The sequence below is a fragment of the Streptococcus sp. TATVAM-FAB8 genome (genome assembly GCF_046592795.1).
GTDB lineage: Bacteria > Bacillota > Bacilli > Lactobacillales > Streptococcaceae > Streptococcus > Streptococcus ruminicola.
This window is the reverse complement of record NZ_JAWVPQ010000006.1, coordinates 57,672-105,998: the sequence shown is the minus strand read 5'-3', so window position 1 is coordinate 105,998 and position 48,327 is coordinate 57,672. Positions and strand designations below refer to the sequence as shown.

General features: G+C 38.9%; 52 protein-coding genes and 1 tRNA gene. 43 read left to right on the top strand and 10 right to left on the bottom strand.

Annotated features, from left to right (window positions below; translation table 11 throughout):
• On the bottom strand, window positions 1-1,347 hold a 1,347-nt coding region (locus SFC32_RS05255; protein ID WP_411049342.1), incomplete at its 3' end, for an aspartate kinase.
• Window positions 1,348-1,443: 96 nt separating this feature from the next.
• Here SFC32_RS05255 and SFC32_RS05250 point away from each other — a divergent pair.
• The 14 genes from SFC32_RS05250 to SFC32_RS05185 all read left to right on the top strand — a co-directional run bounded on the left by SFC32_RS05250 (window position 1,444) and on the right by SFC32_RS05185 (window position 13,023).
• On the top strand, window positions 1,444-2,091 hold the full coding sequence (locus SFC32_RS05250) for an HAD family hydrolase (protein WP_133017812.1): 648 nt from the start codon (window positions 1,444-1,446) through the stop codon (window positions 2,089-2,091).
• 190 nt (window positions 2,092-2,281) lie between these two features.
• On the top strand, window positions 2,282-3,070 hold the full coding sequence (locus tag SFC32_RS05245) for an enoyl-CoA hydratase (protein ID WP_039695989.1): 789 nt from the start codon (window positions 2,282-2,284) through the stop codon (window positions 3,068-3,070).
• Between the two features lie 115 nt (window positions 3,071-3,185).
• Window positions 3,186-3,620 carry a MarR family winged helix-turn-helix transcriptional regulator gene (locus SFC32_RS05240; RefSeq protein WP_039695988.1) on the top strand — a complete coding sequence of 145 codons (435 nt, stop codon included), beginning with the start codon at window positions 3,186-3,188 and terminating at the stop codon, window positions 3,618-3,620.
• Window positions 3,621-3,622: 2 nt separating this feature from the next.
• Window positions 3,623-4,597, top strand: a complete 975-nt coding sequence (locus tag SFC32_RS05235; RefSeq protein WP_411049343.1) for a beta-ketoacyl-ACP synthase III — start codon at window positions 3,623-3,625, stop codon at window positions 4,595-4,597.
• A 61-nt stretch (window positions 4,598-4,658) separates the two neighbouring features.
• On the top strand, window positions 4,659-4,883 hold the full coding sequence (locus SFC32_RS05230) for an acyl carrier protein (RefSeq protein WP_006531079.1): 225 nt from the start codon (window positions 4,659-4,661) through the stop codon (window positions 4,881-4,883).
• 164 nt (window positions 4,884-5,047) lie between these two features.
• Window positions 5,048-6,016: an enoyl-[acyl-carrier-protein] reductase FabK gene (gene fabK / locus SFC32_RS05225; RefSeq protein WP_074603751.1), complete on the top strand. Its 969-nt coding sequence runs from the start codon at window positions 5,048-5,050 to the stop codon at window positions 6,014-6,016.
• Between the two features lie 45 nt (window positions 6,017-6,061).
• Window positions 6,062-6,982, top strand: coding sequence for an ACP S-malonyltransferase (gene fabD / locus SFC32_RS05220; protein ID WP_039695984.1), 921 nt, complete (start codon window positions 6,062-6,064; stop codon window positions 6,980-6,982).
• Between the two features lie 9 nt (window positions 6,983-6,991).
• Window positions 6,992-7,723: a 3-oxoacyl-[acyl-carrier-protein] reductase gene (gene fabG, locus SFC32_RS05215; RefSeq protein WP_411049344.1), complete on the top strand. Its 732-nt coding sequence runs from the start codon at window positions 6,992-6,994 to the stop codon at window positions 7,721-7,723.
• 66 nt (window positions 7,724-7,789) lie between these two features.
• Window positions 7,790-9,022 (top strand): beta-ketoacyl-ACP synthase II, encoded by a 1,233-nt coding sequence (gene fabF / locus SFC32_RS05210; protein WP_006531083.1) that lies wholly within the window; start codon window positions 7,790-7,792, stop codon window positions 9,020-9,022.
• 2 nt (window positions 9,023-9,024) lie between these two features.
• Window positions 9,025-9,501, top strand: a complete 477-nt coding sequence (gene accB / locus SFC32_RS05205) for an acetyl-CoA carboxylase biotin carboxyl carrier protein (protein WP_074561347.1) — start codon at window positions 9,025-9,027, stop codon at window positions 9,499-9,501.
• On the top strand, window positions 9,498-9,920 hold the full coding sequence (gene fabZ / locus SFC32_RS05200; RefSeq protein WP_003067515.1) for a 3-hydroxyacyl-ACP dehydratase FabZ: 423 nt from the start codon (window positions 9,498-9,500) through the stop codon (window positions 9,918-9,920). Before accB ends, fabZ begins: the two co-directional genes overlap by 4 nt.
• Window positions 9,921-10,007: 87 nt before the next feature.
• Window positions 10,008-11,378, top strand: coding sequence for an acetyl-CoA carboxylase biotin carboxylase subunit (locus SFC32_RS05195; protein WP_093815963.1), 1,371 nt, complete (start codon window positions 10,008-10,010; stop codon window positions 11,376-11,378).
• A gap of 8 nt (window positions 11,379-11,386) precedes the next feature.
• Window positions 11,387-12,253: an acetyl-CoA carboxylase, carboxyltransferase subunit beta gene (gene accD, locus SFC32_RS05190; RefSeq protein WP_074603747.1), complete on the top strand. Its 867-nt coding sequence runs from the start codon at window positions 11,387-11,389 to the stop codon at window positions 12,251-12,253.
• The gene (locus SFC32_RS05185; protein ID WP_074603744.1) at window positions 12,250-13,023 is read left to right on the top strand and encodes an acetyl-CoA carboxylase carboxyl transferase subunit alpha; all 774 of its coding nucleotides are present in this window, start codon (window positions 12,250-12,252) and stop codon (window positions 13,021-13,023) included. The genes accD and SFC32_RS05185 overlap by 4 nt, the downstream gene beginning before the upstream one ends.
• A 127-nt stretch (window positions 13,024-13,150) precedes the next feature.
• Here the strand turns inward: SFC32_RS05185 and serS are convergent, their stop codons facing one another.
• The 6 genes from serS to SFC32_RS05155 all read right to left on the bottom strand — a co-directional run bounded on the left by serS (window position 13,151) and on the right by SFC32_RS05155 (window position 19,157).
• Entirely contained in the window at window positions 13,151-14,428 is a 1,278-nt protein-coding gene (gene serS / locus SFC32_RS05180) for a serine--tRNA ligase (protein ID WP_411049345.1), read from the bottom strand.
• 247 nt (window positions 14,429-14,675) lie between these two features.
• Window positions 14,676-15,047, bottom strand: a complete 372-nt coding sequence (locus SFC32_RS05175) for a DUF956 family protein (protein WP_411049346.1) — start codon at window positions 15,045-15,047, stop codon at window positions 14,676-14,678.
• 77 nt (window positions 15,048-15,124) lie between these two features.
• On the bottom strand, window positions 15,125-16,036 hold the full coding sequence (locus tag SFC32_RS05170) for a PTS system mannose/fructose/sorbose family transporter subunit IID (RefSeq protein ID WP_411049347.1): 912 nt from the start codon (window positions 16,034-16,036) through the stop codon (window positions 15,125-15,127).
• Between the two features lie 14 nt (window positions 16,037-16,050).
• The gene (locus tag SFC32_RS05165; protein WP_411049348.1) at window positions 16,051-16,854 is read right to left on the bottom strand and encodes a PTS mannose/fructose/sorbose transporter subunit IIC; all 804 of its coding nucleotides are present in this window, start codon (window positions 16,852-16,854) and stop codon (window positions 16,051-16,053) included.
• A gap of 166 nt (window positions 16,855-17,020) precedes the next feature.
• The gene (locus SFC32_RS05160; protein WP_074561342.1) at window positions 17,021-18,013 is read right to left on the bottom strand and encodes a PTS sugar transporter subunit IIB; all 993 of its coding nucleotides are present in this window, start codon (window positions 18,011-18,013) and stop codon (window positions 17,021-17,023) included.
• A 328-nt stretch (window positions 18,014-18,341) separates the two neighbouring features.
• On the bottom strand, window positions 18,342-19,157 hold the full coding sequence (locus SFC32_RS05155; protein WP_411049349.1) for an HAD family hydrolase: 816 nt from the start codon (window positions 19,155-19,157) through the stop codon (window positions 18,342-18,344).
• An 86-nt stretch (window positions 19,158-19,243) separates the two neighbouring features.
• On the opposite strand from SFC32_RS05155, the gene SFC32_RS05150 reads away from it, so the two are divergent.
• The 6 genes from SFC32_RS05150 to brpA all read left to right on the top strand — a co-directional run bounded on the left by SFC32_RS05150 (window position 19,244) and on the right by brpA (window position 24,363).
• The gene (locus SFC32_RS05150; RefSeq protein ID WP_411049350.1) at window positions 19,244-19,828 is read left to right on the top strand and encodes a hypothetical protein; all 585 of its coding nucleotides are present in this window, start codon (window positions 19,244-19,246) and stop codon (window positions 19,826-19,828) included.
• Between the two features lie 101 nt (window positions 19,829-19,929).
• Window positions 19,930-20,529 carry a DUF1361 domain-containing protein gene (locus SFC32_RS05145; RefSeq protein WP_074626755.1) on the top strand — a complete coding sequence of 200 codons (600 nt, stop codon included), beginning with the start codon at window positions 19,930-19,932 and terminating at the stop codon, window positions 20,527-20,529.
• Between the two features lie 105 nt (window positions 20,530-20,634).
• On the top strand, window positions 20,635-22,056 hold the full coding sequence (locus SFC32_RS05140; protein ID WP_074603728.1) for an NCS2 family permease: 1,422 nt from the start codon (window positions 20,635-20,637) through the stop codon (window positions 22,054-22,056).
• A gap of 175 nt (window positions 22,057-22,231) precedes the next feature.
• Window positions 22,232-22,675 (top strand): tRNA (adenosine(37)-N6)-threonylcarbamoyltransferase complex ATPase subunit type 1 TsaE, encoded by a 444-nt coding sequence (tsaE, locus tag SFC32_RS05135; protein WP_074561333.1) that lies wholly within the window; start codon window positions 22,232-22,234, stop codon window positions 22,673-22,675.
• Window positions 22,668-23,180 carry a GNAT family N-acetyltransferase gene (locus SFC32_RS05130; protein ID WP_074561332.1) on the top strand — a complete coding sequence of 171 codons (513 nt, stop codon included), beginning with the start codon at window positions 22,668-22,670 and terminating at the stop codon, window positions 23,178-23,180. The genes tsaE and SFC32_RS05130 overlap by 8 nt, the downstream gene beginning before the upstream one ends.
• Before the next feature lie 10 nt (window positions 23,181-23,190).
• The gene (brpA, locus tag SFC32_RS05125) at window positions 23,191-24,363 is read left to right on the top strand and encodes a biofilm formation/cell division transcriptional regulator BrpA (protein ID WP_074870026.1); all 1,173 of its coding nucleotides are present in this window, start codon (window positions 23,191-23,193) and stop codon (window positions 24,361-24,363) included.
• A gap of 85 nt (window positions 24,364-24,448) precedes the next feature.
• Here brpA and SFC32_RS05120 read toward each other — a convergent pair whose 3' ends face one another.
• Both SFC32_RS05120 and SFC32_RS05115 read right to left on the bottom strand, forming a co-directional pair.
• The gene (locus SFC32_RS05120; protein WP_074603720.1) at window positions 24,449-24,754 is read right to left on the bottom strand and encodes a hypothetical protein; all 306 of its coding nucleotides are present in this window, start codon (window positions 24,752-24,754) and stop codon (window positions 24,449-24,451) included.
• Window positions 24,751-25,167, bottom strand: a complete 417-nt coding sequence (locus SFC32_RS05115) for an HIT family protein (RefSeq protein ID WP_411049351.1) — start codon at window positions 25,165-25,167, stop codon at window positions 24,751-24,753. Before SFC32_RS05115 ends, SFC32_RS05120 begins: the two co-directional genes overlap by 4 nt.
• Window positions 25,168-25,230: 63 nt before the next feature.
• Between SFC32_RS05115 and SFC32_RS05110 the strand changes: the two genes are divergently transcribed.
• The 22 genes from SFC32_RS05110 to SFC32_RS05005 all read left to right on the top strand — a co-directional run bounded on the left by SFC32_RS05110 (window position 25,231) and on the right by SFC32_RS05005 (window position 46,752).
• Window positions 25,231-25,956, top strand: coding sequence for an ABC transporter ATP-binding protein (locus SFC32_RS05110; protein ID WP_411049352.1), 726 nt, complete (start codon window positions 25,231-25,233; stop codon window positions 25,954-25,956).
• Window positions 25,957-25,958: 2 nt separating this feature from the next.
• Window positions 25,959-26,993, top strand: a complete 1,035-nt coding sequence (locus tag SFC32_RS05105; RefSeq protein WP_411049353.1) for an ABC transporter permease — start codon at window positions 25,959-25,961, stop codon at window positions 26,991-26,993.
• A gap of 76 nt (window positions 26,994-27,069) precedes the next feature.
• Window positions 27,070-27,867, top strand: a complete 798-nt coding sequence (gene ccrZ, locus SFC32_RS05100) for a cell cycle regulator CcrZ (protein ID WP_374220336.1) — start codon at window positions 27,070-27,072, stop codon at window positions 27,865-27,867.
• Window positions 27,867-28,505 (top strand): tRNA (guanosine(46)-N7)-methyltransferase TrmB, encoded by a 639-nt coding sequence (trmB, locus tag SFC32_RS05095; protein WP_039695961.1) that lies wholly within the window; start codon window positions 27,867-27,869, stop codon window positions 28,503-28,505. Before ccrZ ends, trmB begins: the two co-directional genes overlap by 1 nt.
• A 44-nt stretch (window positions 28,506-28,549) precedes the next feature.
• A tRNA-OTHER gene (locus SFC32_RS05090) sits at window positions 28,550-28,617 on the top strand.
• A 231-nt stretch (window positions 28,618-28,848) separates the two neighbouring features.
• Window positions 28,849-29,874, top strand: a complete 1,026-nt coding sequence (locus tag SFC32_RS05085; protein ID WP_411049354.1) for a diguanylate cyclase domain-containing protein — start codon at window positions 28,849-28,851, stop codon at window positions 29,872-29,874.
• 5 nt (window positions 29,875-29,879) lie between these two features.
• Window positions 29,880-30,947: a bifunctional glycosyltransferase family 2/GtrA family protein gene (locus tag SFC32_RS05080; protein ID WP_074965440.1), complete on the top strand. Its 1,068-nt coding sequence runs from the start codon at window positions 29,880-29,882 to the stop codon at window positions 30,945-30,947.
• On the top strand, window positions 30,934-33,159 hold the full coding sequence (locus tag SFC32_RS05075) for a glycosyltransferase family 2 protein (RefSeq protein WP_411049355.1): 2,226 nt from the start codon (window positions 30,934-30,936) through the stop codon (window positions 33,157-33,159). The genes SFC32_RS05080 and SFC32_RS05075 overlap by 14 nt, the downstream gene beginning before the upstream one ends.
• Window positions 33,156-35,099 carry a hypothetical protein gene (locus tag SFC32_RS05070; RefSeq protein WP_411049356.1) on the top strand — a complete coding sequence of 648 codons (1,944 nt, stop codon included), beginning with the start codon at window positions 33,156-33,158 and terminating at the stop codon, window positions 35,097-35,099. The genes SFC32_RS05075 and SFC32_RS05070 overlap by 4 nt, the downstream gene beginning before the upstream one ends.
• Window positions 35,100-35,351: 252 nt before the next feature.
• The gene (rimP, locus tag SFC32_RS05065; protein WP_039695938.1) at window positions 35,352-35,813 is read left to right on the top strand and encodes a ribosome maturation factor RimP; all 462 of its coding nucleotides are present in this window, start codon (window positions 35,352-35,354) and stop codon (window positions 35,811-35,813) included.
• Between the two features lie 90 nt (window positions 35,814-35,903).
• Window positions 35,904-37,088 carry a transcription termination factor NusA gene (nusA, locus tag SFC32_RS05060; protein ID WP_039695996.1) on the top strand — a complete coding sequence of 395 codons (1,185 nt, stop codon included), beginning with the start codon at window positions 35,904-35,906 and terminating at the stop codon, window positions 37,086-37,088.
• 18 nt (window positions 37,089-37,106) lie between these two features.
• On the top strand, window positions 37,107-37,403 hold the full coding sequence (gene rnpM / locus SFC32_RS05055; RefSeq protein WP_006531117.1) for an RNase P modulator RnpM: 297 nt from the start codon (window positions 37,107-37,109) through the stop codon (window positions 37,401-37,403).
• Window positions 37,396-37,698 (top strand): YlxQ-related RNA-binding protein, encoded by a 303-nt coding sequence (locus tag SFC32_RS05050; RefSeq protein ID WP_006531118.1) that lies wholly within the window; start codon window positions 37,396-37,398, stop codon window positions 37,696-37,698. Before rnpM ends, SFC32_RS05050 begins: the two co-directional genes overlap by 8 nt.
• A 19-nt stretch (window positions 37,699-37,717) precedes the next feature.
• A complete protein-coding gene (gene infB, locus SFC32_RS05045; RefSeq protein WP_411049357.1) occupies window positions 37,718-40,441 on the top strand; it encodes a translation initiation factor IF-2 in 2,724 nt (907 codons plus the stop codon).
• 136 nt (window positions 40,442-40,577) lie between these two features.
• Window positions 40,578-40,928 carry a 30S ribosome-binding factor RbfA gene (gene rbfA, locus SFC32_RS05040; RefSeq protein WP_003067449.1) on the top strand — a complete coding sequence of 117 codons (351 nt, stop codon included), beginning with the start codon at window positions 40,578-40,580 and terminating at the stop codon, window positions 40,926-40,928.
• A gap of 101 nt (window positions 40,929-41,029) precedes the next feature.
• Complete coding sequence (locus SFC32_RS05035) at window positions 41,030-41,608, top strand: TIGR00730 family Rossman fold protein (RefSeq protein WP_411049358.1); 579 nt, start codon at window positions 41,030-41,032, stop codon at window positions 41,606-41,608.
• A complete protein-coding gene (locus SFC32_RS05030) occupies window positions 41,580-42,125 on the top strand; it encodes a nucleotidyltransferase family protein (protein WP_411049359.1) in 546 nt (181 codons plus the stop codon). Before SFC32_RS05035 ends, SFC32_RS05030 begins: the two co-directional genes overlap by 29 nt.
• Window positions 42,126-42,306: 181 nt before the next feature.
• Entirely contained in the window at window positions 42,307-42,738 is a 432-nt protein-coding gene (locus tag SFC32_RS05025; protein WP_074603695.1) for a CopY/TcrY family copper transport repressor, read from the top strand.
• Window positions 42,739-42,775: 37 nt separating this feature from the next.
• Window positions 42,776-45,013, top strand: a complete 2,238-nt coding sequence (locus SFC32_RS05020) for a heavy metal translocating P-type ATPase (protein ID WP_411049360.1) — start codon at window positions 42,776-42,778, stop codon at window positions 45,011-45,013.
• A gap of 11 nt (window positions 45,014-45,024) precedes the next feature.
• Window positions 45,025-45,231, top strand: a complete 207-nt coding sequence (locus SFC32_RS05015) for a heavy-metal-associated domain-containing protein (RefSeq protein WP_133017836.1) — start codon at window positions 45,025-45,027, stop codon at window positions 45,229-45,231.
• A gap of 89 nt (window positions 45,232-45,320) precedes the next feature.
• Window positions 45,321-45,947 (top strand): trimeric intracellular cation channel family protein, encoded by a 627-nt coding sequence (locus tag SFC32_RS05010; RefSeq protein ID WP_039695927.1) that lies wholly within the window; start codon window positions 45,321-45,323, stop codon window positions 45,945-45,947.
• Entirely contained in the window at window positions 45,940-46,752 is an 813-nt protein-coding gene (locus tag SFC32_RS05005; protein ID WP_039695926.1) for a Cof-type HAD-IIB family hydrolase, read from the top strand. The genes SFC32_RS05010 and SFC32_RS05005 overlap by 8 nt, the downstream gene beginning before the upstream one ends.
• 37 nt (window positions 46,753-46,789) lie before the next feature.
• On the opposite strand, the gene SFC32_RS05000 is transcribed toward SFC32_RS05005, so the two are convergent.
• Window positions 46,790-47,347 (bottom strand): TetR/AcrR family transcriptional regulator, encoded by a 558-nt coding sequence (locus SFC32_RS05000; protein WP_039695925.1) that lies wholly within the window; start codon window positions 47,345-47,347, stop codon window positions 46,790-46,792.
• A 132-nt stretch (window positions 47,348-47,479) separates the two neighbouring features.
• On the opposite strand from SFC32_RS05000, the gene SFC32_RS04995 reads away from it, so the two are divergent.
• A complete protein-coding gene (locus tag SFC32_RS04995) occupies window positions 47,480-48,325 on the top strand; it encodes a DegV family protein (RefSeq protein WP_157628751.1) in 846 nt (281 codons plus the stop codon).
• Window positions 48,326-48,327 lie beyond the last annotated feature (2 nt).

Below are 48,327 nucleotides of genomic sequence, written 5' to 3'. Positions count from 1 at the left end.
GCGGAAGAAGGCTTTGTAAAGTGCTCGAACGGCTTGTTTTTCGTGTTCTGTTTGTGTAACGAACATGACAGATACTTCGCTTGATCCTTGAGAAATCATTTCCAAGTTAATGTGCTTATCTGAGAGAGCTTTGGTTGCTGTTGCTGTGACACCAATATGATTTTTCATATCTTCACCTACAATCATGATGATTGAAAGATTGTGTTCGATATCGACTTCATCTACGCCAAGTTCACGAGTTAAGTATGAAGTGATTTCTTGTTCTTTGATTGGTGTAAGTTCACGTTCGCGAACGATGACTGACATGTCATCGATACCTGTTGGGATGTGTTCCCAACGGATATTTAGGTCTTCAAGAATTTGAAGGACTTTGCGACCAAATCCGACTTCGCGGTTCATGAGGTATTTAGACAAGTTGATACTTGCAAATTCGTCATCAGCTGCGATACCAATAACAGGTACAGTTGGTCCACTGTGTTTTAGTGTGATTCGAGTTCCTGGGTGTTCAGGGTTGTTGGTGTTTTTGATAACGAGAGGAATTTTACCGCGGTAAGCAGGAATAAGTGCTTCGTCGTGGAGCACTGAAAATCCAGCATAAGCAAGTTCACGCATTTCACGGTATGTTAATTCTTGGATTGTGTGAGGTTTGTGAACCACTCCTGGGTGAGCTGCAAAGATACCATCGACATCAGTAAAGTTTTCGTACAAGTCTGCTTTAACACCTGCTGCAACGATAGAACCTGAAATATCTGACCCCCCACGTGAGAATGTACAGATTTGACCATCAACTGTTACCCCAAAGAAACCTGGGATAACAAGGATTTCCTCTGAATCACGTAATTCTTCGAGTTTATCGTAGCTTGATGGAAGAATACGAGCATTTCCTGGTTCACTTGAAACAATGATACCTGCTTCTTTAGGGTGAACATAGCGTGCATTGAGGCCGTTTTTACGGAAAAATTCTGCTACAAGTTTTGCGTTGTTATCTTCACCAGCTGCAAGAAATGTGTCATATAGGAATTCGTTACATTCAATAGGAAGTGTCGCAAGATTTGTAATCGCACCTGCAATTTTGCTCATAATTGATGAACTGAGTCCAAGCTCATCTGCAATGGCTTGGTAACGGTTAATAATCCATTCTTGTGCAGCAGTGACATCATCACCTGAGGTGTAGTTCTTGTAATACTTAATAAGAGCATCGGTTACCTTAGTATCTTCTGAGTTACGTTTTCCGGGTGCTGATACAACAACAAAACGTCGTTCGTTATCAGATTTCACAATATTCAAAACTTTTTTTAGTTGTTCAGCCGAAGCCAGTGAACTACCACCAAATTTGATTACTTTCATGACCTTCTCCACTTTTCTAAAATTTGTATACAATTATAGCAAAATTCTGAAAACTTGTCAGTAGTTTTTCAAATAAAAAGATAGTATAATAGAGGAATGGAAAAATTTAAAGCAATTATTTTTGATATGGATGGTGTTTTATTCGATACTGAGACGTTTTATTATCGCCGTCGCGAGAAGTTTTTGGCTGACAAAGGGATCAGTATAAAGCACTTACCACCTAGTTTCTTTATCGGCGGTAATATGAAACAAATCTGGCCAGACATTTTGCGTGATGATTTGGACAAATGGGATACTGATCAGCTGCAAAAAGAGTATTCTATTTACAAAAAAACGCATCCGCTTCCTTACAAAGACTTGATTTTTGAAGATACTTTTAAAGTGGTCAAAGGACTTTTTGAAAAGGGGTACCGTTTAGGGCTAGCTTCTAGCTCAACTAAACATGATATTTTGAAAGCTCTTGAGGAAACTCAGTTGTTAGCATATTTTTCAGTGATTTTATCAGGTGAGGAATTTGAAAAGGGAAAACCACATCCTGCGATTTATCAAGAAGCACGAAAACAACTTGGCTTTAACAATGACGAAACGCTAGTTATTGAAGATAGTGAAAAAGGTATTCAGGCTGGTGTTTCTGCCGATTTAGAGGTTTGGGCGATTGAAGATCAGTTATTTGATATGAACCAAAGTAAGGCAAGTCGTCTGGTGAACAATCTAACACAAGTTATTGAAGAATTAAGCAAATAATGATGTCAAAGTAGGATTACTCCTACTTTTTTTATATAATAGTTTGATAATTTAAATATTAAAAAGTCAAACTAAATTACTTAAAATGCCATTTTTCTCTTGATTTATCAATGAATAATGTGCTAAAATAGCTGGTGCTAAATAGTTAAATTATCAAACTATTTTTATCACATCTGATGGAGGTAGGTAGATGTCTTTCGATAATGTGATTTATGAAAAGGGAGAAGTCGCAACTTTGACCTTGAATCGCCCAGATATTTCGAATGGTTTTAATATTCCAACTTGTCAAGAAATTCTTGAGGTTTTAGACTTAGTGAAAACAGATGATTCTGTGAAAATTTTGGTCATTCAAGCAGTTGGTAAAGTCTTTTCAATTGGTGGGGACTTGGCTGAGATGCAACGTGCGGTTGAATCTGATAACGTCGAATCGCTAGTTGAAATTGCAAGTTTAGTTAATAAAATTTCCTTTGCCATGAAAAAATTACCAAAACCAGTGATTATGAGCGTAGATGGTGCGGTTGCTGGTGCAGCAGCAAATATGGCTGTTGCGGCGGATTTTGTGGTCGCAAGTGAAAAAGCCAAGTTTATTCAAGCCTTTGTTGGTGTTGGTCTTGCTCCAGATGCTGGAGGACTTTTCTTGATGAGTCGCGCTATCGGAACAACACGTGCGGTTCAGTTAGCTATGACTGGTGAAGGGGTAAATGCAGAAAAAGCCTTTGAATATGGCATTGTTTATCGTCTTTGTGAATCTGAAAAACTAGAAAGAACGACAAATCAGTTAACGAAACGTCTGCTTCGCGGTTCAATTAATTCATACCGTGCCATCAAGGAAATGTCTTGGAAAGCCCAATATGAAGGCTGGGAAGACTATACAAAACTTGAATTGCAACTTCAAGAAGAATTAGCTTTTAAGGAAGATTTCAAAGAAGGTGTTCGTGCTTTTGCTGAAAAACGTCGTCCGAAATTTTCAGGAAAGTAATGTAAATAATAGTTTGATTTTCAAATTATTTTTCCAGTTTGACCCGAAATACCTTGCAAAATATTTTGATGTTTGATATACTTTGATTGTCAAAGTTTATTTAGGAGGTGAAATCTTGGATTATAATAGAATTAATGAATATTTGGTTGATATTTTTAATCGTGTTCAGGTTATCGAAGAGACTAGTTTGCGAACAAGTCAATTCAACGATGTTTCATTAAAGGAAATGCATACCATTGAAATTATTGGTAAGAATTCTAATGTGACTCCAAGTGATATTGCACGTGAGTTGATGTTGACCCTCGGTACAATAACCACTAGTTTAAATAAGCTTGAGGCAAAAGGTTATATTGAAAGACGACGTTCGAAATTGGACCGTCGTGTGGTTCATTTAACTTTGACAAAAAAAGGAAGATTATTAGATAGGCTTCATCATAAATTCCACAAAAATATGGTTTCTCATATTGCGGAAGACATGAATGAAGAAGAACTAGAAGCTCTTTTGAGAGGGCTTAAAAATCTTCACAAGTTTCTTGAGGAGTTAATGTAATAATGGTATTTGCAAGAATTGCTCAGGCAGCAGCCTATGCCCCTGAACAAGTGATTACAAACGATGATTTGTCTGAAATCATGGACACCAGCGATGAATGGATTTCATCACGTACGGGAATTAGAAGACGACATATCACTCGAGATGAAATAACTAGTGATTTAGGGACGCAAGTTGCCAAGCAACTACTTTCAAAAGCTGGTTTATCAGCTGTGGATATTGATTTCATCATTGTTGCAACAATTACCCCTGATAGTCTGATGCCGTCAACAGCAGCTCGTATTCAAGGAAATATCGGTGCTGTAAATGCTTTTGCCATGGATGTGACAGCAGCATGTAGTGGCTTTGTGTTTGCTCTTTCGACTGCGGATAAATTTATTCAATCGGGTATCTATAAGCGCGGTATCGTCATTGGTGCTGAAACATTGTCAAAAACACTGGACTGGTCTGACCGAAGCACTTCAGTTTTATTTGGTGATGGTGCTGGTGGTGTTTTGCTTGAAGCAACAGAAACTAAACATTTCCTAGCAGAATCATTAAATACTGATGGAAGTCGTGGTCTTAGCTTGACATCAGCCAAAGTTGGCTTGTCTTCACCATTTTCTGAAAAAGAAGAGGATGATAAGTTCTTGAAAATGGATGGTAGGGCTATCTTTGATTTTGCAATCAGAGATGTGGCTAAGAGTATCAAGACTCTTATTGATGCTTCTGAAGTTTCAGCTGAAGATCTTGACTATTTGCTTTTGCATCAGGCTAATATTCGCATCTTGGATAAAATGGCACGAAAAATGTCTATTGACCGAGATAAGTTTTTGGCAAATATGATGGAATATGGTAATACCAGTGCGGCGAGTATTCCAATTCTCTTATCAGAATCAGTGGATAAGGGACTTATCAAATTAGATGGTTCTCAGACAATTCTTCTATCAGGATTTGGTGGAGGTTTGACATGGGGAAGCCTAATTGTTAAAATCTAGTTACAAACTTGTGCATTAGCATGAGATAAATTTATATATATTTATTAAGGAGAAATTAATCATGGCAGTATTTGAAAAAGTACAAGAAATTATCGTTGAAGAACTTGGTAAAGAAGCAGAAGAAGTTAAATTGGAAACTACTTTCGATGAACTTGATGCTGACTCACTTGATGTTTTCCAAGTAATCTCAGAAATCGAAGATGCATTTGATATCCAAATCGAAACTGAAGAAGGTCTTAACACTGTAGGTGACTTGGTTGCTTACGTTGAAGAAAAAACAAAATAATGACATGGCTGGAGTTGGGATTAAAAACTAACTCCACTATATATTTAGTAGAAAGGGCTGTGGGATAGGTTGCTAGTAAGCGAAAACTTATCTTACTCCCTCTCTTCTTATTATGATAGTTTGACTATCAAATTATTGTTTGGTAAAGACTAAGAAGGTTTAACATGAAAACACGTATTACAGAATTATTAAATATCAAATATCCAATTTTTCAAGGAGGTATGGCTTGGGTTGCTGATGGTGACTTGGCTGGTGCCGTTTCAAACGCTGGTGGTTTAGGTATTATCGGTGGCGGTAATGCCCCTAAAGAAGTTGTTAAAGCAAATATTGATAAGGTTAAACAAATTACTGATAAACCTTTTGGTGTTAATATTATGCTTTTGTCACCATTTGTTGATGACATTGTTGATCTTGTGATTGAAGAAGGGGTCAAAGTTGTCACAACTGGTGCTGGTAATCCAGGTAAATACATGGAACGTTTTCACGAAGCAGGTATCACTGTCATTCCAGTTGTTCCTAGTGTTGCGCTTGCAAAACGTATGGAAAAACTTGGTGCAGATGCGGTTATCGCTGAAGGTATGGAAGCTGGTGGTCATATTGGTAAATTGACAACAATGACTCTTGTGCGTCAAGTTGTTGATGCGGTTAGTATTCCAGTTATTGGTGCTGGTGGTGTCGGTGATGGACGTGGTGCAGCAGCTGTCTTTATGCTTGGTGCTGAAGCCGTTCAAGTGGGAACTCGCTTTGCTGTTGCCAAAGAATCTAATGCTCACCAAAACTTCAAAGACAAAATTTTAAAAGCAAAAGATATTGATACGGTTATTTCTGCGTCTGTCGTTGGACATCCAGTACGTGCCGTTAAAAATAAATTGACAACATCATATGCTCACGCAGAGAAAGACTTCTTGGCAGGTCGTAAGACAAAAGAAGACATAGAAGTATTGGGAGCAGGTGCTTTGCGTAATGCTGTTGTCGATGGTGATGTTGTGACTGGTTCAGTCATGGCAGGTCAAATCGCAGGTTTGATTCGTAAAGAAGAAACATGTGAAGAAATCTTAAAAGATCTCTACTATGGAGCTCAAGAAGTTATCTTAGAAGAAGCTAAACGTTGGGCTGATATTGAGAAAGATTAAAATTTCTATTTAAATAAAAAATCAAATTCCGTTTGGGAGGATTTAATGACGAAAACTGCCTTTTTATTTGCTGGTCAAGGGGCTCAAAAACTTGGAATGGCAAGTGATTTATACGAAAAATATCCTATTGTAAGAGAGACTTTTGATCAAGCTAGTTCTATTCTTGGCTATAATCTTCGTGATTTAATTGATAAGGAAGAGGATAAATTAAATCAAACACGCTACACACAGCCAGCTATTTTGACAACTTCTGTTGCGATTTATCGTTTATTGCAAGAGAAGGGCTTTAAAGCAGATATGGTTGCAGGGCTTTCACTTGGTGAGTATTCAGCCTTGGTAGCTTCAGGAGCTTTAAACTTTGAAGATGCTGTTGCTTTGGTGGCAAAACGTGGAGAATTTATGGAAACTGCAGCTCCAGCTGGAACTGGGAAAATGGTTGCTGTCATGAATACAGAAGCGTCTCTTATTGAAGAGATTTGTCAAAAAGCTTCTATTAAAGGTGTAGTGACACCAGCTAACTATAACACACCAGCACAGATTGTGATTGGTGGTGAGACTGAAGCTGTGAATTATGCTGTGGAATTGCTTAAGCAAGCCGGTGTGAAACGCCTGATTCCTTTGAAAGTTTCAGGACCTTTCCACACTGCTTTGTTGGCACCTGCTAGCAAACGTTTATCAGAAGTACTTGATAAAGTGACTTTTTCTGATTTTGAAATTCCTTTGATCGGAAATACAGAAGCTAAAGTCATGCAGTACGGCGATATCAAAGCTTTACTTGCTAGACAAGTGAAAGAACCAGTTCGTTTTTATGATTCTATCGAGACCATGCGTAAGCTTGGCATGACAGAAGTTATTGAAATTGGTCCAGGTAAAGTTTTGAGTGGCTTCCTTCGTAAAATTGACAGAAGTATTCCAACAGCAAGTGTTGAAGATGAAGCAAGCTTAAGTGTTTTGCTAGAAAAATAGGAGATAGTCATGGATATCAAAAATAAGAATGTTTTTGTAACTGGGTCAACCCGCGGAATTGGTTTAGCTATTGCCCACCGTTTTGCAAGCCTTGGGGCTAATGTAGTGCTTAACGGTCGTTCAGAAATTTCAGCAGAATTGATTGATAGTTTTAAAGATTATCAAGTGAAAGTTGCTGCCATTTCTGGTGATGTGTCACAATTTGATGATGCTAAACGCATGGTTGATGAAGCAATCGCGAAACTTGGTTCTGTTGATATTTTGGTTAACAATGCTGGTATCACAAATGATAAATTGATGTTGAAAATGACTGAAGCTGACTTTGAATCAGTGCTTAAAGTGAATTTGACAGGTGCTTTCAACATGACACAATCAGTCTTGAAACCGATGACGAGAGCGCGTCAGGGTGCTATTATTAATTTATCTAGCGTTGTTGGTTTGACAGGAAATGTAGGTCAAGCAAACTATGCAGCTTCAAAAGCTGGTTTGATTGGTTTTACAAAATCAGTTGCGCGTGAAGTTGCTGCGCGTGGCGTTCGCGTGAATGCTATTGCACCAGGATTTATTGAATCAGATATGACTGATGCGATTCCTGAAAAAATGCAAGAAGCTATTTTGGCAGGTATTCCGATGAAACGTATCGGTAAAGCTGAAGAAGTGGCAACAGTAGCAAGCTTCTTAGCTGAGCAAGAATACTTGACTGGACAAGTCATTGCAATTGATGGTGGTATGGCAATGTAAACTATTGTTTGCTTTGCTGTAATAGTTTAAAATTAGAAGTATAATTTCTCTTAAAAGGAGACAAAAATGACATTAAATAGAGTTGTAGTAACAGGTTACGGTTTAACATCCCCTATCGGAAATACACCAGAAGAATTCTGGAACAATCTTCATGACGGTAAAATTGGTATCGGACCAATTACTAAATTTGATAATTCTGAAATCCCAGTTCATAATGCTGGGGAAATCCATGATTTTCCTTTTGATAAATATTTTGTTCGTAAAGATAAAAACCGCATGGATCAATATTCACTTTATGCGATTTATGCGACTTTAGAAGCTCTTGAAAATGCAAAACTTGATATGGATACAGTTGATCGTGACCGTACTGGTGTCATCGTATCATCTGGTATCGGTGGTTTGCAAGAAATGCAAGAACAAATCATTCGTATGCACGAAAAAGGTATCAAACGTATTCAACCAATGTTCATCCCTAAAGCTTTGTCAAATATGGCTGCTGGTAACATTGCTCTTCGTATTGGTGCGCGTGGTGTATGTAAATCAATCACAACTGCTTGTGCCTCATCTAACGATGCTATCGGTGAAGCATTCCGTGAAATTAAATTCGGTTACCATGATGTGATTCTTGCTGGTGGTGCTGAATCTACAATTAATGAAATTGGTATTGGTGGTTTCAATGCTTTGACTGCCCTTTCTACAACAGAAGACCCAGCTCGCTCTGCTATTCCATTTGATAAAGATCGCAATGGTTTTGTTATGGGTGAAGGTGCTGGTGTGCTTGTTCTTGAAAGTCTTGAACACGCTCAAAAACGTGGTGCAACAATTCTTGCTGAAGTTGTTGGTTATGGTAGCAACTGTGATGCTTACCACCAAACAACACCAACTCCTGATGGTTCAGGTGCTGCAAAAGCTATTGAATTGGCTATCAAAGAAGCTGGTATTTCACCAGAAGATGTTGACTATGTTAACGCACATGGTACATCAACTCAAGCTAATGAAAAAGGTGAAAGCAAAGCTATCGTCACTGTCCTTGGTAAAGATGTTCCAGTATCTTCAACAAAATCATTCACAGGACACCTTCTTGGTGCTGCTGGTGCTGTTGAAGCTGTCGCAACTATCGAAGCTATTCGCCACAACTACATTCCAATGACTGCTGGTACTCGTGAATTGTCAGAAGATATCGAAGCAAATGTAGTTTACGGACAAGGTCAAGAAGCAGAATTAGAATATGCCATTTCAAATACATTCGGATTTGGCGGACACAATGCTGTTCTAGCATTTAAACGTTGGGAGGCTTAAGCGTGAATATTTCTGAAGTGAAGGACTTGATGGCTCAATTTGACCAGTCAAGTCTACGTGAATTCTCATTTAAAACAGGTGAGTCTGAATTAACATTTAGTAAAAATGAATACACTGCGCCTGTAGCACCAGTTGCTGCAGCAGCACCTGTTTCAGCTCCTGTTGAAGTGGCTGCGGCACAAGCACCACAAGCAGCAGCACCTGCTGAGGCTGAAGTAGCAGCTGATACTGATATTTTTGCTGAAGGTGAAGAAGTACCAAGTCCACTTGTTGGGGTAGCTTACCTTGCACCAGCTCCAGATAAACCAGCCTTTGTATCAGTTGGTGATGCTGTTAAAAAAGGTCAAACTTTGTTAATCATTGAAGCTATGAAGGTCATGAATGAAATTCCAGCTCCAAAAGATGGTATTGTGACAGAAGTGATGGTAAATAACGAAGACGTTGTTGAATTTGGACAAGGATTGGTACGTATTAAATGATTGATATTAAACAAATTCGTGAAGCTCTACCACACCGTTACCCAATGCTTTTGGTTGACCGTGTGCTTGAAGTGAGTGATGATGAAATTGTTGCTGTTAAAAATGTGACAATCAATGAACCATTTTTTAACGGTCACTTTCCAGAATACCCTGTTATGCCAGGGGTTCTCATCATGGAAGCTCTTGCTCAAACAGCAGGTGTTCTAGAACTTTCAAAAGAAGAAAATAAAGGGAAATTGGTCTTTTATGCCGGAATGGATAAAGTACGTTTCAAAAAACAAGTTGTTCCAGGTGACCAATTGATTATGACAGCGAAATTTGTCAAACGCCGTGGTACGATTGCTGTGGTTGAGGCAAAAGCAGAAGTTGATGGGAAATTAGCAGCTTCTGGCACATTGACGTTTGCTATTGGTAGTTAAGAAATAGTAGTTTAACGTAAACTGTGACAAAAAAAGAATTTTGACTGGAATGCTAATACATTCCAAATAGGAGGAAAAAGCAGACGTATGTTTAAAAAGATATTAATTGCCAATCGTGGAGAAATTGCGGTACGTATTATTCGTGCGGCACGTGAATTGGGAATCAATACGGTAGCTGTCTATTCTGAAGCTGATAAAAATTCTTTGCATACGATTTTGGCTGATGAAGCAATTTGTATCGGTCCAGCTCGTTCGACAGACTCTTATCTTAATATGAATGCCGTCTTGTCAGCTGCTATTGTAACAGGTGCTGAAGCCATTCACCCTGGATTTGGTTTTTTGAGTGAAAACTCAAAATTTGCAACCATGTGTGAAGAAATGCACATCAAATTTATCGGACCAAGTGCTGAAATCATGGATAAGATGGGGGATAAAATCAATGCCCGTGCTGAAATGATTGCAGCTAATGTTCCGGTTATTCCTGGATCAGATGGTGAAGTCTTTACGGCTGATCAAGCTCTTGAAGTTGCTGAAAAACTCGGCTATCCAGTGATGCTAAAAGCCTCAGCTGGTGGTGGCGGTAAAGGAATCCGTAAAGTTGAATCAGCCCAAGACCTTGTACCAGCTTTTGAATCAGCTTCTCAAGAAGCTTTGGCAGCTTTTGGTAATGGTGCTATGTACATTGAAAAAGTGGTTTACCCGGCTCGTCATATCGAAGTTCAAATCTTAGGGGATTCTTACGGTAATGTGGTTCACCTTGGTGAACGTGATTGTTCGCTTCAACGTAATAACCAAAAAGTGCTTGAAGAAAGTCCATCAATTGCTATCGGTAAAACCCTTCGTGGTAAGATTGGTGAGGCAGCTGTACGCGCAGCCAAAGCCGTTGGTTATGAAAATGCAGGTACGATTGAATTCTTGCTTGATGAAAAGACATCACAATTCTATTTCATGGAAATGAATACGCGTGTTCAAGTTGAGCACCCTGTAACAGAATTCGTCACTGGTGTTGATATTGTTAAAGAACAAATTCGTATTGCAGCAGGGCAAGAATTGTCTGTGACACAAGACGACATTAAAATCACAGGTCATGCTATCGAATGTCGTATCAATGCTGAAAATCCGAAATTTAACTTTGCGCCAAGTCCTGGTAAAATCACTGACTTGTATTTGCCAAGTGGTGGTGTGGGCTTACGTGTGGATTCTGCTGTTTATCATGGCTACACCATTCCACCATATTACGACAGTATGATTGCTAAAATCATCGTTCATGGTGAAAATCGTTTTGATGCTTTGATGAAAATGCAACGTGCCCTTTATGAATTGGAAATTGAAGGTGTGACAACAAACGTTGAATTCCAAATGGATTTGATTTGTGATGAGCATGTGATTGCAGGGGATTATGATACTTCATTCTTGATGGAGACATTTTTACCAAACTACAATAAGGAAAATGATTAGGAGATTTCATGGCTTTATTTAGTAAAAAAGATAAGTACATCCGAATTACTCCCAATAACTCTATTAAACAATCGGAACCTCGCGAAGTTCCTGAGGTTCCTGATGAATTGTTTGCCAAGTGTCCAGCTTGTAAGCACATGATTTATCAAAAAGACTTAGGGGTTGCAAAGATTTGTCCAGCTTGTTCTTATAACTTCCGTATTTCTGCTAAAGAACGTTTGGCGATTACAGTAGATGAAGGAAGCTTTGAAGAACTCTTTACTGGGCTTGAAACAAGTGACCCACTTAAGTTTCCTGGTTATCAGGAAAAATTAGCTAAAATGCGTGAAAAGACTGGCCTTGAAGAGGCTGTCGTGACTGGTAAAGCTTTGATTAAGGGAGAAAAAGTAGCACTTGCTATCATGGACTCTAACTTTATCATGGCTTCAATGGGAACAGTTGTCGGCGAAAAAATCACGCGTTTATTTGAAATGGCGACTGCTGAAAAACTACCTGTTGTTATTTTTACAGCATCAGGTGGTGCTCGTATGCAAGAAGGTATTATGAGTTTGATGCAAATGGCGAAAATTTCAGCTGCTGTTAAACGTCACTCTGAAGCTGGTTTATTCTATTTGACAATCTTGACTGACCCTACAACAGGAGGGGTGACAGCAAGCTTTGCCATGGAAGGTGACATTATCCTAGCAGAACCGCAAGCTTTGGTTGGTTTTGCCGGTCGTCGTGTTATTGAGACAACGGTGCGCGAAAACTTACCTGAAGATTTCCAAAGAGCAGAGTTTCTTTTGGAACACGGTTTTGTGGATGCCATTGTTAAACGTACAGAAATGCCAGACACAATTGCTAAATTAGTTGCGTTTCATGGAGGTGCCAAATGAGTAGCGACGTATCAAGAATTTTGAAAGAAGCGCGTGATCAAGGGCGTTTGACAACCTTGGAATATGCTAATTTGATTTTTGATGACTTTATGGAACTTCATGGAGATCGTCATTTTGCTGATGATGGAGCAATCGTTGGGGGAATTGCTCGACTTGCCGGTCGTCCTGTGACAGTTATTGGTATTCAAAAAGGGAAAAATTTACAGGAGAATCTAAAACGCAATTTCGGTCAACCGAATCCAGAAGGTTACCGCAAGGCGCTTCGCTTGATGAAACAAGCCGAGAAATTTGGTCGTCCTGTCGTTACTTTTATCAATACTGCTGGAGCTTATCCAGGTGTTGGTGCTGAAGAACGCGGGCAAGGTGAAGCAATCGCGCGTAACCTGCTTGAAATGAGCAATCTTAAGGTGCCGATTATTGCTATTATCATTGGAGAAGGTGGCTCTGGTGGTGCTTTAGCGCTCGCTGTAGCTGATAAGGTTTGGATGCTTGAACACAGCATGTATGCGATTTTGAGCCCAGAAGGCTTTGCTTCAATCCTTTGGAAAGATGGTTCACGTGCAACCGAAGCAGCAGAACTGATGAAAATAACAGCTGGAGAACTTTATAATATGGGAGTTATAGATAAAGTGATTCCAGAACATGGTTATTTCTCAAGCGAAATCGTTGAGATGATTAAGACAAATCTTATTTCTGAACTAGAGGAGCTTAGCCAACTTCCTTTGGAACAATTACTTGAAAATCGTTATCAACGCTTTAGAAAATTTTAAAAATCCCGCATTGTACTAGCCTCAAGTCATAGAAATCATTTTCTTGATTTTGAGGATGGTTCAAAGGGGATTTTTTCTTATACAAAAACACCTGCTAATCAAGTGATTAGTAGGTGTTTTAGATTTATTATTTAGGTGAGATAACTTCAGCTCCACCCATGTATGGACGAAGTACTTCTGGAATTGTTACAGAACCATCTTCGTTTTGGTAGTTTTCAAGGATAGCAGCAACTGTACGTCCAACTGCAAGACCTGAACCGTTAAGTGTGTGAAGAAGTTTAACTTTACCATCAGCTTCGTCACGGTAACGGATTTGTGCACGACGTGCTTGGAAGTCTTCAGTATTTGAACAGCTTGAGATTTCACGGTAAGTGTTTTGAGCTGGAATCCAAACTTCTAGGTCGTAAGTTTTAGCAGCTGAGAATCCCATATCTCCAGTACATAGTGTGATAACGCGGTATGGCAAACCAAGTTTTTGAAGAATATTTTCAGCGTTAGCAACCATTTTTTCCAATTCATCATATGAAGTTTCTGGTTTAGAGAATTTAACCATTTCAACTTTGTGGAATTGGTGAAGACGAATCAAACCACGTGTGTCACGACCAGCTGAACCAGCTTCTGAACGGAATGATGGGCTCATCGCTGTGAAGTAAACTGGAAGTTCTTTACCGTCAAGGATTTCACCACGGTAGTAGTTTGTAAGTGGGACCTCAGCAGTTGGGATAAGAACGTAGTCAGAATCTGCCAATTCAAATGTATCTTCTTTGAATTTTGGATATTGACCAGTACCAAACATAGAGTCGTGGTTTACCATGTATGGAGGAATAACTTCTGTGTAGCCTTCTTTAGCGTGTTCATCCAACATGAAGTTGTAGATAGCGCGTTCTAGGCGAGCTCCAAGACCTTTATAGAATAGGAAACGAGAACCAGTAACTTTTGCACCACGTTCCCAGTCAAGGATGTCAAGATCTTCACCAAGATCCCAGTGAGCTTTGATATCAAAGTCAAATTCACGAGGTGTTCCCCAACGACGAACTTCAACGTTTTCGTCTTCGTCAGCACCGACAGGAACATCAGCAGCTGGGATGTTTGGAAGTGTTGCTGTGAATTCAGATAATTTTTCATCGATTTCAGCTAGTTCAGCGTCAGTAGCTTTGATGTCTGCTGACAATTTTTGCATTGCAGCGATTTGTTCAGAAGCATCTTCTTTGTTGCGTTTTGCTTGAGCGATAGCTGCAGAAGCAGTGTTACGTTCAGCTTTAGCTGATTCAGATTTAACAAGCAATTCACGACGTTTGTCGTCAAGTTCTTTAAGTTCAGAAAGTTTTTCAGCAGCAACGCCACGTGTAGCCAATTTTTTAGCGACTTCGTCGAAATCGTTACGAATACGTTTGATGTCTAACATAAGTTTCCTCCAGTTTTTTTAGCGCTCATAGGGTTAGCTGTGCCCAGATGAACAAAAAGCACAGCATGTTAACTGCTGGAGCGCAATCGCGCGGTTCCATCCAGCTTCACATCCTGTGCACTTAATTTCTATTTTTAATTGATATAACGGTAGAATTTCAGACCTGTCGCTCTATCTGCTCACAGCAACCGCAGACTTTCTGAAAGAGCTCCACCCTTACTTATCCGTACTATTTATTATACTAGATTTATTTCTTTTTGACAAATCCTGTTAGTTTTTTCGTAAGGACTTGAACAAGTGTAAGCATACGAACAACTTTATCATTTCCGATATGTTGGCGAGCCACTTTTAAGATTTTTCCTGAGTCTTTTGAGGCAAAAAGAAATTTCCCTTTGTCTGTAAAGACTTCAAAGTGACGGCTGACTTTGTTACGAGAAACGTTAGCGCCGATTTTTTCGATGTTTTCCCAAGGAATTTGAATATAATCTTCAACGTTAGCATCGCTATAGAATTCAAGTCCTTTATTACCGAGAAGGAATTTACCAACTTTCCCCCCCATACCAAGGTAAGAAACACCAGTAGTCGTTAATTCCACGGTAGAATTAATTGATTGTGCCATGTTATCTCCTCTGCTTAAGCTTTTAGTCTATTATAACATAATAAAAAAAGAAGGACCGAAATCCTTCCTTTCTTTTATTACATCCAACCGATAACGTGAAGAACGATACCGACGATGAACAATCCGATAATGATTGTAATTGGTGAAACTTTTTTCTTAAGCAACCACATACAGAAGAATGTGAGAAGTAATCCAGCAAGTCCTGGGATCAATGCGTTCAATTGACCTTGAAGAGTGTTAGCTTGTTGTTGAGTCAAGCTAAGACCTTGTGCAACTTGACCAAGGATTTCTTGAAGTTTTTCACCTGTAACAGTTCCGTTAGGGAATTCGATGTAAGCTCCTTTAGACAATTGAGTTGAAGGAAGATCAACAGTGAAGTTTACGTTTACCCAACGTTCAACCAAGGCTGCCAAGATGAACATACCAAGGATTGAAGCACCTTTAGTGATTTTTTGGATGATACCACCTGAAAGGTCTTTAGTGATTTCAGAACCAGCTTTGTAACCAAGTTCTTGAGTGTACCACAAGAATGCCATACGGATGATGTTCCATCCAAAGAAGAATAGAAGTGGACCAACGATGTTACCTGATGCAGCAAGAGAAGCACCAAGTGCACCGAGAATAGGACGAACTGTAAACCAGAAGACTGGGTCACCAACACCAGCAAGAGGTCCCATCATACCGATTTTAACCCCTTGGATAGCTGTATCATCAATATCAGCACCATTTGCGCGTTCTTCTTCAAGGGCAAGAGTTACACCGATGATTGGAGCAGCAACGTATGGGTGAGTATTGAAGAATTCCAAGTGACGTTCAAGAGCAGCAGAACGGTCTTCTTTAGATGTATAAAGTTTTTTGATAGCAGGGATCAAAGCGTATGCCCAACCTAAGTTTTGCATACGTTCGTAGTTCCAAGATCCTTGAAGGAAAGTAGAACGCCACCAAACTTTTTGACGATCAGATTTTGATAATTGAAGTTTTTCAGCCATGTTTGTACCCCTTTCTAGTAGTCTTCCAAGATGTCGCCGATTGGGTCACCAGAACCTGAAACAGTTCCACCACCGTTTCCACCTTTTTCTGAAAGGTTAAGGTAGATAAGAGCCATAGCAACACCGATAGCACCTAGGGCGATAAGTGTGAAGTCAGAAACAGCTGCAAATACGAAACCTAGTACGAAGAAAGGCCATACTTCGCTTGTAGCCATCATGTTGATAACCATAGCATAACCTACGGCAACAACCATACCACCACCAAGAGTCATACCATCTGCTAACCAGTCAGGAATAGCGTTCAACATACCTTGTACTGTTGAAGTTGGAAGAGCAAGAAGAAGTGCGATAGGAAGGGCAATACGGATACCTTGAAGAAGAAGTGCAAACATGTGAGCACGTTCAACAGCAGCAATATTACCTTTTGCAGCAGCAGCGTCAGCAGTGTGAACAACCGCAACTGAGATTGTACGAACAACCATAGTAAGAGCAAGACCTGCAACGGCAAGTGGGATAGCAACGGCAGTTGCAACACCAATACCTTTAGAAGTGAAGTCTCCACCTTTAACCATGATTACTGAAGCGGCAGTCGCTGCAAGAGCGATATCTGGTGCAACAGCGGCACCAATGTTAGCCCAACCAAGAGCGATCATTTGTAGAGAACCGCCAAGGATAATACCTGCAGTCAAGTGACCAGTTACAAGCCCAATCATTGTACAAGAAACAAGTGGTTGGTGCAATTGGAATTGGTCAAGGATACCATCGAGACCTGCAAAGAAGGCAACAACGATGACTAAGATAATAGAAATAACTGACATTATTCTAGTTCCTTTCGTTTATAAAAGTTTTCAATGTGCAATTGTAAGCCAGAAACCAAGGCTTACATGTTTTGGATAAAAACAGGAAAGTTTGATTCTCACGACAGGTGAAAGCCCTTTATAGAAACGCTTTCTTTTTTGCCCTGCCGAAAGCTCGATTCAAAAATTATTGAACGTTTGCTTTTTTGATTAGATCAAACAAGTCTTTTTTAGAATCATTAGGGACTTTACGAACATCGAATGTTACGCCAAGGTCACGTAATTTTTCAAATGTAGCAACGTCATCTTTGTCCATAGACAATACGTTGTTAACCATTGTTTTACCTGTTGAGTGAGCCATTGAACCAACGTTAAGTTCTTTAATTGGCACACCGCCTTCGATAGCTTCAAGAGCTTCTTGAGGTGTTTCAAACAAGATAAGTGCGTGTGTGTTACCAAAACGAGGGTCTTTAGAAGCTTCAATCAATTTCTTGATTGGAACTACGTTTGCTTTAACACCGTTTGGTGCTGCTTGTTTGATCAAGCCTTTACGCAATTCATCTTTAGATACAGTGTCAGATGCAACGATGATACGGTCAGCTTTAGAAGCTGGTGTCCAGTTTGTTGCAACTTGTCCGTGAAGAAGACGTGTGTCAATACGAGCGAGGTTGATTTTAAGTTTACCATCACCGATGACAGTTCCTTCAGGGATAGCACCTTGAGGAGCAGCTTGTGCGGCAGGCGCTGCAGCAGCTGTTTCAGCTGGGTTGAGTTCTTCAGGAAGTGCTTTAACACCGTCTTTAGACTCTTTAATGATATTTGCGGCAACTTGTTCAACACCTGCATTTGCGTCCATCATACGCTCAGTGTAGGCTTGGATAAGCATTGGCAAATTAAGACCTGTAATGATAGCCATCTTGCGGTCTGGATTTTCACCCATTACGCGACTAGCTTGGTTAAATGGAGAACCACTCCAAAGGTCAGCTAGTACGAGGATTTCATCATCAGCATCAAATTGTGCGATAGCATCGTTGAAGTGTGCATATAAATCATCAGGTCCTTCGCTTGGCATGAAAGTTACAACTTGAACTTTCTCTTGGTCACCAAAGATCATAGAACCTGATTGATGAATACCTTCAGCAAATTTACCATGGCTGGCAATAATAATACCGATACCCATTCTTGTTCTTCCTCCTTATGATTATTTTTCGTTGAAACAAAAAAGAATAATCTCCTTCCGGACAAGTCCGGCAATTCTTTTCCGTTCCAAGGAAATTTTAAGAACGATATTATTGTAAAACGTTTTCACAAAAAATGCAATAGCTTTTTGAGAAAAAATAACAGAAATCATGAAAAATTTTCAGAAACTCGCAAAATAAAGCGATTAAATTGTATAAAACACAAAATAATGTTCGGATAATACGCTATGATTGTTGTAAAATCTATGAAAATGTTTTGAAAACGATGAAAAAAAGAAAAAACTTCCTAAAAAGAAGTTTTTCAGAAATTTATAGAAAAATTTTCGCCAATTCTTTCGCAACACCGTCTTCTTCGTTGGTGAAGTCTGTTTGTTTGTCAGCAAATGGTAGGAGTACGTTGCTAGCATTTTTCATGGCGTAGCCTGTACCGGCGAAGGTCAACATTTCGGTATCGTTGTGTTCATCACCAAAGGCAATCAAGTCTTCTCGGCCCATATTTAGAGTTTTTAGTAAGTAATTGAGAGCATAAGCTTTGTTGATGCCCTTAGGTGAGAATTCTAAGATATTAAGCGGTCCTCCCCATGAATCAATTTCGATTTCGTGGTTGAAGTATTTGCGCATTTCATCGGCAAGAGCGTATTTATCTTCGTGATGAGTTTGCATCAAAAGACCATTTGGATTTTCGGTAATTTTTGTTACATCAAGTGTCATTTTATCGGTGATTTTATCGACACCAAAAAGTTGTGGATTGATGATGTCGTGATTATCGGCACTGATGAAGAATTTTTTACGGTATTCACTAGCGATAAAGTCTGCTTGGATACTTTTTTGGATGTCTAGGACATCAAGCAGGTATTGTTTATCGATAGTGACGCTGTGTTCAAAGTCCCATTGTTTTTCGGGAAGGTGTGTCAAGGAACCGTTAAAGGTAATCATAGGTGTCTCAAGTTGTAAGCGACGGTAGTGCTCAAGAGCCATACGGTATGGGCGACCTGTCGCAATAACGACCTTGTGACCTTTTTCTTGTATTTTTTTAATCGTATCAACAGTATAATCTGAGATGGTATTGTCACTGCGCAGCAGTGTACCATCCAAATCAAGAGCAATCATTTTTTTCTTTGTCATAGGTGTTATTATAACAAAAAAGAGTGGCAAAGAAAAAGAAAAGTAGGTATGATATAATGGTTTTAATAAAAAATGAGGTTACGCTAATGTATAAAATTTTTTGGAGTCATGTGTTTGCTTTAGGGATTATTTTAAGCATTACTTTCTTTCATGCAGACAGTAATGGGCTGATGAATGATGTGCTATTTTCATTGTTAACAGTGGAAATGGGATTTTTCTTTTTTTATTTTAAACACATTGTTCTACGAGTGGCAGCATTTGTCTTATGGTGTTTTTTCTACCCGAATAATTTAAATGTCTTGTTCAGTGTGGCAGATAGGTCATGGGCAACATCTGTTTTATGGTCAGCTGACGGGATGACATCATTTATGATTTATTTGGCAGTGCTAGTATTTTCATTGGTTGCAGGGACACTAAGTTTGCGAATGATTTTAAAACCTTTGAAGTTAAATCAGTATATTCAAGTATTCTTTGTGATGGGAGTAGCATTCTTTGCTAGCTTGCTTTTTCAGGTACTCCGAACATTAGGCATTACATGGAAAGTGATTATTAACCAACACTTAAATATCTTTAAAGAAGCGGCGAAAGCTTTATCGACGATTAACATGCCTTTTATTCTTGGGTTGATGGTCGTTCAAGTCATGATGTTTGTTGTTCTTGATAATGATTAGTAGAAAAATGGAGGCGAGTTATTCTCGTCTCCATTACTTGTTTTAAGGGGTAATTTTAGGGCTTTTTTGCTATAATAAGTCTTAAGAAAGGGGGAGAAAATATGGTTAAAAAGAATGTTTTGATTCACATCTTTTTTGGAATCATTTCGTTTGGCATTTATTACTACCATTTGCAAGGTCCAGATCTGGTATGGAACATGTTTCTGGCGCTGCTAGCTCTTGATTTTTCACTTCTTTCCTATTATACAAAACACAAAGTGATGAGATGGGTAAGTGGTCTCTTATGGTTGTTTTTCTATCCGAACACCTTTTATATGCTAACCGATATTGTTCATATGAATTTTACTAATTCGGTTTTATGGAATAAAACTAGCTTGATTCTGTACATGTTGTATGTGTCTAGTATTTTATTTGGGGTTCTATGTGGCATTGAAAGTGTGAAGAACATTGTGGTGACTTTTAAGTTGAAAAATTATTATATCCGAATGTTTTTTATCCTAATTCTATCTTTTGTTTCGAGTTTTGCGATTCATATTGGACGTTATGCAAGGCTAAATTCTTGGGATATTTTCACTAGACCCGGTCTAGTGATTGATGAAATCTTGAACGTGGTTAGCTGGAATGCTATTCATTTCGTGCTTGGTTTCACTTTTTTGCAGGTTTTATGTCTTATTTTTTTAGATCGTGAAAATTTTAAATAAAGTTATTGAAAACTGAACAATCTTTTGGTAAAATATATAAGTCGTTCGGAAATAGAAGAAAAAAGCGACTATTATTAACCTTATTAAAGGAGAAACCATTTAAAAATGGAAAAGTTTTTTAAACTTAAAGAACATGGTACAGATGTTCGTACAGAAGTAACTGCTGGTTTAACAACATTCTTTGCAATGTCATATGTATTGTTCGTTAACCCATCAATCCTTTCACAAGCTGGAATGCCTACACAAGGTGTGTTCCTTGCTACAATTATCGGTGCTGTTGTAGGTACATTGATGATGGCCTTCTACGCTAATCTTCCATATGCACAAGCACCAGGTATGGGACTTAACGCCTTTTTCACATATACAGTTGTCTTTTCATTGGGTTACTCTTGGCAAGAAGCTCTTGCGATGGTATTCATCTGCGGACTTATCTCACTTGTTATTACAGTAACTAAAGTTCGTAAATTGATTATTGAATCAATTCCAGCAGCATTGAAATCAGCTATTTCAGCTGGTATCGGTATTTTCCTTGCTTATGTTGGTATTAAAAATGCCGGCTTCTTGAAATTCTCTATCGATGCTGGTACTTATACGGTAGCTGGTACTGGAGCTGATAAAGGTCTTGCTTCAATTACAGCTAACGCATCAGCTACACCAGGATTGGTCGCTTTTAACAACCCAGGTGTTATTCTTGCATTGATTGGTCTTGCTATCTCAATCTTCTTTATCGTTAAAGGTATTCGTGGTGGTGTTATCCTTTCAATTGCTGCAACAACAGTTGTTGGTATTTTGATTGGTGTTGTTGATCTTGGTTCAGTTAACTGGGCTGCAACTAACTTGTCTGCTTCAATCAATGATTTGAAAGAAATCTTTGGTGTAGCTCTCGGTAGTCAAGGTCTTGGTTCATTGTTCTCAGATGCTTCACGTATTCCAGGTGTCTTGATGGCAATCCTTGCTTTCTCATTGACAGATATCTTTGATACAATCGGTACACTTGTTGGTACTGGTGAAAAAGTTGGTATCATTGCTTCAACTGGTGAAAACAAAGAGTCTAAAGCACTTGATCGTGCCCTTTATTCTGACTTAGTTGGTACTACACTAGGTGCCATCGCAGGTACTTCAAACGTTACAACTTACGTTGAATCTGCTGCAGGTATTGGTGCTGGTGGTCGTACTGGTTTGACTGCTCTTACAGTTGCCGTACTATTTGCTATCTCAAGCTTCTTTAGCCCACTTGTTTCAATCGTTCCTACTCAAGCAACAGCTCCAATTCTTATTATCGTTGGTGTTATGATGCTTTCAAATCTTAAAAACGTTAAATGGGACGATCTTGGCGAAGCAGTTCCAGCATTCTTCACATCAATCTTTATGGGATTCAGCTACAGCATTACTTACGGTATCGCTGCTGGATTCATCACTTACACATTAGTTAAAATTGTAAAAGGTCAAGCAAAAGAAGTTCACGCTGTTATGTGGGTTCTTGACTTCTTATTCATTCTTAATTTCGTTAGCTTGGCTATTTTATAAAAATATAGTTTTTGACAAAAAGCTGAAGGTATGTTCTCTCACCTTCGGCTTTTTTGTATGGTGAAAGTGGTAGAAAGCTTGTCATTAGTGAATTTAATAGCCTATTGGATAAAATCTACCGATGAAAAAACTGGCGAGACTTGGAAGGTAAGCAGAATTTTGATATAATGGACTCATGTTTTATAGTCATAATGAAGATGAGTTGATGGCTTATGGTTATCGACTCGGTCGAAAATTACAAGCAGGAGATGTTCTGGTCTTGACTGGAAATCTTGGTGCCGGTAAAACGACATTAACCAAAGGAATCGCAAAGGGCCTTGATATCGATCAGATGATTAAGAGCCCAACCTATACGATTGTTCGGGAATACGAGGGGCGTTTACCGCTCTATCATTTAGATGTTTACCGTATTGGAAATGACCCAGATTCTATTGATTTGGATGATTTCTTGTATGGTGATGGTGTTGCTGTCATCGAATGGGGTGAACTTTTAGAAGAAGATTTACTTGGCGATTATTTAGAAATCATTATCACTCCTTCAGGAGATGGTCGTGACATTGAGTTACAATCTAATGGCCCACGAAGTAAGGAGCTTTCGGAGGCTATAGAACGTGGCTGAACAAGAGGTAATTGTTGAAGAAGCCCAACTCTCTGATGCCAAAGCCTTGGTTGACTTGCTTAGTCAGGTTAGTCAAGAGACAGATTTTGTGGTTGCAGAAACGATTTTGTCACAAGAAGATATGAAGATTTTCTTGGAGCGACATCTTGAGTCTGTTAATGAAATTTGCTTGGTCGTAAGAGTTGGTAAAGAGTTGGCTGGTGTTTTAAATGTATCCAGCACTAGCTCACCACAAACTAATCATATCGGCGATATTTTCATTGCTGTGCAAGAAAAATACTGGGGATATGGTCTCGGTTCGCTTCTTATGGAAGTTGCTCTTGATTGGGCTTGCCACACGCCAGTGATTCGTCGTTTGGAGTTGACGGTTCAGGCTAGAAATAGCAGAGCTGTTCACCTTTATGAAAAGTTCGGTTTTAAGATTGAAGCTACTAAAGAACGTGGCGCAAAAACTAAAGATGGAGAATTTCTTGACGTCTACTTGATGAGTAGGTTGATAGACTAAAAGTAAACAAATGAAACTCGGAAAAAAAATTCTGCTTATGATAGCAGCAATCGTTGTGACAACAGTTGTTGCATTAGGTGTTTATATTACAAGTGCTTACAATTTCTCGACAAGTGAGCTCTCAAAAACGTTTAAGGATTACAAGACGTCTGGTTCAAGTAGCAACGCTATTAAACAGACAAAACCTTTCTCAATTCTCTTGATGGGGGTTGATACAGGGGACTCTGAACGTCATTCAACTTGGGAAGGTAACAGTGACTCAATGATTTTGGTAACTGTTAACCCTAAGACAAAGACGACAACAATGACAAGTCTTGAACGTGATATTCTTATTGAATTAACAGGTCCTGAAGATAATGATATGAATGGTGCTCAAGCTAAATTGAATGCTGCTTATGCTTCAGGTGGTGCTCAGATGGCTATCATGACCATCCAAGATTTGCTTGATATTAAGATTGATTACTACATGCAAATCAACATGCAAGGTTTGGTTGACTTAGTTAATGCCGTAGGTGGTATCACAGTCACAAATGATTTTGATTTCCCAATCTCAATTGAGGAAACAGAACCTGAATACACATCATCAATTGAACCAGGAACTCACAAGATTAATGGTGACCAAGCTTTGGTATACGCACGTATGCGTCATCAAGATCCAAAAGGTGACTATGGTCGTCAACAACGTCAACGTGAAGTTATCCAAAAAGTGCTTAAGAAAATCTTAGCTCTTGATAGTGTGTCATCTTACAAGAAAATTCTTTCTGCGGTAAGTAAGAACATGCAAACAAACGTTGAAATTTCATCAAGTACAATTCCAAGTCTTCTTGGTTATGCGGACTCTCTAAAAAATATTGAAACGTATCAGTTAGAGGGTGAAGGACAAACGATTAATGAAATTTCTTACCAAATCGTAAGTTCTGATCATTTGCTTGAAGTGCAAAACCGTATTAAGAAACAACTTGGTTTAGAAGAAAGCACAGAATTAAAAACAACAGCAGTTCTTTCTGAGAATCTTTACGGTACTTCATCTTATTATAGTAGTGATTACAGTAGCGATTATAGCAGTTATGATAGTGGCTATAGCACAGGTTATGACACTGGTTATAGTGATTATAGCAACGGTGGCTACAGTGATTACTCAACCGATACTTATTCACAAGATGCAAGTGCTTATGCATATTAACATAAAAAAGTCGACTATTTGGTCGGCTTTTCATTTTAGATTTGAGAGGCATACAAAAAGTACTGGAATTTTCCAGTACTTTTTGTTATTGTTCTAATTCTTGGTATTTTGAAAGTGTCGTTTTGATTTGTTCAAGTCGGCTATTGCTTTCTTGTTCAAATAAGCGACGTTTGTAGTCCAATTCTTGGCTAATGCTTTCAAGTTTTGGTAATTGTTGGTTGATATTATCAATCGCTTGGTTGATTTTAGTAATATCTGCAGCAATTTTGTCACTGATATCGTTAGCATCAGCGATATCGTCTTTAATCTCTTCGCGTTTTTGGTAAGCTTGGTAAGCTGTAAATCCAGCGCATCCAGCTAGGCCTAAGGCGATAAAAGAGCTTAATTTCATGCTTCTACCTCTTTAGCAATTTGCTCTGCTAATTTTCCAAGAGCTTCAAAATCTGGTTCGTGTTCTGTGAAGTTAAGTGAGAATTCGTCGTTAGCATAACGTGGAATGAGATGAACATGAGCGTGGAAAACGGTTTGTCCAGCGACTTCTTCGTTATTGTTGACGATGTTCATGCCAACAGCTCCAGTCGCTTTTTGAACAGCACGCGCAACTTTTGGCAAGCGCGCAAAGAGTTCTTGTGATGTTTCTTCTGACATAGCAAGGACGTTACGAACGTGTTCTTTCGGAATGAGGAGAGTGTGTCCTTTAGTCGTTTGTGAGATGTCTAAGAATGCTAAGACTTTATCGTCTTCATAAACTTTTGATGACGGAATGTCACCTGCGATAATTTTACAAAAGATGCAATTTTCCATTTGAATCACCTATAATCCTTTGATTTTGTTATAATTATTATATCAAAAAAATGTGGGTAGCTTATGTTAAAAATTGAAAATGTCACAGGTGGATACATTAATATCCCTGTTTTAAAAAATATTTCTTTTGAAGTTGGTGACGGTGAGTTGGTCGGCTTGATTGGGCTAAATGGTGCTGGGAAATCAACGACGATTAATGAAGTTATCGGACTTTTGACACCTTATCAAGGAAAGATTACGCTTGACGGCTTGACTTTGGCTGATAACCAAGCAGAGTATCGCAAAAAGATTGGCTTTATTCCTGAAACGCCAAGCTTGTATGAAGAGTTAACTTTACGTGAGCATTTAGAGACGGTTGCTATGGCTTATGACCTTGATTTTGATGAGGCGATGGCGCGTGCCAAGGAATTGCTAAAACTTTTCCGTTTGTCTGATAAGCTTGAGTGGTTCCCGATTAATTTTTCAAAGGGGATGAAGCAAAAGGTTATGATTGTCTGCGCCTTTATGATTGATCCTCATTTGTTTATCGTTGATGAGCCATTTTTGGGGCTAGATCCTTTGGCGATTTCTGATTTGACGGATTTGCTAGCGCAGGAAAAGTCAAAAGGTAAATCTATTTTGATGTCAACACACGTGCTAGATGCTGCTGAAAAAATGTGTGATCGATTTGTGATTTTGCATCATGGTCAAGTGCGTGCAATGGGAAATCTAGCTGAATTGCGTCAAGCTTTTGGAAAAGAAGATGCTAGTTTGAACGATATTTACATGGCTTTAACTAAAGAGGGATAGAAATGAAAGAAGTTTTTCGAAAACGACGCAGCCTCTTTTTAGGGCAATGTCTGAAATACTTGCGTTATGTCTTAAATGATCATTTTGTCTTGGTCTTGCTTTTCTTATCAGGCTTTTTGATGGTCCAATACGGTGAGTTATTAAAGCATTTTCCAAAGCAACATTGGTGGCTTGATGTCATTTTGGTCATTGTGACGCTTGCTCTTCTTAGTCTTGGTAAAATTGCAACTTATATTGAGGCACCAGATAAGCTATTTTATTTGCCAAAGGAAGAAGAAGTGGTGGCTTGGATTCACCAAGCTAGAGTTCGGTCTTTTGGTGTTTGGGCAGTGTTACAAACAGCTGTTTTCTTGTTGCTAGCACCTATTTTATTTAAATTAGGTTTCTCAGTTCCTGTTTTTGCGGTACTTTTGCTAATTTTACTTGGTATCAAGTGGGTGATTATGGCAAGAAAAGAAAAAGTCTTTTTTAGAAATGGTCATTTTTCTTGGGAAACTGCCATTACTTATGAAACCAAACGCCGTCAATCTATTTTGAAATTCTTTGCCCTCTTTACAACGGTTAAGGGAATTTCGGCAAGTGTCAAACGTCGTGTTTACTTAGATAAGATACTCGGTTTGGTTAAGAAACGTCACGATAAAACGTGGTCGAACCTTTATCTCAGGGCCTTTCTTCGTAGTTCTGATTATCTGGCTTTGACTTTGCGTCTGGTTTTATTAGGTGTTCTTGCTTTGTTATTTATTCCAAATCATCTGGTAGCAGCTGGACTTGCTTTAATTTTTAATTATCTTTTACTGTTTCAGTTGTTAGGACTTGCTCAACATTTTGAGTATCAATATTTAACACGCTTATACCCCATTTCAGAAACGCAGAAAATGGCGAATTTAAAGGCTTTACTACGAACTTTATCTTATATGATTTGCTTGCTTGATGTGTTATTATGTTTTTCTTTGAAGGCTGCAGGGCTTTTGATTTTGATTACTGTAATTGTTACAGAATGGTATCTTCCTTACAAAATTGCGAAGATGATTGACTAGGGGCTGTAAAACAAGTAAAATAAAAGTGAAGAAAAGTATTAACGTATTATATATGAAAGAAAAGGAGGGCAGACAGGTGACAACAGTATCAGATCAGGAATTGACAATGACCCCACTTCGAGGAAAAAGTGGGAAAGCCTTTATTGGTCAATATCCGAATGGTGAAAAAATCTTTATCAAGTTTAACACGACACCAATTTTACCAGCTCTTGCTAAAGAGCAGATTGCGCCACAATTGTTGTGGGTGCGTCGCACTGGTAATGGCGATACAATGAGTGCACAAGAATGGCTTGATGGAAGAATTTTGACTAAAGAGGATATGGGTAGTAAACAGATTGTCCATATTCTTTTGCGTTTACACAAGTCACGACCATTGGTTAACCAATTGTTGCAGTTAAACTATAAGATTGAAAATCCATATGATTTGTTGGTTGACTGGGAAAAAAATGCACCGTTGCAAATTCGTGAAAATACGTATTTGCAAGGTATTGTAAAAGAACTAAAACGTAGCTTACCAGAATTTCGTTCTGAAGTTGCGACCATTGTACATGGGGACATCAAACACAGTAACTGGGTTATCACAACAAGTGGTATGATTTACCTTGTTGACTGGGATTCAGTTCGTTTGACGGATCGAATGTACGATGTAGCCTTTCTTTTGAGTCACTACATTCCTTACACACGTTGGGGTGAGTGGTTGAATTATTATGGCTATAAAGACAATGAAAAAGTACGCAGTAAAGTTGCTTGGTACGGACAATTTTCATATCTATCACAGATTTTGAAATGTTTTGACAAACGTGATATGGAACACGTCAATCAAGAAATTTACGGCTTACGAAAATTTAGGGAGTTAGTTAGTAAAAAGAAATAATGCGAGTTAGAAAACGTAAGGGTGCTGAGGAGCACTTAGAAAATAACCCACACTATGTTATCTTAAATCCAGAAGAAGCAAAAGGACATTGGCGTGAAGTCTTTGGTAATGATAACCCAATCCACATCGAAGTTGGTTCAGGAAAAGGAGCATTCATTACAGGAATGGCTTTGCAAAATCCAGATATTAACTATATCGGAATTGACATTCAAGTATCAGTACTTAGCTACGCTTTGGATAAAGTTTTAGATAGTCAAGCACCAAATGTTCGTTTGTTGCTAGTTGATGGTTCTGATTTGACAAATTATTTTGCGGATGGCGAAATTGATTTGATGTATTTGAATTTCTCAGATCCATGGCCTAAGAAACGTCACGAAAAACGTCGTTTGACTTACAAAACATTCTTAGATACTTACCGTCAAATCTTACCTGAACACGGTGAAATCCACTTTAAAACTGATAACCGTGGCTTGTTCGAATACAGCTTGGCAAGCTTCTCACAATACGGCATGATTTTAAAACAAGTTTGGTTAGACTTACATGCTAGTGATTTTGAAGGAAATGTCATGACTGAATATGAAGAAAAATTCTCTAAAAAAGGTCAAGTCATTTATCGTGTGGAAGCACAGTTTCAGTGATTCGCTGATGTTATAAAAAGAAGTTAGTTTGCTAATCTTCTGTTGGAGAGGTACTTAGTGGATAGGCGTAAGAAATTCTTAGGCTTTTAGGGTTCGATTCCCTTCCTCTCCTTACACAATTGAATAGAAAAAGAAACGTCCTTTGATTTTTTAAACAAATCTGAATGTTTGGGGCGTTTTTTTGCTTCTTTAATGGTTTTAGCGATTAAATAAGAAAAAAGGGGATAAGATTATGAAAAGAAAAACTCACTGGAGTTAATGGCGGTATATCCTTATAAATCGTTATTTAGGTGATGCGGCAAGTGCCTAATGTGGGAAAACTTGCTTAGATTAGTGAGGCTGTATGCTTTTAGGTAAAATCAAAGAATTATTATATAAGTATCAAGGCTGGTTGACCTATCTTGGGGCTTTGGTGGCATTTAATTTGATGTTGAAGCTGGCTTATGATGAGATTGTTATTAATCATAAGAATCCTGTGGAACTACTCATTTCAATTATTATATTAGGTGTGAGTTTATTGTCATCTTATTTCAATCGAAGACGTCACATGTTATCCTACTTTATCCTTGAGAGTTCTGAGTATATCAATATGTATGCTCTTGATTTGAATTATCGTTTTATGGCTATCAATCGAAATGATATTCGTCTCATGCAAGAAATCTTTAAATTCACTCCAAAGATTGGTGACTGTCCGCTACGGCATTTAGATGCTGAAAGATCAGCAGAGCTAAAAGCTAATGTTGGTCGTGCTTTGAAGGGGGAGACCTTTACTTTCCTTGATACCATTGAGTATAAAGGTGAGACACTTTATTGGCAAAATATGTTTTCACCGATTTATAATCGTCGCAAGAAAATTATTGGCGCTTTTTCAATCGTTGTCGATGTCACCGAGCAGCGCAAACAAGAATTAGCAATGCAAAAGATGGCTTATGAGGATGTTTTAACTCAGGTCCATAACCGCCGTTATATCGAGCTTGCTTTTGACGAATGTGTTCTTAACAAGACTGAAGAGATTACGGTTATCATGTCTGATTTGAATAAATTTAAAGAGGCTAATGATACTTATGGTCATTCTTGTGGTGACCAGATATTGATTGAGTATGGTGAGATTTTAACTAAGGTAATGCCAGAAAATGCTGTAGTTGCACGGCTTGGTGGTGATGAATTTGCAGTTTTACTTCCGGGGGTTACGAAACAACAGGCAGATTTTTTGATCAATCTTGTTAAGATTGAGATGATGGTAAAAGATATGCCTGTAACGGCTTCGCTCGGTTCCTATACAGATTCTTATGAAGCCCATAAGACATTTGTTGATTTTTGTGCTTGTGCTGATGAGAGAATGTATCGTGATAAAAATCAGAAAGGATAAAGCTTATGATCTATCAAGATGTTGTTATTGTTATTCCTGCCTTTGAACCTGATCAACGCATGCTAGAATTGTTAAGAGATATTCGAGCGCGTGAAAGTAAGCCTTTTGAAATTGTCCTTGTTGATGATGGTAGTGGTCCTGCTTATGAAGCTTTGTTTACTGAAGCTAAGGAAAAATACGCTTGTCATTTATTGACTCACGCTGAAAATAAAGGTAAAGGGCGTGCTTTAAAAACAGCCATTTCTTACATTCTTGAGCATTTATCACAAGCTAAAGGGATTGTTACCATTGATTCTGATGGTCAGCACACCTATGAAGATACACTTAAATGTTTGGATGAATTTCTAAAATATCCAGATAGCTTGATACTTGGTGTGAGAAAATTTGAAAATTCTGTTCCGCTCCGCAGCCGATTTGGTAACCTTTTGACGCGTGATGTTTTGGATGCTTTTACGGGTATGAAAGTCTCTGATACACAAACAGGTCTTCGTGTTTTGCCGATGGCTTGGCTAAAAAGAATGCTTGACGTAGAAGGAGAACGTTATGAATTTGAGATGAACATGCTTTTAGCAGCTAAGGAAGATGGTATCCCAATTCGTGAAGTTGGTATTGCAACGATTTATCTCGATGAAAATCAATCATCACACTTTGATGTTATTCGAGATTCACTTCGCATTTATAAGGTATTCTTTAAGTATATTTTTTCATCACTTTTCTCATTCTTAGTGGATATTGTTGCTTTTACGATTTTGATTTCACTCTTTAATGGCTTAAGTCTTAGTGCTGTTACCCTTGCTTCGGTTTTGGCACGCGCCATTTCATCAGTGGTGAATTATTTCTTGAATCACAAGGTTGTTTTCAAGAAAGGTAAAGCCAGCAGCGCCATTAAGTACTTTATCCTTGTCATTGTGCAAATCATGGTATCAAGTCTTTTGGTAACCATAGTCGGAAATGCCTTGACAGCTGTTCCAATTTCAATCGTTAAAATTGTTGTCGATGGTTTGCTCTTCTTTGTGAGCTACTTTATTCAAAAACATTTAGTCTTTAGTGGAGGTGGAAATGAAGAAGCTTAAAAACTTACTATATATTGCCGCCTTTGCCACCACGGTCTTTTACTTGACTTGGCGTTTATTTGCGACGATTCCATGGCACGATTCTTGGTTTGCTTTGATTTTTGGGATTTTGTTATGGCTTAGTGAAGTGGTCTCAGCCATTACGGGATACATTCTTATTTTGAATAAGCAGAAGAACTTCGAGCTGAAAAAACCAGAGATTCCTTATGACCGTTATCCTGATGTTGATGTCCTGATTGCCACGCATAATGAAGATCCTGATTTACTTTACAAGACAATTAATGCCTGTACTTACTTAGATTATCCTGACAAATCAAAGGTTCGCATCTTTGTCTGTGATGATACCAATCGTCCAGCAGTTGCTAAAATCGCAGAAGAACTTGGTGTTGGTTATTTTGGTTTATCTGATAATAAAGATGCTAAATCAGGAAACTACAATAATGCGCTTAGTAAAACATCAGCTCCGCTTGTGGCAACTTTTGATGCGGATATGATTCCATACCGTGAATTTTTGATGGAAGCTGTGCCATATTTCATTGAGCAAGTTGAGGCTTATGAAAGAGGTGACAAGTATGACAAACCAAAAATTGGCTTGATTCAAACTCCACAAAGTTTTTACAATGCGGATATTTTCCAATACAATCTTTTCTCAGAAGAAACTTTGCCTAATGAACAAGATTTCTTTTCAAAAGAAATCAATGTTTTCAACAATGCGCGTGGTGCAGCGGTTTACACCGGTTCAAACACGGTTATTTTCCGCAAGGCTATTGAAGATGTTGGTGGTTTTCCGACAGATACTATCACTGAGGATTTTGAGCTTGGGGTTCGAATGAATGCGGCAGGTTATGTCAATTATTCAACGAAACGTCCAATGGCTAGTGGTTTAACACCGACAGACTTAAAGAGTGTTATCAAGCAGCGTGTTCGTTGGGGACGTGGGGTTATTAAGAGTAGTTATAACATGAACGTCTTCTTCAATAAAAACTTGACCAAGGGACAACGTTTGGTTTACATCAATGGTTATCTGTACTGGTGGTCATTCTTTAGACGTTTGCTGTACATTTTAGCTCCGATTTTGTACACGGTCTTTCATGTGCGTGTAGTAGTGTCAAATATTTGGTTGCTCTTCTTTTTCTGGTTACCAAGTTACGCTTTGACGCGTCTATCCATGCGGGAAGTTTCCAAAGAATATCGTACGCAAGTTTGGGGTGAAATTGTTGAAACGATTTTTGCACCGTATTTGGTCATTCCTTTGATGATGGAATCCTTTGGGATTAGTGAAAAGAAATTTAAGGTTACTCGAAAAGGAAATGATTCTTCATGGACTTTGTACTTGTATGCTATTCCTTATGCGATTTTATGGCTACTTGCTATGTATGGTTTGGTAACCTTTAACTATGGTAAATTTGGTTCAGAACTTTTCTATGGTAGTATCATTAGTTTCTGGCTCTTTTATCACATTGTTAACTTGACCTTTGCTATTTTCTGTGCGATTGGTCGTCCTCTTTATCGAGGCAGTGAACGTTTCCCTGTTGATGAACCGATGACTATCGAGGTTGATAATGATTCTTACCAAGTGAGGGTCTGTGATATTTCAGAAATAGGTATTTCCTTTAGTTCTAACTTGCCACTTTATTTGCCAAAAACGAAGGAAATAACACTTCACTTGCAATCACGCGATTATCGTGCGAGAGCTAAAGGACATGTGGTTCGTGTTGTGGTTGGTGAAAAATGCTGGCGCTACGGTGTGCAATTTACGGAAGTTAATCCAGCTGATATCCGTGAATTTTATCAATACATTTACGACCGTATCAATCACAATTTACCAACGCATAAGGATTCTTGGATGACAACTTGGGATGATTTGCTTGAAAACTTTAACCGACGTTTCCAAAGTAATGAACGTCCAGTTTCAGCATACGACCAAATTGCCTTACCAAAAGTGCGTCTAAATGAGGATGTTGAATACAACGGCACAAAACGTCAACTTAGAAAGACGAATTATTATTATATGACTTTTTCTGGGCAACTAGAAAACCCACGAAGAAAGCCGATTGTCGACTTTATCTATCATGACATGTTCTTTAAGCTTGCCTTTGTTTCTTATGACATTGATAGAGATGAGTCACTGTACCAAGTGGTGAATCTTCCAGCTCTAGAAAAATTACCTGTTTTTAAAGCTTTAGCAAATGAATGGAGGGAAAAAGTATGATAACGATTTTGAGATTACTTTTGTTCTTTGCTATTACCATGGGGTATGACGCCTTTTTCCGCAATGGGTTGAAGATGAATCGCCGTTTGACTTGGGTCTTTACTTTTGCATTTATTACCTTGGTCTTGCATCTTGGTAGTTTAGTTGGTGAGATGCATGAGACGGTTTATGTTTTATCTGCTATAGGCTGTCTATTAAGTCTTTACTATTTGTGGTCGGTTTGGAAGAAAAAGGTTAAGGTTCGTAGGTTGGATTACATCTCTATTGGCATGATTTTTTACCTGCTTTTATTTGGGATGACGCTTTGGAATTCTCCGATTCTACATTATGATAATTTCACCCACTGGGCGACTATCGTAAAATTCTTCCATATCAATAATGCTCTTCCGACACAGTATGATACGATTATCAGTTATTATACTTATCCTGTTGGTAGTTCACTCTTTATTTATTTCTTTACGACTATTGTTGGTTTTTCGGAAGGCAGTATGCTAGTTGGACAATTCTTCCTTATTGCTTCCTGTCTTTATGCTATGTTCGGAGCTTTGCGTGACGAACGTCGTGTCTTGATGGTTGCCATGGTATTTGCTTCATTTGCAGTCTTTAATACCTTTAATGTCGCCATTCGATTAAATAATTTGCTGGTTGATTTCTTGTTACCAGCACTTGCCTTGGCGGCTATAGCAGGTTGCTTTGCCTATCGCAATCGTTTTTGGATGATGTCGCTTCATACGGCAGTTGTTCTTGGACTGCTTAGCATTGTCAAAGTTAGCGGACTCTTCTTTGTTCTGTTAGCTTTGGTTGTTTATATTGCTTGTGTTGTACGTTTGTTGGTCCGTAAAAGAGCACGTCTAAAAGCGCTTATCATGATGGTGACAACTATTTTGGCAAGTTTCTTGCCGTTTATCATCTGGCAAAAACATGTGTCTAATAATTTTCCTAATGCAGCAAGTGCTAAACACGCGGTGTCAATGGCTGACTTGGGTAAAATCTTGACTGGTCATGTTTCAGGAGGGGTGCCAGAAAAAATCATCAAGCTCTTTATTAAATCAGTCTTTGATGTGACTAGTCTATCAACTCAAGGTATTATCATCATCAATGTGATTTTGTTAGTCGCCTTTATCATTCTTGGCATTCGTTTGAAACATAAAAAAGATGTTTTGTTGACCTGGCTTTTCATTGATATTTCCATTGTGACTTATTACATTAGTATTTTGTTGATGTATTTGACAGCTATGCCGACAGACGAGGCTCTACAATTAGCTGGTTTTGAACGCTATGCGTCAAGTATGGTTATCTTTGCTTTTGGTTACATGGTCATGGCGCTTGCTTGGGTAATGGATGAGTGCCTTTATGAGCAAATCCTCAGCAAGCGTAACGCCAAGTCTTATAAGACTTTGTTAAATAAACGGCTTTACCAATACGCAACGCTTGTATTAGCGATTTATGCGGTGGGAATGCTATTATCTGAAAACAACAGCATTGTCTTTAACAACAACCAAGAAACCAATAAAGTTTCTAAAGAGCTCCATAAATTAACAGGTAACAATATGGATTCGTCTAAAAAACGAATTCTTGTGGTAACAGCAGATAAAGAACATGTGGATAGTTTCTTTGTGCAATATGCTAGTCGTTACTATCTTTGGGATGTTAACGTTGATGCCAGGGAAAACTTTGTCCAAGCAGATAAGGAATTTCTTGAATTGATGAAGTCTTACAGTAACAACGCAACAAGTTATTACCTTTGGAATGAAAATATTGAAGCAAGGGATGATTTCACCTTTACGGATAAAGATTTTATTGCCATGCTAAAAACTTATGATGAGGTTGTTATTTTGGATGATCACTACACCTTCAATGCTTTGACGAAGAAACTTTTCGGACGTACTTATGCTCCAGGAGTTTACAAGACATCTGATATTCTTGCGGGAAAAGGATGATATTTCCCATTCTATCAAGCTTTTGACTTGTCAAAGACCTTAAATTATGTTACTATAATATAAAATAAGTAGAAGGAGGCGGAGTTTGTGACTTCGCCTCTTGTGTGTGCTTAAAGTCATTTTGCTGACGGATAAGCTTTTAACGCATGCTACTAATACCGTTGGTTTTACGACAAGTGAGCCAATGTGATGAACTTTCTATTTTGATATTGATAGAAGAAGGAGGGGATTCTTATCGCAAACGCAAATACAATCATTGAATTGGTTACAAAAGCAGTTGCGCCTGCTATTAAAGATCCGTTCGAATTGGTTGATGTTGAGTATGGAAAAATGGGCAGCGACTATGTCCTTAGTATCTTGATTGACAAACCAGGAGGGATCACCGTAAATGATACAGCTGATTTGACTGAAATCATTAGTCCTCTACTTGATGCCATCAAACCAGACCCATTCCCAGAACAATACATGTTGGAAGTGTCTAGCCCTGGTTTGGAGCGTCCATTGAAGACTAAAGAAGCTCTTGAAAAAGCTGTAGGTTCTTATGTCAATGTTAGTCTTTACAAAGCTATTGATAAAGTTAAGGTATTCCAAGGAGACCTTGTAGCTTTTGATGGTGAAACATTGACTATTGATTATTTGGACAAAACACGCAAGAAAACCGTTGAAATTCCATATTCAACAGTTGCAAAAGCGCGTTTGGCAGTGAAATTGTAGTCAAACTACTATAACAAACTACAATCTGATTTTACTTAGATATAAACGAAAGGATTACGTCCTGCTTAGCCATGCAGGGCAATGAAAAAAATGAGCAAAGAAATGCTAGAAGCCTTCCGTATTTTGGAAGAAGAAAAACACATTAACAAAGACGATATCATCGACGCTGTCAAAGAATCTTTGAAATCAGCTTATAAACGTCGTTATGGTCAATCTGAATCATGTGTTATTGAATTCGACGACAAAAAAGGTGACTTTAAAGTCTACACAGTTCGTGAAGTTGTTGAAGAAGTTTTTGATAGCCGTCTAGAAATCAGCTTGTCAGATGCATTGAAAATTAGCTCAGCTTACGAACTAGGTGACAAAATTCGTTTTGAAGAATCTGTTGCTGAATTTGGTCGTGTGGCTGCTCAATCAGCTAAACAAACAATCATGGAAAAAATGCGTCGTCAAATTCGTGAAGTGACTTACAACGAGTACAAACAACACGAAGGCGAAATCATGACTGGTACTGTTGAACGCTTCGACCAACGTTTCATCTATGTTAACCTTGGTTCTCTTGAAGCACAATTGTCACACCAAGACCAAATTCCTGGTGAAACATGGAAATCACACGACCGTATCGAAGTTTACGTTTACAAAGTTGAAAACAATCCAAAAGGTGTTAACGTCTTTGTAAGTCGTAGCCACCCTCAATTTATCAAACGTATCATGGAACAAGAAATTCCTGAAGTATTTGACGGAACTGTTGAAATCATGAGCGTTTCACGTGAGGCTGGAGATCGTACAAAAGTTGCTGTTCGTAGCCACAATCCAAACGTTGATGCTATCGGTACAATCGTTGGTCGTGGTGGAAGCAATATTAAGAAAGTTATCAGCAAATTCCATCCAAAACGTTATGATGCTAAAGCTGGTGTTGAAGTTCCTGTTGAAGAAAACATTGACGTTATCCAATGGGTTGAAGATCCAGCTGAATTCATCTACAACGCTATTGCACCAGCTGAAGTTGATATGGTTCTTTTTGACGAAGAAGATAGCAAACGTGCAACTGTTGTTGTTCCTGACAACAAATTATCACTTGCTATCGGTCGTCGTGGACAAAACGTTCGTTTGGCCGCACACTTGACTGGCTACCGTATCGACATCAAATCTGCTTCAGAATATGAAGCCCTCGAAGCTGAACGTGAAGCTAAAGCAGCTGAAGCACAAGAAGCACCAGCTGAGGAAGTTGTTGAATCTGCTGATACAGAAGTTGTAGCAAACGACGCAGAATAAGAAAGATAGAGGTGTTTCATGGCTAAAACACGTAAAATACCTTTAAGAAAATCAGTTGTTTCAGGTGAAGTGATTGATAAACGTGATTTACTTCGCATTGTTAAAAATAAGGAAGGCGAGATTTTTATCGATCCAACTGGTAAGCAAAACGGACGTGGCGCTTACATCAAACTTGATAATGCAGAAGCTCTTCAAGCCAAAGAAAAACGCGTCTTTAACCGTAGCTTTTCAATGGAAGTTCCTGAATCATTTTATGATGAATTGATTGCTTACGTAGATCACAAAGTCAAAAGAAGAGAGTTAGGTCTTGAATAACCACCAAAGATTGTCAAATTTAATTGGACTGGCACAGCGTGCAGGAAAAGTGATTTCTGGAGAAGAATTGGTCATTAAGGCCATCCAATCTGGCAAAGCAAAACTTGTTTTTCTGGCAAATGATGCTGGTGATAATTTGACAAAGAAAACAACTGATAAAAGTCATTATTACAAAGTAGAAGTCTCCACAGTGTTTAACACACTGGAATTAAGTGCTGCGCTTGGTAAACCACGTAAAGTGGTTGCCATAGCAGACGCTGGATTTTCAAAGAAAATGAGGACTCTTATGAACTAACAGAATAGGAGGACATCAATTGTCAAAGAAAAGATTATATGAAATCGCTAAAGAATTGGGCAAATCAAGCAAAGAAGTTGTTGACTATGCTCAAGAGCTAGGACTTGATGTGAAGAGCCATTCTTCTAGCGTTGACGAATCTGATGCCAAACGAATTGCGGCGAAATTCTCAGGAAATGCCAAACCAGCTGCGGCAAAAGCCAAAGTTGAAAAAGCAGCCGAGAAAACAGTTGCAGAAGCTCCTAAAGCAGCTCCTGCTAAACCTCAGAGCCGTAATTTTAAGGCAGAACGTGAAGCGCGTGCTAAAGCCGAAGCTGAAAAACGAGCTAAAGGTGGCGATAAAAAGCGCAATAACAATCAAGGACGCGACAATCGTTCTAATCGTGACAGACAAGAGAATGCCCAAAATAATCGCAAACAACGCGATCGCAATTCTCAAAATCATAATCGAAGAGATCAACAGCGTGATAATCACCAAAGAGATCAACGAAACGATCGCAATCAAGCAGCAAAACCACGTATCGATTTCAAGGCACGTGCAGCTGCATTGAAAGCAGAACAAAATGCTGAGTATTCTCGCCAAAGTGAAAATCGCATCCACGAAAAAGAAGCTGCTAAGCGTAAAGCAAAAGCAGCTAAAGAACAAGAGCACAAAGCTCGTGTGGAAGCTAAAACTAAGGCTGAAGAACACAAAGCAAAAGCAGCAAAACCTGCAGCGCCTGCCCCTAACCATGTGGTAGCAGAACAAGCAGCACCTGCTGTAGATAAACGTCGTAAGAAACAAGCTCGTCCTGAAAAATCACGTGATTATGAACGTGATAATGAAGATGGACCACGCAAGAATAGAAAAAACTGGAATAATCATAACCAAGTGAGAAATCAAAGAAATAGTAACTGGAATAATAACAAGAAAAACAAAAAAGGTAAACATAACAATCGTAACAACGCTCCAAAACCTGTAACAGAGCGTAAGTTCCACGAATTACCTAAAGAATTTGAATACACTGAAGGCATGACTGTTGCTGAAATCGCAAAACGTATCAAACGCGAACCAGCAGAGATCGTTAAGAAACTCTTCTTGATGGGTGTTATGGCCACTCAAAACCAATCCCTCGACAGCGATACAATCGAATTGTTGATGGTTGATTATGGTATTGAAGCACACAAAAAAGTCGAAGTTGACGAAGCTGATATTGAACGCTTCTTTGCTGACGAAGGCTACCTCAACCCAGACGAAATGGTTGAACGTGCTCCTGTCGTAACTATCATGGGACACGTTGACCACGGTAAAACAACCCTTCTTGATACCCTTCGTAATTCACGTGTCGCTACAGGCGAAGCTGGTGGTATCACTCAACACATCGGTGCTTACCAAATCGTTGAAAATGGTAAGAAAATCACCTTCCTTGATACACCAGGTCACGCGGCCTTTACATCAATGCGTGCACGTGGTGCCTCAATCACAGATATCACTATCTTGATTGTTGCCGCTGATGACGGTGTTATGCCTCAAACAGTCGAAGCCATTAACCACTCTAAAGCTGCTGGTGTCCCAATCATCGTTGCCATCAACAAGATTGATAAACCAGGTGCTAACCCAGAACGTGTTATCGGTGAATTGGCAGAACACGGAATCATCTCAACTGCTTGGGGTGGTGACTGTGAATTCGTTGAAATTTCAGCCAAATTTGGTAAAAACATTGATGAATTGCTAGAAACAGTTCTTCTTGTTGCTGAAATGGAAGAATTGAAAGCTGACCCAACAGTTCGCGCTATCGGTACTGTTATCGAGGCTCGTCTTGATAAAGGTAAAGGACCTGTGGCAACCCTTCTTGTCCAACAAGGTACTCTTCATGTTCAAGACCCAATCGTTGTTGGTAACACATTCGGTCGTGTTCGTGCCATGGTTAATGACCTTGGACGCCGTGTTAAAGTGGCAGAACCATCAACACCAGTATCAATCACTGGTTTGAACGATGTGCCTATGGCAGGTGACCACTTCGCGGTTTACGAAGATGAAAAAGCTGCGCGTGCAGCCGGTGAAGAACGTGCTAAACGTGCTTTGATGAAACAACGTCAAGTCACTCAACGTGTTAGCCTTGAAAACCTCTTTGATACCCTTAAAGCAGGTGAAGTTAAGACTGTTAACGTCATCATCAAAGCCGACGTACAAGGTTCTGTTGAAGCCCTAGCAGCCTCACTTCTTAAAATTGATGTTGAAGGTGTTAAAGTCTCAGTTGTTCACTCAGCCGTAGGTGCTATCAACGAATCAGACGTTACGCTTGCTGAAGCATCAAATGCCTTCATCATTGGATTTAACGTCCGTCCTACACCACAAGCTCGCGAACAAGCAGAAGCTGATGAAGTAGATATTCGTCTTCACTCAATCATCTACAAAGTTATCGAAGAAGTTGAAGATGCTATGAAAGGTATGCTTGACCCTGAATACAAAGAAAAAATCATCGGTGAAGCTCTTATCCGTGAAACATTCAAAGTATCTAAAGTTGGTACAATCGGTGGATTCATGGTTACAAATGGTAAAATTACGCGTGATGCTAGCGCACGTGTCATCCGTGACGGTGTCGTTATCTTCGACGGTAAACTTGCCAGCCTTAAACACTTCAAAGATGACGTTAAAGAAATCGGAAACGGCCAAGAAGGTGGTTTGATGATTGAAAACTACAACGATATCAAAGTTGATGACGTTATCGAAGCTTACGTTATGGAAGAAATTAAACGTTAATTCCCATTGAGACTGAAGTCTCTAATGGGAATACGGCAAGCACTATGGTGCCTTGCCTAAACATTACAGTTATAAATGAATAAAAGCTAGGCTTGCTTAGCCTAGCTTTTTCAAAAAGATTAGAAAGGAAATGATTATGGCTAATCATCGTGTTGATCGTGTTGGTATGGAAATCAAACGCGAAGTCAATGAAATTTTACACAAAAAAGTTCGTGACCCACGTGTTCAAGATGTGACAATTACTGATGTTCAAATGCTTGGAGACCTTTCAATGGCTAAAGTGTATTACACAATACACTCTGAACTTGCATCAGATAACCAAAAAGCTCAAATTGGTCTTGAAAAAGCTAAAGGTACAATCAAACGCGAACTCGGTCGCAACTTGACAATGTACAAAATTCCAGATTTGACATTCATCAAAGATGAATCAATCGAATACGGAAATAAAATCGATCAAATGCTTCGTGATTTGGAAGCTAAAAAATAAATTTTAGTTAACTAGAATTTTATATGAGAAAGGTCTGCCACTTGGCAGGCCTTTTTTTGGTGTGATATAATGAAAGTGTTTTAGTGAGGAATATTGAGAAGATGAAAATTACGGTTTATTTGGGGTCAAGTTTTGGGAATGACCCGATTTATAAGGAAAATATCATTGAATTAGGTCATTGGTTAGCCAAACAGAAGCATCAATTAATCTATGGTGGCAGTAAGGATGGTCTAATGGGCGTTTTGGCAGATACGGTTTTAGCTGATGGCGGAGAGGTTTATGGCATTATTCCGCTTGATTTTAAAAAGCGTGAAAAAGCTCATTTGCATTTAACAGAGCTAACTTTGGTGGCTGATATGGATGAGCGTAAGCGACTCTTAATGGATAATGGGGAGCTTTTTTTGGCTTTTCCAGGTGGTCCCGGAACCCTTGAGGAAATTGTCCAAGCTTTTTCTTGGGCACGCATTGGGCTCCATCATAAACCGTGTCTTTTTCTTAATTTGAATGGTTATTATAACCCTCTCAAAGACCTTTTTGACCAAATGGTGACTACGGGATTTTTGAGACAAGAAGACCGCGATAAGGCCATTTTTGTAGATGATTTAAAGGCTCTGCAAAAATTTGTAAAAGCTTATCAAAGTGAGGAAAATGATGGATCTCAAAGTTTTATTTGCAAGTGATAAAGAGTTGATGGCGATTTTAACCATAATAGCTGAGCTTGAGCTGCCAGATGCTTGGCTAGCTGCGGGGACACTTCGTAATTACGTTTGGAATGCCTTATCAGGAAAGCCGGGTTTGTCGGATGCAAGTGACATTGATGTTGTTTTTTTTGACCCTGAGACAACTTATGAGAAGACTCAAGTTATTCAAGAACAGCTTCAAGCGGCTTACCCTAGTTATCAATGGGAAGTCAAAAATCAGGTCTTTATGCATGGTCACAGTCCGCACACAGCCCCTTATCAAAATGCTAGAGATGCTATCAGTAAATATCCAGAACGCTGTACAGCTATAGCAGCACGTTTAAAAGATGGGGATTTGGAGTTATTTTTGCCTTATGGCGATGATGATATTGTTAATTTTGTCGTCCAACCCACTCCACATTTTTTAGCTGATAAAGAACGTATGACAGTTTACCATGACCGCTTGAAAAAGAAAGATTGGCAAAAGAAATGGCCGCGCTTGCAAATTCTAGCGTAAAGAACTAGAATGAAGGTGTAAAGTCTCTTCTAAATTACTCAGAACACAAGCTTATTTGTGTTTAAAGTCCGAAATGTTAGGTTTCGGGCTATTTTTTGCAGTTATAGTTGACAAATGTAGACGATAGAAATATAATAAATTTACAAATGTAAACCAAAAAAGATATTTAGAAAGGAATACTATGTCAATTTCAAAATCAGAATGGGAGATCATGCGCGTGATTTGGACCAAAGATGCGGCAACGAGTGGTCAGATTCTTGATATTCTAGGTGAAAAAAATAGCTGGACAGCCTCAACAGTTAAGACTTTTTTGAAACGTCTAGTTGATAAAGGTTACTTGACAAGAAAAAGGTCTGGTAAAGCTTTTCTTTACTCAAGTCTTTTGTCTGAGCAAGAAGCTATGAACCAGCAGGCTGATGATTTATTTGATAAGTTTTGTCAGCGCAAGCACAAGACTATTCTTGAACATTTGCTAAAAGAAACGCCAATGACACTTTCTGACATTGCTGATTTACAAGCTCTGCTATCATCCAAAGAAAAAGAAGCTTTGGATGAAGTGCCGTGTAATTGTATTCCTGGACAATGTCGTTGTAAAGAACACCTTGGTCTTTAATGGTTGATTTGTGAGATTTCTGATAGAAAGGTATCTTATGGAAAAAGAAGAAGTCTTTGTCATTGACGGTATGACTTGTGCGGCTTGTGCTTTAACCGTCGAGAATGCTGTCAATAAAATAGATCATGTCGATTCAGCGGTTGTTAATCTGACAACAGAGAAGATGACTGTACGCTATAATCCTGACTTAGTTAGTGAAGCTGAGATTGAAAAAGCTGTTGTGGATGCTGGGTATGGCGCTTGTGTCTTTGACCCAACAACAGCTAAAAGCCAATCAGAACGCCAGAGCGAAGCCACTCATAATATGTGGCATAAGTTTTTGTGGTCAGCGGCTTTTGCGATTCCCTTGCTTTATCTCTCGATGGGCAGCATGATGGGATTGTGGGTGCCGAAGGCTATTGGCATGAGTGAGCATCCTTTGATGTTTGCGCTGGTTCAGCTTGCATTGACTTTACCAGTCATGTACTTTGGACGCCGTTTTTATGTTAATGGTTTTCGTGCTTTGTTAAAAGCACATCCTAATATGGATTCTTTAGTCGCTCTGGCAACGAGCGCAGCATTTCTTTATAGTCTTTACAGCACTTACCACATCATTCTTGGGCATGTTCACCACGTGCATATGCTTTATTTTGAGTCTGTTGCTGTGATTTTGACCTTGATTACTTTGGGAAAATATTTTGAAACCTTGTCGAAAGGTCGAACATCCGATGCCATCCAAAAATTATTAACTTTATCTGCTAAAGAGGCGACTCTTATCCGTGATGGAGTTGAGCAGACAATCCCAATTGATCAGGTTCAAGTAGGTGACCTTATCTTGGTCAAACCAGGTGAAAAAATTCCTGTTGATGGTTATGTGGTGTCAGGACATTCGGCTATCGATGAATCAATGTTGACGGGTGAAAGTATTCCAGTAGAGAAAGTGGCGGATGATAAGGTATTTGGTGCTTCAATCAATGGTCAAGGTTCCTTAACCATTCGTGCTGAAAAAGTCGGTGATGAGACCCTCTTAGCTCAAATCATTAAATTGGTCGAAGATGCCCAACAAACCAAAGCACCGATTGCTAAGATTGCCGATAAGGTTGCTGGTGTTTTTGTGCCAGCAGTTATGACTATTGCTTTGGTCACTTTCTTATTCTGGTATTTTGCCAAGGGTGAAAGTTTCGTCTTTGCCCTCCAAGTCGCTATCGCCGTTTTGGTGATTGCTTGTCCATGTGCTCTTGGACTTGCCACACCAACAGCCATCATGGTCGGAACTGGTCGAGGCGCTGAAAATGGGATTCTTTATAAACGTGGTGATGTCCTTGAAAATGCTCATCACATTGATACTATGGTCTTTGATAAGACAGGAACCATCACGCAAGGAAAACCACAAGTCGTTGATATTATTGCCTATCATGGTGACGAAAGTAAGCTACTTGGCCAGGTCGCATCCATTGAAAAATATTCAGAACACCCACTTAGTCAGGCGATTGTGGAAAAAGCTAGCGCTGAAAAACTTGTTTTAGCAGAAGTTGAAAATTTCACTTCTCTAACAGGACGAGGTTTACAAGCTGACCTTGCTGGGCAGACCATTTACGTTGGTAACCGCAGGTTGATGGAAGAGTTACAAGTTGACTTGACAGCAAGTGAAACAGCGGTGCTGGCTGCGACCCAAAAAGGTCAAACTCCGATTTACATCTCGGCTAATGGACAACTGCTAGGAGTGATTACCGTAGCAGATTTGCTAAAAGCAGACAGCAAGGAGACCGTCGCCAAATTGCAAAGTCAAGGCATTGATGTTGTTTTATTAACAGGAGACAACAGCAAAACTGCGCAAGCTATTGCCAAACAAGCTGGCATCAAGACTGTGATTAGCGAAGTCTTGCCTGACCAAAAAACACAAGCTATCAAGGATTTGCAGAGCCAAGGAAAAATGGTTGCTATGGTCGGTGATGGCATTAACGATGCACCAGCGCTAGCAGTAGCTGACATTGGGATTGCAGTAGGTTCAGGAACTGATATTGCTATCGAGTCAGCAGATATTATTCTGATGAAACCAGAAATTTCTGATGTTCTAAGAGCTTTAAGCATCAGTCGTTTGACGATTAAAGTGGTTAAGGAAAATCTCTTCTGGGCATTCATCTACAATATTCTAGCGATTCCAGTTGCAATGGGAGTCTTGTATCTCTTTGGTGGGCCTTTGCTTAATCCAATGATTGCAGGACTTGCTATGGGCTTTAGTTCAGTGTCAGTGGTTCTAAATGCCCTTCGCTTAAAATACATGACATTAAAATAAAGGAGTTTCTCATGGAAAAAACATATGAAGTAACAGGCATGAAATGCCAAGGTTGTGTCACAAAAGTGACTGAAAAATTATCAGCTGTTCCTGGCGTGAAAGCAGTTAATGTTGATTTAGAGAAAAAACAAGCCACTATCACAGGACGTCCATTTAAGTTCTTTTTAAAACGTGCGCTTAAAGGAACAAAGTTTAGCCTTGGAAAAGAAATTAAGTAAAATTTAGAAAAACAGAGCTTGCTCTGTTTTTTTACTTCTTTAAAAATGATAAACTAGTCTAGTAAGAAAAAATATAGTTTGGAATCAAAATGACGATGAATGTTTGGGATTTATTAAGTATCATTGGTTCTATCGCCTTTGCTTTATCTGGAGCAATCGTCGCGATGGAAGAAGATTTTGACATACTTGGGATTTTTATCCTTGGTTTTGTGACTGCCTTTGGTGGCGGAGCTATTCGTAATCTTTTGATTGGTTTGCCGATTAGCGCCCTCTGGTCTCAGAGTCAGTGTTTTTATTTTGCCTTGGCAGCCATGTTATTTATCATGGTATTTCCAAATATCATTACTCACAAAGGTTGGCGAAAAGCAGAAGTCTTGACGGATGCTATTGGTCTTGCGGCTTTTAGTGTTCAAGGAGCCATGTATGCTGTTAAACTTCATCAACCTTTAAGCGCTGTGATTGTCGCAGCTGTTTTGACTGGTGCAGGTGGCGGGATTGTCCGAGATATCTTAGCTGGTCGAAAACCAAGTGTGCTTAGAAGTGAAGTATACGCTGGTTGGGCAATTTTAGCGGCGCTTGCGATTTATTTTAAAATCGTTCATAATGATCCAGGCTATTATGTATTAGTTTTAATTCTGACAATCTTACGTATGATAGGCTACTGGCGTCAGTGGCATTTGCCAAAAATTAAACGGAAGGTCACTAAAAATGATTAAATTAATTGCAATCGATTTAGATGGAACATTACTTAATTCAGATAAAAAAATTCCTGAAGAAAATGTCAAAGCAATCCAAAAAGCGGCACAAGCAGGGGTAAAAATTGTTCTTTGTACAGGACGTCCAAAGTCAGGAATTCTTCCATTTTTTGAAAAATTGGGCTTGGATGATGAAGAATATATCATCATGAATAATGGTTGCACCATTTACAATACCAAAAATTGGGAACTTGTTTTTCATGCTCAAGTCACAAATGAAGAGCTAGATAAATTGAATGAAGCTGTTGCTAATTACCCAGATGTTTGCTTAACCCTGACAGGTGAAAAACATTATTACGCTGTAGGTGAAGAAGTTCCAGAACTTGTCCAATACGATGCTGGTCTTGTCTTTGATACCGCTCATGCAGTCACACTTGATGAGATGAAGGCGACAGACGAAATCATCTTCCAAGCTATGTACATGGCAAAAGCGCCACAATTAAATCCATTTCAAGAAGCAAAAGAAACAGCTTTGGCTAAAGAATTTAGTGTGGTTCGTAGCCAAGAATATATCTTTGAAGCTATGCCAAAAGGCTACACTAAAGCAACAGCGCTTAAAGCTTTGTCAGAAAAACTTGGCTTCTCACCAGAGCAAGTCATGGCACTTGGCGATGCTGCCAACGACCTTGAAATGCTTGAATTTGCTTATCATAGCGTTGCTATGGGAAATGCGACAGACGAAGTCAAATCTATTTGCCGCTACGAAACAACAACTAATGACAATGCCGGAGTAGCTCAGGCTATTTACGATTATGTCTTGAAATAATAAAAATACCGACCTAATTGTGGTCGGTATTTTCTTCTTATAAGAAAAGTGGCAAACCGATTGCAGCTACTTCCTCGGCAGGGATACGCATGTCATCAGCTACCCAGTTTGAAAGAACTGAGATGATGGCGTTACTCCAGAAAGAATTTGTGTAGCGTGAATCATGTTTTTTCTTGAACCTTTGGTAAGCTTTTAATCGTTTAGAGACGATGCCCGTCAAGAGTTTTTCAAGGTGTTGTTCAAAAATTAAGCCAAGAACTTGTGCCTCTTTTTTGGCTTCATTCAGAATGAAAAGCCAAGCTTGGGAGAGCTGACTTTTCAAATCAAATGCTTTGAGACCACGAAAAATGCGACGAACGATTTGGGTTAGAATAGACTCTAAAATAGCTTCTTTAGACTTATAATTACGGTAGAAAGCGTTGCGTGAGACACCAGCTTTGGCAACGAGTTCTGAAATCGTAATTTGGCTCAAGGTTTTCTTTTCAAGAAGGAGCAAAAGTGCAGTTTCTAGCGCTTCACGTGTCAATTTTCGTGATTCTTTATTAGAAACTTTCAAATTTTGCAAGGACTTTTTTGAAATTGTCTTTTCCGTCATGACAAAACCCTCTTACTTGTGACATCTGATTGTTTTTAATACTAAGATAAAGGCATTAATGATATAATTTTAGGTGAAAATAGTTTGTTTGTCAAATGAATTTAAATCTCGAATGGATTGGAGGAAATAGATATGACTTGGAAAATTGTGACTGATTCAGGTTGTGACCTTCGACGTATTGAAGAGCTTGCAGAACACACAGAATTTCAAAATGTCCCACTAACAATTCAAATTGGTTCAGAAATTTTTGTGGATGATGAAGGATTGGACGTTGCTAATATGATGACAACCATGTACGCAAGTCCTGTTTCATCAAAATCAAGTTGCCCTAGCCCAGATGCTTTCTTACAAGCTTACCAAGGTGCTGAAAATGTTATTGCCATCACGATTACAGGTAATCTTTCAGGAAGTCAAAATAGTGCTCAGGTTGCAAAACACATGCTTTTGGAGGAACATCCAAATGTCAATGTTCATGTTATAGACTCTTTGTCTGCAGGTGGTGAGATTGATTTAATCGTTGAAGAATTAAATCGTTTGATTGCTAAAGGCCTAAGCTTTGATGAAGTGGTCGAAGCTATCACGGCTTATCAAGAAAAGACAAAATTGTTGTTTGTTTTGGCACGTGTGGATAACCTTGTCAAAAATGGACGTTTGAGTAAGCTGGTCGGGAAAGTTGTTGGACTTTTGAACATTCGCATGGTTGGTAAGGCAAGTGACGAAGGAAAATTGGAACTCCTTCACAAAGCGCGTGGTCAAAAGAAAGCTGTTCAAGCAACCGTTGAGGAAATGTTTAAAGAAGGTTACCAAGGTGGCAAGGTTATGATTGCTCACGCAAATAACGAAAAAGCTTGTCAACAATTGAGTGACAAAATCAAAGAAAAATACCCACAAGCTGATGTTCGCTTTATCCCAGCATCAGGTCTTTGCAGCTTTTACGGTGAAGATGGCGGTATTTTATTAGGATACGAAACAGTGTAAGT

Coding starts and splice junctions, on each gene's coding strand:
- SFC32_RS05250 (WP_133017812.1), top strand. CDS start 1,444: ATGGAAAAATTTAAAGCAATTATTTTTGATATGGATGGTGTTTTATTC.
- SFC32_RS05245 (WP_039695989.1), top strand. CDS start 2,282: ATGTCTTTCGATAATGTGATTTATGAAAAGGGAGAAGTCGCAACTTTG.
- SFC32_RS05235 (WP_411049343.1), top strand. CDS start 3,623: ATGGTATTTGCAAGAATTGCTCAGGCAGCAGCCTATGCCCCTGAACAA.
- SFC32_RS05230 (WP_006531079.1), top strand. CDS start 4,659: ATGGCAGTATTTGAAAAAGTACAAGAAATTATCGTTGAAGAACTTGGT.
- fabK (WP_074603751.1), top strand. CDS start 5,048: ATGAAAACACGTATTACAGAATTATTAAATATCAAATATCCAATTTTT.
- fabD (WP_039695984.1), top strand. CDS start 6,062: ATGACGAAAACTGCCTTTTTATTTGCTGGTCAAGGGGCTCAAAAACTT.
- fabG (WP_411049344.1), top strand. CDS start 6,992: ATGGATATCAAAAATAAGAATGTTTTTGTAACTGGGTCAACCCGCGGA.
- fabF (WP_006531083.1), top strand. CDS start 7,790: ATGACATTAAATAGAGTTGTAGTAACAGGTTACGGTTTAACATCCCCT.
- fabZ (WP_003067515.1), top strand. CDS start 9,498: ATGATTGATATTAAACAAATTCGTGAAGCTCTACCACACCGTTACCCA.
- SFC32_RS05195 (WP_093815963.1), top strand. CDS start 10,008: ATGTTTAAAAAGATATTAATTGCCAATCGTGGAGAAATTGCGGTACGT.
- accD (WP_074603747.1), top strand. CDS start 11,387: ATGGCTTTATTTAGTAAAAAAGATAAGTACATCCGAATTACTCCCAAT.
- SFC32_RS05185 (WP_074603744.1), top strand. CDS start 12,250: ATGAGTAGCGACGTATCAAGAATTTTGAAAGAAGCGCGTGATCAAGGG.
- serS (WP_411049345.1), bottom strand. CDS start 14,428: ATGTTAGACATCAAACGTATTCGTAACGATTTCGACGAAGTCGCTAAA.
- SFC32_RS05175 (WP_411049346.1), bottom strand. CDS start 15,047: ATGGCACAATCAATTAATTCTACCGTGGAATTAACGACTACTGGTGTT.
- SFC32_RS05170 (WP_411049347.1), bottom strand. CDS start 16,036: ATGGCTGAAAAACTTCAATTATCAAAATCTGATCGTCAAAAAGTTTGG.
- SFC32_RS05165 (WP_411049348.1), bottom strand. CDS start 16,854: ATGTCAGTTATTTCTATTATCTTAGTCATCGTTGTTGCCTTCTTTGCA.
- SFC32_RS05160 (WP_074561342.1), bottom strand. CDS start 18,013: ATGGGTATCGGTATTATTATTGCCAGCCATGGTAAATTTGCTGAAGGT.
- SFC32_RS05155 (WP_411049349.1), bottom strand. CDS start 19,157: ATGACAAAGAAAAAAATGATTGCTCTTGATTTGGATGGTACACTGCTG.
- SFC32_RS05150 (WP_411049350.1), top strand. CDS start 19,244: ATGTATAAAATTTTTTGGAGTCATGTGTTTGCTTTAGGGATTATTTTA.
- SFC32_RS05145 (WP_074626755.1), top strand. CDS start 19,930: ATGGTTAAAAAGAATGTTTTGATTCACATCTTTTTTGGAATCATTTCG.
- SFC32_RS05140 (WP_074603728.1), top strand. CDS start 20,635: ATGGAAAAGTTTTTTAAACTTAAAGAACATGGTACAGATGTTCGTACA.
- tsaE (WP_074561333.1), top strand. CDS start 22,232: ATGTTTTATAGTCATAATGAAGATGAGTTGATGGCTTATGGTTATCGA.
- brpA (WP_074870026.1), top strand. CDS start 23,191: ATGAAACTCGGAAAAAAAATTCTGCTTATGATAGCAGCAATCGTTGTG.
- SFC32_RS05120 (WP_074603720.1), bottom strand. CDS start 24,754: ATGAAATTAAGCTCTTTTATCGCCTTAGGCCTAGCTGGATGCGCTGGA.
- SFC32_RS05115 (WP_411049351.1), bottom strand. CDS start 25,167: ATGGAAAATTGCATCTTTTGTAAAATTATCGCAGGTGACATTCCGTCA.
- SFC32_RS05110 (WP_411049352.1), top strand. CDS start 25,231: ATGTTAAAAATTGAAAATGTCACAGGTGGATACATTAATATCCCTGTT.
- SFC32_RS05105 (WP_411049353.1), top strand. CDS start 25,959: ATGAAAGAAGTTTTTCGAAAACGACGCAGCCTCTTTTTAGGGCAATGT.
- trmB (WP_039695961.1), top strand. CDS start 27,867: ATGCGAGTTAGAAAACGTAAGGGTGCTGAGGAGCACTTAGAAAATAAC.
- SFC32_RS05085 (WP_411049354.1), top strand. CDS start 28,849: ATGCTTTTAGGTAAAATCAAAGAATTATTATATAAGTATCAAGGCTGG.
- SFC32_RS05080 (WP_074965440.1), top strand. CDS start 29,880: ATGATCTATCAAGATGTTGTTATTGTTATTCCTGCCTTTGAACCTGAT.
- SFC32_RS05075 (WP_411049355.1), top strand. CDS start 30,934: ATGAAGAAGCTTAAAAACTTACTATATATTGCCGCCTTTGCCACCACG.
- SFC32_RS05070 (WP_411049356.1), top strand. CDS start 33,156: ATGATAACGATTTTGAGATTACTTTTGTTCTTTGCTATTACCATGGGG.
- nusA (WP_039695996.1), top strand. CDS start 35,904: ATGAGCAAAGAAATGCTAGAAGCCTTCCGTATTTTGGAAGAAGAAAAA.
- rnpM (WP_006531117.1), top strand. CDS start 37,107: ATGGCTAAAACACGTAAAATACCTTTAAGAAAATCAGTTGTTTCAGGT.
- rbfA (WP_003067449.1), top strand. CDS start 40,578: ATGGCTAATCATCGTGTTGATCGTGTTGGTATGGAAATCAAACGCGAA.
- SFC32_RS05035 (WP_411049358.1), top strand. CDS start 41,030: ATGAAAATTACGGTTTATTTGGGGTCAAGTTTTGGGAATGACCCGATT.
- SFC32_RS05030 (WP_411049359.1), top strand. CDS start 41,580: ATGGATCTCAAAGTTTTATTTGCAAGTGATAAAGAGTTGATGGCGATT.
- SFC32_RS05025 (WP_074603695.1), top strand. CDS start 42,307: ATGTCAATTTCAAAATCAGAATGGGAGATCATGCGCGTGATTTGGACC.
- SFC32_RS05020 (WP_411049360.1), top strand. CDS start 42,776: ATGGAAAAAGAAGAAGTCTTTGTCATTGACGGTATGACTTGTGCGGCT.
- SFC32_RS05015 (WP_133017836.1), top strand. CDS start 45,025: ATGGAAAAAACATATGAAGTAACAGGCATGAAATGCCAAGGTTGTGTC.
- SFC32_RS05010 (WP_039695927.1), top strand. CDS start 45,321: ATGACGATGAATGTTTGGGATTTATTAAGTATCATTGGTTCTATCGCC.
- SFC32_RS05005 (WP_039695926.1), top strand. CDS start 45,940: ATGATTAAATTAATTGCAATCGATTTAGATGGAACATTACTTAATTCA.
- SFC32_RS05000 (WP_039695925.1), bottom strand. CDS start 47,347: ATGACGGAAAAGACAATTTCAAAAAAGTCCTTGCAAAATTTGAAAGTT.
- SFC32_RS04995 (WP_157628751.1), top strand. CDS start 47,480: ATGACTTGGAAAATTGTGACTGATTCAGGTTGTGACCTTCGACGTATT.